Consider the following 57,671-nt stretch of genomic DNA (forward strand, 5'->3'; position numbering starts at 1 on the left):
GGCCGCACCCCCTTCGAAGGGGGTGCGGCCACAGCCTTGTGCGGGCACGGTGGCTCGTCAGCCGCGGTCGCTGCCGCCCACGTGGTGCACCCGGACCATGTTGGTGGTGCCGGGGACGCCGGGGGGCGAACCGGCCGTGATGACCATCGTGTCGCCCGCGTTGTAGCGGCTCAGCTTCAGCAGCTCCGCGTCGACCAGGTCCACCATGGCGTCGGTGTTGTCCACGTGTGGCACGACGTGGGCCTCGACGCCCCAGCTCAGCGCCAGCTGGTTACGGGTGGACTCGTCGGTGGTGAAGGCCAGGATGGGCTGCGCGGCGCGGTAGCGGGAGAGCCGACGGGCCGTGTCACCGGACTTGGTGAAGGCGACCAGCGCCTTGCCGTTCAGGAAGTCCGCGATCTCGCAGGCCGCGCGGGCCACCGAACCGCCCTGGGTACGGGGCTTCTTGCCCGGGACCAGCGGCTGCAGGCCCTTGGAGAGCAGCTCCTCCTCGGCGGCGACGACGATCTTCGACATCGTCTTGACCGTCTCGATCGGGTACGCGCCCACGCTGGACTCGGCGGACAGCATGACCGCGTCGGCCCCGTCCAGGATCGCGTTGGCGACGTCGGACGCCTCGGCGCGGGTCGGCCGCGAGTTGGTGATCATCGACTCCATCATCTGGGTCGCTACGATCACCGGCTTGGCGTTCCGCCGACAGAGCTCCACGAGGCGCTTCTGCACCATCGGGACCTTCTCCAGGGGGTACTCGACGGCCAGGTCGCCACGGGCGACCATCACACCGTCGAACGCCATGACGACGCCCTCCATGTGCTCGACGGCCTGCGGCTTCTCGACCTTGGCGATGACGGGGACCCGGCGGCCCTCCTCGTCCATGATCTTGTGGACGTCCTTGACGTCGTCGGCGTCGCGCACGAAGGACAGGGCGACCAGGTCGCAGCCCATCCGCAGGGCGAAGCGGAGGTCCTCGACGTCCTTCTCGGACAGGGCCGGGACGTTGACCGCCGCACCCGGCAGGTTGATCCCCTTGTGGTCGGAGATCACCCCGCCCTCGATGACGATCGTCTTGACCCGGGAACCCTCGACCTCGACGACCTTCAGCTCGACGTTGCCGTCGTTGATCAGGATCGGGTCGCCCTTGTCGACATCGCCCGGCAGCCCCTTGTAGGTCGTACCGCAGATCGACTTGTCACCGGGGACGTCCTCGGTGGTGATGGTGAACTCGTCCCCGCGGACCAGTTCGACGGGGCCCTCGGCGAACTTCGCCAGGCGGATCTTCGGGCCCTGGAGGTCGGCGAGTACGCCGATCGCCCGGCCGGTCTCGGCGGCGGCCCGGCGGACGCGGTCGTAACGGCCCTGGTGTTCCTCGTGGGAGCCGTGGCTGAAGTTGAATCGGGCCACGCTCATGCCGGCCTCGATCAGAGCGACGAGCTGCTCGTGCGAGTCGACGGCGGGACCGAGGGTGCAGACGATTTTGGAACGGCGCATGAGGCGGATCCTATCGGTTTGTTTCGCTGCGGAATATTCCGGCTGGTGGAAGATACAAAGGGGCGCGGGGGTGCTCAGTTGTCGACCTGTCCGAGCGGTTCGGCCTGCCCGGGCGCGGTCCGTCCGAGCCGTTCGACCAGCGCAAAGGTCTGGCCGGCGATCTCCAGTTCCTCGTCCGTCGGCACCACGGCGACCGCGACCCGCGCGTAGTCCGGCGAGATCAGCCTCGGTTCACCGGACCGCACGGCGTTGAGACCGGCGTCGACCGCGAGGCCGAACCCTTCGAGACCGGCGATCGCAGCCTCCCGTACGGGCGCCGAGTTCTCTCCGACCCCCGCCGTGAACACCACGGCATCCACCCGCCCGAGGACCGCCGAATAGGCGCCGATGTACTTCTTCAGCCGGTGCACATAGATGTCGAAAGCCAGCGCCGCCCGCTCGTCGCCCTCGTCGATCCGGCGCCGGATCTCCCGCATGTCGTTGTCCCCGCAGAGGCCGACCAGACCGCTCCTCTTGTTGAGCAGGACATCGATCTCGTCGATCGACATCCCCGCCACCCGCTTCAGATGGAAGGTGACCGCCGGGTCGATGTCCCCGGACCGGGTTCCCATCACCAGCCCCTCCAGCGGGGTCAGTCCCATCGACGTCTCCACGCACCGGCCGCCCGCCACCGCCGATGCCGAGGCGCCGTTGCCCAGGTGCAGCACGATGACATTGACCTCCTCGGGGGTGCGTCCCAGCAGCTCGGCGGCCTTGCGGGAGACGTACGCGTGCGAGGTGCCGTGGAAGCCGTAGCGGCGGATGCGATGGGCGTCCGCGGTCTCCACGTCGATCGCGTAGCGCGCGGCGTACTCCGGCATCGTCGTGTGGAACGCGGTGTCGAAGACGGCGACCTGGGGCAGGTCGGGGCGGAGCGCCTGGGCGGTACGGATCCCGATGATGTTCGCCGGGTTGTGCAGCGGAGCCACCGGGACGAGCCGCTCGATCTCCGCCAGCACCTCGTCGGTGATCATGGTCGGCTCGGTGAAACGCAGGCCGCCGTGCACCACCCGGTGGCCGATCGCCGCCAGCTCGGGCGAGTCCAGCCCCAGCCCGTCCGCGGCCAGCTCCTCGGCCGCCGCCTTCAGCGCCGCCTCGTGGTCGGCGATCCTGCCCGTGCGCTCGCGCGTCCTGGCGCCTCCCGCCCGTCGCCCACCGCCACCCTCAACGGAGGCCCTTCGGGCCGCCTCTTCTGATTCGACCAGCGGGGTGTGCAGCAGACGGGAGGTGCCCTCGCCGATCCGCTCGACCAGGCCGGTCGCGAGCCGGGAGCGGTCGTCCATGTCGAGGAGCTGGTACTTCACCGATGAGGAGCCGGAGTTGAGGACGAGGACGCGACGGGCCTGCACGGCGGCGAAACCTTTCTTCGTGGGGGTGGTCATGCGGATCACTCCTTGCCCTGCGCCTGGATCGCCGTGATCGCCACGGTGTTGACGATGTCCTGGACGAGCGCTCCGCGGGAGAGGTCGTTGACGGGCTTGCGCAGCCCCTGGAGCACCGGGCCGACGGCGACCGCGCCGGCCGAGCGCTGCACGGCCTTGTACGTGTTGTTGCCGGTGTTGAGGTCCGGGAAGATCAGCACGGTGGCCTGCCCCGCCACCTCCGACCCGGGCAGCTTGGTCGCGGCGACGCTCGGCTCGACCGCCGCGTCGTACTGGATCGGGCCCTCGATCCTGAGATCCGGCCGGCTTGCGCGCACCCGGTCCGTCGCCTGCCGCACCTTGTCGACATCGGCGCCCGTGCCCGAGGTGCCCGTCGAGTACGAGAGCATCGCGATCCGCGGGTCGACACCGAAGCGGGCGGCGGTGGCGGCGGACTGGACGGCGATGTCCGCGAGCTGCTCGGCGTCCGGGTCCGGGTTGACCGCGCAGTCCCCGTACACCAGCACCTTGTCGGAGAGGCACATGAAGAAGACCGAGGAGACGATCGACGCGTCCGACCGCGTCTTGATGATCTCGAAGGCCGGGCGGATCGTCGCCGCGGTGGAGTGCACGGCCCCGGAGACCATGCCGTCGGCCAGGCCCTCCTGGACCATCAGCGTGCCGAAGTAGTTCACATCCGAGACGACGTCGTACGCCAGCTCCACCGTGACCCCGCGGTGCGCGCGCAGCTGTGCGTACCGCTCCGCGAACGCCTGGCGCAGCTCCGAGGTCTGCGGGTCGATCAGCTGCGTATCGGCGAGGTCGATGCCCAGGTCGGCGGCCTTCTTGCGGATGGTGTCGAGGTCGCCGAGCAGGGTGAGCTCGCAGACGTCGCGGCGCAGCAGCACATCGGCGGCGCGCAGCACCCGCTCCTCCGCGCCCTCCGGCAGTACCACGCGGCGCCGGTCCGAGCGGGCCTGTTCCAGCAGCTCGTGTTCGAACATCATCGGCGTGACGCGGCCGCTGCGGGCCACCGAGATCCGCTCCAGCAGGGCTGCGGTGTCGACGTGGCGCTCGAAGAGGCCGAGTGCAGTCTCCGCCTTGCGGGGCGTCGCCGCGTTCAACTTTCCCTCCAGCGCGAAGAGTTCGCCCGCGGTGGGGAAGGATCCGCCGGCCACCGACACGACCGGGGTGCCCGGTGCGAGGCGTGCGGCCAGCTTGAGTATCTCCTCGCCGGGGCGCTCGTCCAGGGTCAGCAGCACGCCGGCGATCGGCGGGGTCCCGGCGCTGTGCGCCGCCAGCGAGCCGACCACCAGGTCCGCCCGGTCCCCGGGCGTGACCACGAGGCAGCCCGGTGTCAGCGCGTTCAGCAGATTCGGCAGCATCGCTCCGCCGAAGACGAAGTCCAGTGCGTCCCTGGCCAGCCCCGCGTCGTCGCCGAGCAGGACCGTTCCGCCGAGCGCCGTGGTGATCTGGGCGACCGTCGGCGCGGAAAGCGCCGCGTCGTCCGGCAGCACCGAACAGGGGACGGGCAGCCGCGCCGCCAGCCGCTCGGCGATGACCTCGCGGTCCTCGGCCGCCACCCGGTTCACCACCATCGCGAGGACGTCGCAGCCCAGCCCGGCGTAGGCCCGGTAGGCATTGTGCGTCTCGGCCCGTACGGACTCCGCGTCCTGCCCCTTCCCGCCGACCACCGCGATCACGGAGGCGCCGAACTCATTGGCCAGCCGGGCATTGAGCGCCAGCTCGTCGGGGAGCTGGGTGTCCGCGAAGTCCGTGCCGAGGACCAGCACCACCTCGTACGAGCGGGCCACCTGGTGGAAGCGGTCGACGAGCTGCGAGACCAGCTCGTCGGTCCCCTTCTCCGCCTGCAGCGCGGACGCCTCCGGGTAGTCCAGGCCGTAGACCGTCGACGGGTCCTGGGAGAGCCGGTAGCGGGCCCGCAGCAGCTCGAACAGCCGGTCGGGGCCGTCGTGGACCAGCGGCCGGAACACCCCGACCCGGTCCACCTGACGCGTCAGGAGCTCCATGACTCCCAGATCGACGACTTGGCGGCCGTCTCCCCGGTCGATTCCTGTCACGTACACGCTGCGCGTCACGCGTGCTCTCCCGTCGTTCTGTCCGGTTGGAGCGATATCGCCCTGTTGACGATACCTGGGGGGACGGATACGTCGCCCCCGGGCGAAAGGCCCTGACCAGGTGCCGGAAGACCTCCGTCGCGCCCGGCTCTCCGTCCGGTGCGGTGCCGGTGGAGGAGTCGGTAGCGCGAGGTCCAGACCTGACGTGGGACAATCGTTGTGGCTCACGGTACGGGGATTCTGCAGTCGCCCCCGGAATGCACGGCACTAGCGAGCAGGAGATACGGCACGATGCGCATCGGAGTTCTCACCGCAGGTGGCGATTGCCCGGGCCTGAACGCAGTGATCCGGTCGGTCGTGCACCGCGCCGTGGTGGGTCATGGCGACGAAGTCATCGGCTTCGAGGACGGGTTCAAGGGACTTCTCGACGGTCACTTCCGCCCCCTCGACCTCAACGCGGTCAGCGGCATCCTCGCCCGCGGCGGCACCATTCTCGGCTCGGCCCGGCTGGAGCGCGACCGGCTCCGCGAAGCGGCCGAGAACTGTGAGGAGCTGAACCGCCGTTACGGCATCGACGTGCTGATCCCGATCGGCGGCGAGGGCACCCTCACCGCGGCCCGGATGCTGTCGGACGCCGGAATGCCCGTCGTCGGCGTCCCGAAGACCATCGACAACGACATCTCGGCCACCGACCGCACGTTCGGCTTCGACACGGCGGTGGGCGTCGCCACCGAAGCCATAGACCGCCTCAAGACCACGGCCGAATCGCACCAGCGGGTCATGGTCGTCGAGGTGATGGGCCGGCATGCGGGCTGGATCGCGCTGGAGTCCGGCATGGCGGGCGGTGCGCACGGCATCTGTCTGCCCGAGCGGCCGTTCGAGGTCGCGGACCTGGTCAAGATGGTCGAGGAACGCTTCGCACGCGGCAAGAAGTTCGCGGTCATCTGCGTGGCCGAGGGTGCGCACCCGGCCGAGGGGTCGATGCCGTACGCCAAGGGCGAGATCGATCAGTACGGCCACGAGCGCTTCCAGGGCATCGGCAACCGGCTCGCAGTCGAGCTGGAGACCAGGCTCGGCAAGGAAGCCAGGCCGGTCATCCTCGGCCACGTCCAGCGCGGCGGCACGCCGACCGCGTACGACCGGGTGCTCGCCACCCGCTTCGGCTGGCACGCGGTCGAGGCGGCGCACCGGGGCGACTTCGGCCGGATGACGGCGCTGCGCGGCAACAGCATCACGATGGTCCCGCTCGCGGACGCGATCACGCAGCTGAAGAGGGTACCGAAGGACCGGATGGACGAGGCCGAGTCGGTGTTCTGACCGGTTCCGGGCATCGGACGGGCCCGCCACGCCGGGCCCGTCCCGTGTTCGAGGGCGCCGACCCCCCTGGGAACCGTCAGCGGGTCTCGGCCACCCACCGGTAGTGCAGCTCCGGCCGTCCGATCTGCCCGTACTGGGGGCTGCGAACGGCACGCCCCGTCGACACCAGATGCTCCAGATAGCGGCGGGCGGTGATCCGCGAGATGCCCAGCTCCACCCCGGCGGCCGCTGCCGTCACCCCGTCCGCGGAGGCCCGCAGCGTACGCGTCACCGCTTCCAGCGTCGGGCCGCTCAGTCCCTTGGGCAGCCGGACGGGCTGCGGCGCCCGCAGCGCGCCGAGCGCCCGGTCCACCTCGTCCTGCCCGCTCGCCTCACCGGCCGCCGCACGGAACTCGGCGTAGCGGACGAGGCGGTCGCGCAGGGTGGCGAAGGTGAACGGCTTCAGTACGTACTGGACGACACCGAGCGACACCCCCTCCCGGACCACCGCCAGATCGCGCGCCGACGTCACGGCGATGACATCCGCCGCGTGCCCGGCGGCGCGCAGCGAACGCAGCAGCTGCAGACCGTGCCCGTCAGGCAGATACAGGTCGAGGAGCAGCAGATCGATGGGGGTACGGTCCAGCGCCCGTATCGCCTCAGCACGCGAATGAGCGACCGCGGCCACGGTGAAGCCGGGAACCCGGCTCACGTACAGCTGATGGGCGTCGGCGGCCACGGGATCGTCCTCGACGACCAGCACCTGGATCATGGGGTGGACTCCTTGGAGGCGTGCGTGGACGCGGACGGCGTGGGCACGGGCGACAGCGGCAGTCGTACGGTGAACTCCGCACCGCCGTCCGGACCCCCGCTCAGGGTGACCGTCCCACCGCCCCGGTGCACGGCCTGCTGCACCAGCGCCAGACCGAGCCCGCGACCGGCGCCGTGTGTCGACCAGCCGCGGCGGAACACCTGGGCGGCGTCACCGGGATCGACCCCGGAGCCGGTGTCGGCGACCCGCAGCAGCAGCTCGCCGTCATCGGCGAGCGCGGTCACGGTGACCCGGGCACGGCCCGGGCGGCCCGCCGCGGGACCCCGCTGACCGGGAACACCCCCGGAGGGGGACGGGCCCGTCGCCGCCTCGGACGCCGCATCCACCGCGTTGTCGATCAGATTGCCGAGGATCGTCACCAGATCGCGCGGCGACAATGTCTCGGGAAGTGCCCCGTCGTCGATCAGGCTGTCGTCCGCGAGCACCAGCTCCACCCCCCGCTCGTTCGCCTGCGCCGCCTTGCCCAGCAGCAGGGCCGCCAGCACCGGCTCGCCGACGGCGCCGACGACCCGGTCGGTGAGGGCCTGGGCCAGCTCCAGCTCCGCCGTGGCGAAGCCGACCGCTTCCTCCGCCCGGCCCAGCTCGATCAGCGAGACGACCGTGTGCAACCGGTTCGCCGCCTCGTGCGCCTGCGAGCGCAGCGCCTGAGTGAAGCCCCGCTCCGAGTCCAACTCGCCGGACAGTGCCTGAAGTTCCGTGTGGTCGCGCAGGGTCACGACCGTGCCGCGCTGCTCGCCGCCCACCACCGGACGGGTGTTGACCACGATCACCCGGTCCGCCGTCAGATGCAGCTCGTCGACCCGCTCCTCGGAGGCGAGCAGCGCCCCGGTCAGCGGCGGCGGGAGCTCCAGATCGGCGACCCGGCGCCCGACCGCGCCCGGCGGCAGCCCGAGCAGCTCCCGGCCCGCGTCGTTGATCAGCGCGATCCTGCGCTGCCCGTCGAGCATCAGCAGCCCCTCGCGTACCGCGTGCAGCGTGGCCTGGTGGTAGTCGTGCATCCGGCTCAGCTCGGCGGCGTTCATGCCGTGCGTGTGGCGCCGCAGCCGGGCGTTGATCACATACGTTCCGACGCCGCCGAGCGCGAGCGCCCCGCCCGCCGCCAGCCCCAGCGCACCGAGCTGAGCCCGCACCTGCGAGGAGACCCGCTCGACCGTGATGCCCGCGCTGACCAGACCGGTGATCCTGCCGCCGTCCCGGATCGGGGCGACGACCCGGATCGACGGACCGAGCGTGCCGGTGTACGTCTCCGTGAACGTCTCGCCGCGCAGCGCCTGCGCGGTGTGCCCGAGGAACTTCTCGCCGATCTGGCCGGTGTCGGGGTGCGTCCAGCGGACCCGGTCCGGGGCCATGATCGTGACGAAGGCGATCCCGGTGTCCCTGCGGACCTTCTCCGCGTACGGCTGCAGCACGGCGGACGGGTCCGGGGTGCGGATCGCCTCCCGTACCGACGGAGAATCGGCCACCGCCACCGCCACCGCCCGGACCTGCCGGGCCGCGGTCTCCTCCGCCCGTGCGCTGCCGGAGACGTACGTGAAGAAGGCCCATCCGGCCACCACGGCCGCCACCAGCACGACCTGCATGGCGAAGAGCTGGCCGGCCAGGCTGCGAGGGCGGGTACGGGGGAGCGGGAGACGCATGGCCCCAGTCTGCCTGGCCGAAAACATATGAACGAAATGCACGTAACCGTGACCGCTGTCACAGGGAGCGAAATAGTCACCAAGCCCCCCAGGGACGGGGGAGCGACCCGGACGAGCCGAGGAGAACCCCCGTGGGAGTGGTAGCCGCCAAGCGGGACCGTACGCATTATCTGTATCTCGCCGTGATCGCGGCCGTGGCCCTCGGCATCCTCGTGGGCTTCGCGGCCCCGGACTTCGCCGTGGAGCTCAAGCCGATCGGTACCGGCTTCGTGAACCTCATCAAGATGATGATCTCGCCGATCATCTTCTGCACGATCGTGCTGGGAGTCGGCTCGGTCCGCAAGGCCGCGAAGATCGGCAAGGTGGGCGGCCTCGCGCTCGGATACTTCCTCGCCATGTCGGTGGTCGCGCTGGCGATCGGCCTGGTCGTCGGCAATGTGCTGCACCCCGGCGAAGGCATGCACCTCACGCAGTCGGTGAAGGATGTCGGCCACACGGCGGCGAGCGACGCCGCCGAAGGGCCGGTCGACTTCCTGCTCGGCATCATCCCGACCACCTTCGTGTCGGCCTTCACCGGCGGCTCGGTGCTCCAGACCCTGCTGGTCGCGCTGCTCGTCGGCTTCGCGCTGCAGGCCATGGGCGCGTCCGGTGAGCCGGTGCTGCGCGGGATCGAGCACATCCAGAAGCTGGTCTTCCGCGTGCTTTCCATGATCATGTGGGCGGCCCCGGTGGGCGCGTTCGGCGCGATGGCCGCCGTCATCGGCGAGACCGGCGTGGACGCGCTGAAGGCGCTCGCCACGATCATGCTGGGCTTCTACATCACCTGCATCCTGTTCGTGGTCCTGGTCCTCGGCACCCTGCTGCGCCTGGTGACCGGGGTGAACGTCTTCCAGCTCTTCAAGTACCTGGGCCGGGAGTTCCTGCTGATCCTCTCCACGTCCTCCTCCGAGTCGGCGCTGCCGCGCCTCATCGCGAAGATGGAGCACCTGGGTGTCAGCCGTCCGGTCGTCGGCATCACCGTGCCCACCGGGTACTCGTTCAACCTCGACGGCACGATGATCTACCTGACCATGGCGTCGCTGTTCATCGCCGACGCGATGGGCCAGCCGCTGGCGCTGGGCCAGCAGGTCTCGCTCCTCCTCTTCATGATGATCGCCTCCAAGGGCGCGGCCGGTGTCTCCGGTTCCGGCATCGCCGTGCTGGCGAGCGGGCTCCAGTCGCACAAGCCCGCCCTGGTCGACGGCGTCGGCCTGATCATCGGCATCGACCGCTTCATGAGCGAGGCCCGCGCCCTCACCAACTTTGCGGGCAACGCCGTCGCCACGCTGCTCATCGGAACCTGGACCAAGGAGGTCGACCGGGAACGGGTCAACCAGGTGCTGGCCGGCTCGATCCCGTTCGACGAGAAGACGCTCACCCAGAACGATGCGCACGGCGACAGCGCGGACAACATTCCGGAGCCGCGGGACGGTGGCCAGGAGCCCGCCGTGGCGAAGGTCTAGGCGCCGAACACCCAGCACACGGAAGGGCCGTCGGGGGGACTCCCGCGACGGCCCTTCGTCCTTGCCTTGACGTCCGCGTAAAGGTCTACCGTCGAAGACATGCGAATCGGGGAGCTGGCCGAGCGGGCCGGGACGACGACGCGGACTCTGCGTTACTACGAGTCCCGCGGGCTGCTGCCCTCTCGGCGGGCCGTGAACGGGTACCGCACGTATGACGAGGGCGATCTGAGGCTGCTGCAGCAGATCCGGACCCTGCAGGACTTCGGGTTCGACCTGGAGGAGACCCGGCCGTTCGTCGAGTGCCTGCGCGCCGGCCATCCGGCCGGTGACGCCTGCCCGGCCTCGCTCGCCGTCTACCGGCGCAAGCTCGGCGAGCTCGACTCGCTCATCGAGCAGCTCCAGTCGGTCCGCGCCCAGGTGGGCGCGCAGCTCGCGAGGGCCGAGCTGGAGGCCGGGGCCGAGCTTCCTGGCGGCCCGGAACCGCTTTGTGAACTGGGAGGATGACAGATGATTCATGCAGAAGGCGTGGCCGAGGTCACCGACACCACCTTCGACGGGGAGGTGCTGGGGGCCGAGCTCCCCGTCCTGGTCGAGTTCACGGCCGACTGGTGCGGACCGTGCCGCCAGCTCGCCCCCGTGCTCAGCGCCGTCGCCGCCGAGGAGGCGGACCGCATCAAGATCGTCCAGATCGATGTCGACCACAACCCCGGGATCACGAGCCGGTACCGGGTGCTGTCGATGCCGACCCTGATGGTGTTCCGGTCCGGCGAACCGGTGAAGTCGATGGTGGGCGCCAGGCCCAAGCGCAGGCTCCTCCAGGAGCTGGAGGACGTGTTCGAGACGGTGTGAGCCGCAACGCTCAGTAGTTCCCGCCACCACAACTGCTGCCACCGCCGCAGCTGTGGTGGTGCCCCCCTCCGTCGTACGAGGAGCCGTGCGAGCCGTAGGAGTCATGGGAGCCGCCGGACCCGTAGGAGCCGTGGCCGCTGTCGCTCCCGTAACTGTCCGGGTTCTGGCCGGAGTCCGAATCCAGCGCCTCTCCGTACTTGGCCAGCATCCGTCCCACCGACGGCAGTCGTCCCCCGCTGCCGTCCCGCCGCTGAGAGCGCCGGCGCTCGCCCGGCAGCCCTCCCCGCCCGTTGAACACCACGGCCCCGAGTGCCGCCGCGGCCCATGGCTCGCTCGCGCGGAGCGTTGCGAGGCGACGGCGTCCCGTCGGAGTCAGTCGGCCACGCGCGGGACACAGCACGCGCACAGTCAGACAGGCAAGGCCCACCACGAGGTAAGGAGCCGTCAGCCGCAGCCCGTGAGGGATGGCGAAGGCGGCCAGGACCGCCGTGCCGCACACCACGGCGACCAGGACTCGCGCGGCGAACAGCCGGGCCCGGGCGCGGGGCGGGGTCATGAGGAGACCGTACGAGACGAGCCGGTCGCCGATCTCGCGTACGGCCCCGGCCCGCACCACCCGTACCCGCAGCAGTGTCGGCGTCGTGGAGCCCGCGGTCCGCCATTTTTCGACCACGGCTCGCTCCACCGGATGCTCGGGCTCCGTCCAGGGCTCGGGCAACCGCAGCCGCCCACCCGACCCGATCACGATGTTGTTGTGGCTGCCCCAGAGGGTATGGAGCGCCGCCTCCACCACCCGCTCGGGCCCGCCCGTCAGGAACGCGGCATCGTAAGGACCCAGTTCACAAGCGCGCGCCCGGCGCCGCCACGGCAGCAACCGCCGCCCGGAGAGGGCCAGGCAGGTGGTGGCAGCGACCAGAGCGGTTGCGGCGTCGGCGAGCGTGAGCGTGGTCCACATGGCGGCCCCCGATCCGGATGTGCTCCGGATGAATGTGCGTATGTGAGGGGTATCTCCGTGTGAAGCACGGCCAATCCGAACAAGCCTGATTTCAGAGCTTTTTCTGAGCTTCCTGCTTACCTCTCGGTGGGTGTCCGACGTGAAGTCGGTTCCTGTCGGCCGGTGTCACGGCGATGAGCATGGTGCGTATGTCCCCTGCGAAGAGCTCTTCTTCGACTTCTGTTGTGACGGCGACGGTGACCGTGATCGGGCTGACCGCGGTGGGTCGGGCCCCTGCCCGGGCTGCCGTCGGGCTTCTCCGTGCTCGGTGTCCGGGCCATCGATCGCATCCTCGCGCCCGACTCCGAGCTCGCGGCCCTCTGCCAAGCGTCTCCTGGACGCAAACAAAAACCCCGGTCCGAATTGACGGCCGGGGCATTTCTTCGCCTATATTGAATAGTTCCGTGTGCGCATGGAGCGCAATACGCGGAAACCTTTCAATAAACATACTCTATCGCGTCAGGAACTGAATTGTCAACCGAGGAAATGCGGCAGGAGCAGCAATTCGTCTCCCGCGCCCACGAGCGGCTCGACCAGCTCCGGGTAGCGGCCGAAGCCGCCATGCACGCCACGATTGCGCAGGTCAGCACCGGTCGACAGGCGCGGGTGGAGCGCGATATCGGCGTCGCCGAGCACTCCGCCTCGCTCTCCGCGCTGAATGCCGCCGTCACGGGACTCTGTTTCGGACGGATCGACAGGCGCGACGGAGTCACGTACCACATCGGACGCACCGGAATCCGGCGGGACGACGCCGAGCGGACACCGTTGCTGATCGACTGGAGGGCTCCCGTCGCGCGGCCGTTCTATCTCGCCACCGGGTATGAACCGATGGGGCTGCGCCGCAGGAGGCACATCACCACGCAGGGGCGCACGGTCACCGGGTTGCACGACGAGATCATGGATCTCGCCGACAGCACCCGCACCGGATATGAGTCGCACGACGCCGACGAGGTGCTGCTCGCCGCGCTGACCAGCGCCCGCACGGGCCGGATGGGCGACATCGTCTCGACGATCCAGGCCGAGCAGGACCACATCATCCGCGCCCCGCAGCGCGGGGTGCTCGTCGTCGAGGGTGGGCCGGGCACCGGGAAGACCGCGGTCGCGCTGCACCGGGCCGCGTATCTCCTGTACGCGCACCGGGAGCAGCTCGCCAAACGGGCCGTGCTGATCGTCGGGCCCAACCCGGCCTTCCTCGGCTACATCGGCGATGTGCTGCCCTCGCTCGGTGAGACCGGTGTGCTGCTGTCGACGGTCGGCGAACTGTTCCCCGGCGTGCACGCCACCGGCACCGACAGCCCCGCGGCCGCCGCCGTCAAGGGCCGGGCGGACATGGCCGGCGTACTGGCCGAGGCCGTACGGGACCGGCAGCAGGTGCCCGAGAAGGGCGAGCCGATCGTCATCGCGCACGACGACGGGGAGCTGATCCTCGACTGGGACATGGCGGTCGAAGCCCGGCACAAGGCCCGCGAGACCGGGTTGCCGCACAATCTCGCCCTGCCCACCTTCGCCTTCCGGATCATCGACGATCTCACCACGCAACTCGCCGACCGCATCGGCGCCGACCCCTACGGCGGCCCGAACTTCCTCGGACCCGACGACATCGCCCAACTCGGCAAGGGCATCGCCGCCAGCGCGGAGGTGCACGCCGCCATCACTTCCCTGTGGCCCCCGCTCACCCCGCAGGAGTTCCTCGCCGGCTATCTGGAGGAGCCCACGCATCTGGCCGAGGACGACGCCGAGCTGCTCCGGCGCGCCGAGAAGGCCGCCTGGACACCTGCCGACGTGCCACTCCTCGACGAGGCCGCCGAGCTCCTCGGTGCGGACGACTCCGCCGCCCGGGCCGCCGCCGAGGCCGAGCGGGCCCGCCAGATCGCCTACGCCCAGGGCGTCCTCGACGTCTCGTACGCCTCCCGTACCTACGAGTTCGAGGACAAGGAGGACATCGACGAGGACGCCTCCGAGGTCCTCGCGGCGCACGACATCATCGACGCCGAACGGTTCGCCGAGCGTCAGGAGGAGGCCGACCACCGAAGCGCCGCCGAGCGCGCGGCCGCCGACCGGACCTGGGCGTTCGGGCACATCATCGTCGACGAGGCGCAGGAGCTGTCGGCCATGGCCTGGCGGCTGCTGATGCGCCGCAGCCCGACCCGCTCGATGACCCTCGTCGGCGACCCGGCCCAGACCGGCGACCTGGCAGGCTGCGACTCGTGGCAGGAGATCCTCGGGCCGTACGTCCAGGACCGCTGGCAGCTGGCCCGGCTCGGGGTCAACTACCGTACGCCCGCCGAGATCATGGAGTACGCGGCCGAGCGGCGCCGGGCCGCCGATCCCGCCTTCGAACCTCCGCGCTCCATCCGCTCCACCGGTGCACGGCCCTGGGAGCGCACCCTGCCGCTCGCCGACGTGGCCGGGCTCGCCGAGGCCGAGACCCCGGCGGAGGGCAGGCTCGCCGTCATCGCCCCGCGCGAGCTCCACGCGGAACTCACCGGACTCGACGACGGGCCGCTGGATCTGCACCGGCCCGTCGTCCTGCTCGACCCGCGCCAGGCCAAGGGACTGGAGTTCGACACGGTTCTCGTCGTCGCGCCCGCGCTGATGACCGCCAATGATCTCTATGTGGCGCTGACCCGGGCCACCCAGCGGCTCGGGATCATCACACCGGCTTCAGCCACACTGTCGCCAGCGGCGGCAGAGTGAGCTGGACGCTCGTGCGGTGACCGTGGGCGGCGACGGACTGCGGCTTCAGCGGATCCGGGTTGAGGATGCTGCCGCCGCCGTACCGTGCCGCGTCCGTGTTGAGCACCTCTGCCCAGGCGGACACGGACGGCGGCACGCCCAGCCGGTACTCGTGGCGGACCACCGGCGAGAAGTTCGACACCGCGAGCAGCGGCGCACCGTCCGCGTCGAAACGCAGGAAGGCGAAGACATTGTCCTCGGCGGCTCCGCCGTCGACCCAGGCGAAGCCCTCGGGGACGGTGTCCCGCTGCCACAGCGCCGGTGTCGCCGTGTACACCGCATTCAGCTCACGCACCAGGTCCCGTACGCCCCGGTGGTCGCTCTCCGCCGCGTACGACGGGTCGAGCAGCCACCAGTCGGGACCGTGCCCCTCCGACCACTCCGCACCCTGGGCGAACTCCTGTCCCATGAAAAGGAGTTGCTTGCCCGGGTGGGCCCACATGAAGCCGAGGTAAGCGCGGTGACTGGCGCGCTGCTGCCACCAGTCGCCGGGCATCTTGCTGACCAGAGCCCGCTTGCCGTGCACGACCTCGTCGTGCGAGATCGGCAGCACGTAGTTCTCGCTGTACGCGTACACCATCGAGAACGTCATCTCGTTGTGGTGGTACTTGCGGTGAACGGGCTCCTTCGCCATGTACTCCAGGGAGTCGTGCATCCAGCCCATGTTCCACTTCAGCCCGAAACCGAGTCCGCCGAAACCGCCGGGGCCGACATGATGCGTGGCGCGCGTGACGCCGTCCCAGGCCGTGGACTCCTCGGCGATGGTGACGACGCCCGGGTTGCGCCGGTAGACCGTGGCGTTCATCTCCTGGAGGAAGGCGACGGCATCCAGATTCTCCCGGCCGCCGTGCTCGTTCGGAGCCCAGTCCCCGCTCTCGCGCGAGTAGTCCAGGTAGAGCATCGAAGCGACGGCATCGACCCGCAGCCCGTCGATGTGGAACTCCTCGCACCAGTACGTGGCGTTGGCGACCAGGAAGTTGCGCACCTCCCTGCGGCCGAAGTCGAATTCGAGCGTGCCCCAGTCGGGGTGCGCGGCCCGTGACGGGTCCGAGTGCTCGTACAGCGGACGGCCGTCGAACTCGGCAAGTGCCCAGTCGTCCCGCGGGAAGTGCGCGGGCACCCAGTCGATGATGACGCCGATGCCGGCCCGGTGCAGCGCGTCGACGAGATACCGGAAGTCGTCCGGGGATCCCATGCGCGAGGTCGGGGCGAAGAAACCAGTGACCTGATAGCCCCAGGAACCGCCGAACGGATGCTCGGAGACCGGCATCAGCTCCACATGTGTGAACCCCAGATCCTTTACATATGAAGGGAGTTGCTCGGCGAGCAGGCGGTATGTGAGACCGGGTCGCCAGGACGGAAGATGTACCTCGTACACCGAGAACGGCGCCTCGTGCACGGGTACGTCCCCGCGGTGCGCCATCCATTCCTGATCCCGCCACTGATGGTGCGAGGCCGTCACGATCGAGGCGGTGGCGGGCGGGACCTCGGCATGGCGGGCCATCGGGTCGGCGCGCACCGTGTGGGAACCGTCCGGCCGGCAGATGTCGAACTTGTAGAGTGCGCCCTCCCCGATCGCGGGAAGGAACAGCTCCCAGACCCCGGTCGAACCGAGCGAGCGCATCGGGAAGCCTGTGCCGTCCCAGTAGTTGAAGTCCCCGACGACCCGGACCCCGCGGGCATTGGGTGCCCAGACGGTGAACCGTGTTCCCATGACCCCCTGGTGTTCCATGGGCTGCGCGCCGAGGGCCGTCCACAGCTCCTCGTGCCGCCCCTCACCGATCAGATGCAGATCGAGTTCGCCGAGCGCGGGCAGGAATCGGTACGGATCCTGGACCTCGATCTCGTTGTCCTCGTAGCCGACCAGGAGCTGGTACTCGGGGACGGCGGGCATCGGCAGCAGCCCGGAGAACAGCCCGTCGCCGTCGTCGTGAAGCTCCGCCCGCAGCCCCTTGGCGAGCACGGTCACGGAACGCGCGTACGGACGCAGCACCCGGAGCGCCACACCGCCGCGGACCATGTGCGCGCCGAGCAGATCGTGCGGTGCGTGGTGCTCACCGGCGAGCAGCCGCCCGCGGTCGCCGTTGTCGAGGGCACGCACCGGCCGGACCCCGCGCCCGCCACCGCCGGTGCGCCGGGGGCGGTGCGGTGCGGCAGTGGTCCGCTTCTCCACCCCCTTCTTCCGCTTGGCGGGGGAAGCCGTTGAGGCCGAGGAGCCCGCAGGTGCTGACGGTGCCGCGGGGGCCGGAGCCGCTTCTTGCGTTGCGGGTGTCGCGGCGGCGACTGGAGGCGCGGCGCTTGCGGGTGCCGCGACGGGTTCCGTGGGCGCGGGCTCGACGGGTGTCGGCGGGGGCGACGCGGCCACGGTGGGATCGGGCGCGTTGCTGGGCGGCTTGCGGGCGGTCACAGGGACTGCCTCCTCGGGGGTGTGGGTGAATCGGGGCGGGGCGGGGCGGGGCGTGACGGGCGGGAGAACGCCGCCGTGGCCGAAACCGGGCGGTGTGCGGCGCATCAGTCGACGGCGGCCAGACGTTGGATGGCGGCCATCGGCACCGGCAGCCAGTCGGGCCGATGCCGGGCCTCGTACACCACCTCGTACACCGCCTTGTCCGTCTCATGGGCCCGCAACAATTCCGGTTCGCTGCGCGGATCGACGCCCGCGGCCTGCGCGTACCCGTCGCAGTAAGCAGTCCGGCAGCGTGCCGCCCACTCGGCGTTCCAGGGCCGGTGGGAGCGGGCCGCGTAGTCGAAGGACCGGAGCATGCCCGCGATGTCGCGCACCGGGGGCTGCGGACGGCGGCGTTCCAGAAGGGGCCGCGCCGGTTCGCCCTCGAAGTCGATCAGTGACCAGAAGCCGTCGGCCGCGCGCAGGGTCTGGCCGAGATGCAGATCGCCGTGCACGCGCTGCGCGGCCCAGCTCCGGCCTCTGTGGCCCAGTGCGGCAACGGCGTCGAACGCGGTACGCAGCCCGGGAACATACGGCACCAGCGCCGGTACCGCGTGGGCAGCCGCCTCCAGCCGCTCCGTCATTTCGGCGGCGAGATGCTCGGTCTGGGAGCGGCGCAGCACGGGCGTCGGCAGCGCGGTGGCGAGTGCCGTGTGCACCTCGGCGGTGGCGCGTCCGAGTGCGCGGGCCTCACGGGTGAAGTCATGGCCCGTGGCCAGTGCCCGTAGCGCAAGCTGCCAGCCGTCCTCCGCGCCCCGCAGGAAGGGCTGGAGAACGCCGAGGGTGAGCGGCTCCGATGCTGTCGCCTCGAACCAGGCGACGGGTTCCGGCACCCGACCGCAGCCCTCCCGGGAGAGGGCGAGCGGCAGTTCCAGATCGGGATTGGTCCCCGGGAAGACCCTGCGGAAGATCTTCAGGATGTAGGCGTTGCCGTAGACGAGCGAGGAGTTGGACTGCTCCGTGTCGAGCACCCGCGGGGCGAGCCCGGCGGGGATGGGAGCGGCGCCACGGTCGAAACGGAGGGGGCCGAGGGTGCCGGGGGTGCGCAACCGTTCCAGCAGAAGTTCGGCGAGCCGCGGATCGTGCAGCCCTTCGTAGACCGCCAGACCGGCCAGTGGACCTCCCTTCACATGGCCGATGAGGGCGGGGGCGAGCCACGGTGGCAGCGTGGCCCGGACTCCGAGCAGCATCTGGTAGCAGTCGTCGGGCGAGGCCGGCATGGACGGCTGATGGACCTGGACCAGCAGATGGAGCAGCCCGGGCCCGTTGCCGGCGCCGCTCCCGGCGGATTCGGCATCCACCGGCAGTATTTCGGTCGCCGAGACAAGGGAGAAGGCTGTGACCGGCTGTCCTTTGCCTGCGAACCACCGCTGCCGAGGCAGCCACTCCTGCAGCAGTGGGGCGAGTGACGGGAGTAGTGCTGTGCTGTTGGCGAGGGCGACCCGAGTGGATGCAGCCTTCGACATGGCATCGCGTCCTTTCCCCGGGCACACCACAGGATGCGAAGAGTGTCCCGGATTGCGGCAGTAGCTGTCCGGCTGTGCGGGACGTGTCGGGTCAGGATGGTCCGTACGGACTCGACGTGCAGGGCTCCAGGAACCCCGGAAGCCCCTTGAGGCCCCGACGGATTCGGGCGACTCCGCCCAACTCCCAAGGTCTTTGGCGAATTCGGGGAGCAGGGCCCTGAAGGGCTCGATATGGGGGAGATTGCCCCGTGCGAGGCGGCGGAAACCGCCCCGCCGGGCATGCGCGAAAGTGGCGCCGCGTCAGATCTGCGGCGAGTCCTTCCGCAACCTGAACCAGTAGAACCCGTGCCCGGCGAGAGTCAGCAGGTAAGGCCACTGACCGATGGCGGGGAAGCGCACCCCGCCGATCAGCTCCACCGGATGACGCCCGTTGAACGTCCGCAGATCGAGCTCCGTCGGCTGCGCGAACCGCGAGAAGTTGTGCACACACAGCACGAGGTCGTCCTTGTACTCACGGGTGAAGGCGAGCACCGCGGGGTTCGAGGACGGCAGTTCGTTGTACGACCCGAGACCGAAGGCCCGATTCTGCTTACGGATCTCGATCATCCGCCGTGTCCAGTGCAGCAGCGACGACGGCGAGGCCATCGCCGCCTCGACGTTGGTCACCTGGTAGCCGTAGACCGGGTCCATGATCGTGGGGAGGTAGAGCCGCCCCGGATCGCTGGAGGAGAATCCCGCGTTCCGGTCGGGCGTCCACTGCATCGGGGTGCGTACGGCATCCCGGTCTCCCAGCCAGATGTTGTCGCCCATCCCGATCTCGTCCCCGTAGTACAGAATCGGGGAACCCGGCAGCGACAGGAGCAGGGCCGTGAACAGCTCGATCTGGTTGCGGTCGTTGTCCAGGAGGGATGCGAGCCGCCGCCGGATGCCGATGTTGGCCCGCATCCGTGGATCCTTGGCGTACTCCGCGTACATGTAGTCGCGCTCTTCGTCCGTGACCATCTCGAGCGTGAGCTCGTCGTGGTTGCGCAGGAAGATGCCCCACTGGCAACCGGAGGGAATCGCCGGGGTCTTCGCCAGGATTTCCGAGACCGGATAGCGGCTCTCGCGGCGCACGGCCATGAAGATGCGCGGCATCACCGGGAAGTGGAAAGCCATGTGGCACTCGTCGCCGCCGGCCGGGAAGTCACCGAAGTAGTCGACGACGTCTTCCGGCCACTGATTGGCCTCGGCGAGCAGCACGGTGTCCGGGTAGTTCGCGTCGATCTCCTTGCGCACCCGCTTGAGGAACTCGTGGGTCTCCGGCAGGTTCTCGCAGTTCGTGCCCTCCCGCTGGTACAGATACGGCACGGCGTCCAAGCGGAAGCCGTCGATACCGAGATCCAGCCAGAACCGGAGGGCGGAGACGATCTCCTCCTGCACTGCCGGGTTCTCGTAGTTGAGATCCGGCTGGTGGGAGAAGAACCGGTGCCAGTAGTACTGCTTGCGCACCGGGTCGAAGGTCCAGTTGGACGTCTCCGTGTCGACGAAGATGATCCGCGCGTCCGGGAACTGCTTGTCGTCGTCGGCCCAGACGTAGTAGTCGCCGTACGGCCCGTCGGGATCGCTGCGCGACTGCTGGAACCACTCGTGCTGATCGCTCGTGTGGTTCATGACGAAGTCGATGATCACGCGCATCCCGCGATGGTGCGCGGCATCGACGAACTCCACGAAGTCGGCGAGATCGCCGAAATCCGGCAGCACGGCGGTGTAGTCGGAGACGTCGTATCCGCCGTCGCGCAACGGCGACTTGAAGAACGGCGGCAGCCAGAGGCAGTCGACGCCGAGCCACTGCAGGTAGTCCAACTTGGCGGTGAGGCCTTTGAGATCGCCGATGCCGTCGCCGTTGGAGTCGTGGAAGGACCGGACGAGGACCTCGTAGAAGACGGCGCGCTTGAACCAGTCGGGATCGCGGTCCTTGGCCGGGGTGTCCTCGAACGTGTCGTGGACGGGTTCGTTGACAATCATGGTGTGGGTGACCCTCCGGTCGGCGGGGACGGTCGCAGGACGACGATGTGCGCGGGCGTGACGCCCGGCTCCAGGCGCACATAGCAGGTCCTGCCCCAGTGATAGGTGTGGCCGGTGAGCTCGTCGCGCACCGGCACGGTCTCGTGCCAGTCGAGGCCGAGGTGCGGCATGTCCAACGAGACCGTGGCCTCCTGGGTGTGGTGAGGGTCGAGGTTGACGACCACCAGAACGGTGTTCGAACCCGAGCGCTTGCTGTAAACGATCAGTGCGTCGTTGTCGGCGGCGTGGAAGTGCACGTCGCGCAGCTGCTGCAGTGCGGGATGACGGCGCCTGATCCGGTTGAGCGAGGTGATGAGGGGAGCCAGGGAGCGGCCCTCGCGCTCCGCCGACTCCCAGTCCCTGGGCCGGATTTCGTACTTCTCCGAGTTCAGGTACTCCTCGCTGCCGGCCCGCACCGGGGTGTTCTCGCACAGCTCGTACCCCGCGTACACGCCCCAGGACGGCGAGAGCGTCGCGGCGAGCACGGCCCGCGCCTCGAAGGCCGGGCGTCCGCCGTCCTGGAGATAGCCCGGCAGGATGTCCGGGGTGTTCGCGAAGAAGTTGGGCCGCATGTAGGAGGCCGCTTCACCGGCCAGCTCGGTGACGTACTCCGTGAGCTCCTGCCTGGTATTGCGCCAGGTGAAGTACGTGTACGACTGCTGGAAACCGACCGTGGCGAGCGCATGCATCATCGCGGGGCGGGTGAACGCCTCGGCCAGGAAGATCACATCCGGGTCGGTGCGGTTGATGTCGGCGATCACCTTCTCCCAGAAGATCACCGGCTTGGTGTGCGGATTGTCGACGCGGAAGATCCGTACTCCGTGGTCCATCCAGAACCGCAGGATGCGGACGGTCTCCGCGACCAGCCCCGGCAGATCCTTGTCGAAGGCGATCGGATAGATGTCCTGGTACTTCTTGGGCGGGTTCTCCGCGTGCGCAATGGTGCCGTCCGGGCGGTGGTGGAACCACTCGGGATGTTTCTCCACCCACGGATGGTCGGGAGAGCACTGGAGCGCGAAGTCCAGCGCGATCTCCATGCGAAGGGTGCGGGCGGTCTCGACGAAGTGGTCGAAGTCGCCGAGCGTGCCGAGTTCGGGGTGGACGGCATCGTGGCCGCCCTCGGCCGAACCGATCGCCCACGGCACCCCCACGTCGTGGGCTCCGGCTGACAACGAATTGTTCGGGCCCTTGCGATGGGTGGTCCCGATGGGGTGGATGGGAGGCAGATAGACGACGTCGAACCCCATGGCGGCGACCGCGGGAAGCCGCTCGGCAGCAGTACGGAACGTGCCGCTGACAACCCTTCCCCGGTGCTTCTGCAGATGATCCGCAGCCTTTCCCGTTCGGCCCTTGCCCGCCTTCGCCGGCTCGGCCGGCTCGAACCTGGCACCCTCCGACCGCGGGAACAGTTCGTACCAGGAACCGAACAGGGCCCGTCGGCGCTCGACGACGAGGGGGAGCGGCCGGGCCGCGGTCACCAGTTCGCGCAGAGGATGGCGGGCGAGCGCGGCGGTGGCCTCGGGGGCGAGCGCGGCAGTGAGCCGCGCGGCGGCCGGCCGTGACGCGTCGCGCAACGCGTCGGCCGCGGCCAGCACCGCCTCACGACCGTCCTGTTTCGGTACACCCCCGGCGGCCCGCTCGTACAGCTCGGCGCCCTCGGCGAGGACGAGCGCGGTGTCGATTCCGGCAGGAATCTTGATCTGTGCATGCTGGCGCCAGGTGGTCACCGGATCGCTCCAGGCCTCGACCGTGTACGTCCAGTGCCCTTCGGAGTCCGGAGTGACATCGGCGCCCCAGCGGTCGGTGCCGGGAGCGAGCTCCCGCATCGGCGTCCACGGACCGGGGCGGCCGCTCGGATCCCGCAGCACGGCATTGGCGGCGACCGCCTCATACCCCTCACGGAAGACGGTGGCCGTGACCTGGAAGGTCTCACCGGCAACGGCCTTGGCGGGCCTTCTGCCGCAATCGACGAGAGGACGGACGTCGAGGACGGGAATACGACCGATCATGGAATCACCTGGGGACTGGAGCTCGGGCTGCACGGGAAGCGGTGCGGGTGTGGAGAGACGAGTGCGTACGCCGCGACTGTGGGGGTCCATCCTTTCTAGCTGCTCCGTTGACGGCTGATGGGGTGTGAGCATGGCCGCTCCTGTCCGCATTCACTCGAATGGCACTCGAATGGCTGGGGCGCGGGTGTGGTGCGCGGGTGAGTACCGGATGCGCACCGGACGCGTACGGACTGCATACGAACCGCTGCCGGATCGCAGATGAACCGCATTCGGGCCGCATTCGGGCCGAATGCGGGCTGTGTACCGCAGAAGCCTTCCCGCGGTGGCCGGGGGGTCAATCCGGTGGTTTGTTAACTACTCGGGCGTAGCGGTGAAGGTCTGAATACGCCGGGCTCCGCATGGTGTGCGGAGGCGCGCGGAGACCGTCCTCAGCCGCCGAGGCAGCGCCAGGGGCCTCGGCCGCGCCGGTCCGTATCGTCCTGTGCCGGTCGTGGGTGTCGCCGTGTCAGTCCCATGAACCGAAACCTCCTCCTCGACGTGGTGCGCGTCGCACGGAGTCGCGTCGAAGGCCGGTCGGTCCGTCTCGACCCGACCCCCGTACACGCCACTGGGCAGCCTTCCCTGTGCGGTGAAGGGCCACAAGGCTGCCCGAGGGGGTGGAATCGGCCATATCGCCTGGGGCGGATGGGTACCTCTCTACGCAGAGGGGGCGATGGGGCGGACGAGACGCAGGGGGCCGCTGATCCGACGCCGGGACTGCGATGGGCGCCGGGGCCGGGGGGGGCGGATCTGGGGGGCGGGCGGATCGCCGGGTGCCGTTCGTTGTGAGCCGGTCGCGCGCCGTGGTTGCGGAGTACGGCACACCGTTACCGTCGAGGGTGACGGAGCGGCGCACACCGTGGTGCGTCCCCTCGGATTCGTACGTCCCCTGTAAAGGTGGAATGCGTGAAGGCCATTCGTCGATTCACCGTGCGTCCTGTCCTCCCCGACCCCCTTCAACCGCTCAGCGACCTGGCCCGCAACCTGCGCTGGTCCTGGCACACCGAGACTCGTGAGCTCTTCCAGGCCGTCGACCCGGAGGGCAGACACGCGGCGGACTCCGATCCCGTACGTCTGCTCGGCGCCGTCTCTGCCGGACGCCTTGCCGAGCTGGCCCAGGACCAGCGGTTTCTGCACCGGCTGACCGAGGCGTCCGCCGCCCTCCAGGAGTATCTCAGCGGTCCACGGTGGTACCAGGAGGAGCTGGCGCAGGGTGCGGAACTGCCCGCCGCCGTGGCGTACTTCTCGCCCGAGTTCGGCGTGACAGCAGCCCTTCCGCAGTACTCCGGCGGACTCGGCATCCTCGCAGGTGACCATCTGAAGGCCGCCAGCGACCTGGGCGTGCCCCTCGTCGGGGTCGGTCTGCTCTACCGGCGCGGCTACTTCCGGCAGAGCCTGTCGCGCGACGGCTGGCAGCAGGAGCACTATCCGCTCCTCGATCCGAACGAACTGCCGCTCACCCTGGTGCGCGAGGCCGACGGGACACCGAGCCGCGTGGTACTGGCCCTTCCGGGCGGTCGCTCGCTCCACGCCTGCATCTGGCAGGCCCAGGTCGGCCGCGTCCCTCTGCTCCTGCTCGACTCCGATGTGGAAGAGAACGCACCCGGCGAACGCGAGGTCACCGACCGGCTGTACGGCGGTGGCAGCGAACACCGGCTGCTGCAGGAGATGCTGCTCGGCATCGGCGGCGTACGAGCCGTGCGGACCTACTGCCGGCTCACCGGGCACGCGGCCCCGGAGGTCTTCCACACCAACGAGGGGCACGCCGGTTTCCTCGGTCTTGAACGCATCCGTGAACTCTCCGGAACCGGACTGGATTTCGACTCCTCGGTCGAGGCTGTGCGGGCCGGCACGGTGTTCACCACCCACACCCCCGTGCCTGCCGGAATCGATCGCTTCGACCGGGAGCTCATCGCCCGTCACTTCGGCGACGACGGCGAACTGCCGGGCGTCGGGGTGGAGCGGATCCTGCAGCTCGGTATGGAGACGTACTCCGGTGGCGATCCCACCCTCTTCAACATGGCGGTCATGGGCCTGCGGCTCGCTCAGCGGGCCAACGGCGTCTCCACCCTGCACGGATCGGTCAGCCGGCAGATGTTCGCCGGGCTGTGGCCGGGCTTCGACGCCGCGGAGGTGCCGATCACCTCGGTGACCAACGGCGTTCACGCGCCCACCTGGGTCGCCCCCGAGATCTTCGGGCTGCGAGCCCGGTACGGCGGCACGCCGGGACGCTGGGACGCGGCGGCCGGAATCCCGGACCGTGAACTCTGGGACCTGCGGCGGACGCTGCGCGAACAGCTGGTGACCGAGGTCCGCACGAGGCTTGCAGCCTCCTGGCGCACGCGTGGTGCGGAGCCGGCCGAACTGGGCTGGATCGACGGCGTGCTGGACCCGGATGTGCTGACGATCGGCTTCGCCCGCCGCGTGCCCTCCTACAAGCGGCTGACCCTGATGCTCCGTGACTGCGACCGGCTGACGGAGCTGCTCCTCCACCCGACGCGGCCGATTCAGATCGTTGTCGCAGGCAAGGCGCACCCCGCCGACGACAGCGGAAAGCGGCTGGTCCGGGAATTGGTCCGGTTCTCCGACGACCCCAGGGTCCGCCATCGCATCGTCTTCCTGCCCGATTACGGGATGGCCATGGCGCAGAAGCTCTACCCCGGCTGCGACGTCTGGCTCAACAACCCGCTGCGACCCCTGGAGGCCTGCGGCACGAGCGGCATGAAGGCCGCGCTCAACGGGTGTCTCAACCTGTCCGTGCTCGACGGCTGGTGGGACGAGTGGTTCGAACCCGACTTCGGCTGGGCGATCCCGACCGCCGACGGGTCCGCGATGGACGAGGACCGGCGCGACGAGCTGGAGGCGAATGCCCTCTACGAGCTGATCGAGGAGCGGGTGGCACCGCGCTTCTACGACCGTGGCGACAACGGGCTTCCCGAGCGCTGGGTCGAGATGGTCCGCCGCACCGTGGGCACGCTCGGTCCCAAGGTCCTCGCCGGACGCATGGTGCGCGAGTACGTCGAGCGGCTGTACACGCCCGCCGCGCTTGCCCACCGCTCCCTGGACGCCGCCACGGCGCGGGAGCTCGCGGACTGGAAGGCCCGGGCCCGTGCCGCCTGGCCGCGGGTCGCGGTCGACCATGTGGAGGCCGTGGCGCCCAGCACGATCGGCGGTTCGGCCGAGCTGGGGGCGACGCTGGCGCTCCGTGTCCGGATCGCTCTCGGAGCACTGGAGCCGGGCGATGTGGAGGTGCAGGCGGTGGCCGGGCGGGTCGACTCCGCCGACTCGATCTCGGACGCCCAGTTCTTCCCGCTGAAGCCGACCGGAGGCCAGGACCTGGAGGGGCGCTGGCTTTACGAGGGCCCGCTCGCCCTCGACCGCACCGGCCCCTACGGCTACACGGTGCGCGTGCTTCCCGCTCACCCGTTGCTGGCAACCAGCGCGGAACTCGGCCTGGTCGCAATGCCGACGGAGGCGACGGGCGACGGTGCGGGACTGCTGATGCGCTGACCACCCGTCCTCCCAGGGGCCGGCACCTGTGAGGTGCCGGCCCCCTTCGCCCTCTGAAGGCAGTGGGGGGTCGGTGACGAGGACTGCCCGGACATCCGCGCGTCGTCACCGGCAAGCAGCGCCCTGACCATGCGGCCCACCCCACCGCGAACCGCCCGGGAGGAATGAGAGCTCCTCCCGGGCGGTTCGCCGCATCACGTTCTCGGAATGCGGTGCTGGGTTCAGAAGGTCAGCTTGAAGCTGTTGATCTTGCCGGTGTCACCCGAGTAGACGTCCTGGACCTTCAGCTTCCAGGTGCCGTTCGCCGCCACGGACGAGGCGTTGACCGTGTACGTCGTCTGGACGTTGGGCGCCGAGTCGCTGATCGAGGAGTTCTTCAGCCGGTAGGTCGTACCGTTCGGGGCGACGAGGTCGATGACCAGGTCACCACGCCAGGTGTGGGTGATGTCCACGCCGACCTTGAGGGTGCTGGGCGCGTTGCCCGTGATGCCGGTGACGTTGACCGAGCTGGTGACGGCCGCGCCGCGGTCCGGGATGGCGACGGGGGTGGTGTTCTCGAAGACCGTGCCGCCGGGGTCGGTGCCGCCGGAACGCGAACCGACGCTGATGGCGGCCCAGGCGTCGGCGACCGACTTGTACTCGGCGCTGGTCGTGCCGTACAGCTCACCGGCCACGGCGAGGGTACCGGTGCGGGCCGCCGCGTAGTTCGTCGTGGAGGTGAACTTGGTGGTGAGCGCCTTGAACCAGATCAGGGCAGCCTTGTCGCGACCGATGCCGGTCACCGGCAGACCGTCGGAGGTCGGCGAGTCGTAGTTGACGCCGTTGATGGTCTTCGCGCCGCTGCCCTCGGAGAGCAGGTAGAAGAAGTGGTTCGCCGGGCCCGAGGAGTAGTGGACGTCGATGCTGCCGATGCCCGAGTACCAGGCGTCCTTGGACGCGCCGTCCTTGCTGGGCTTGTCCATGTAACGCAGCGGGGTGCCGTTGCCGTTGATGTCGATCTTCTCGCCGACCAGATAGTCACCCGGGTCGGCGGTGGTGTTGGAGTAGAACTCGACTGCGGCGGCCATGATGTCACTGGTCGCCTCGTTGAGGCCGCCGGACTCGCCGCTGTAGACCAGGCCGGCGGTGGTGGAGGTGACACCGTGTGTCATCTCGTGCGCGGCCACGTCGAGGGAGGTCAGCGGCTTGGTGTTGCCGCTGCCGTCGCCGTACGTCATGCAGAAGCAGCTGTCGCTCCAGAACGCGTTGACGTAGGCGTTGCCGTAGTGCACGCGGGAGTACGCGCCGACGCCGTCGCCCCGGATACCGGTGCGGCCCTGCACGTTCTTGTAGTAGTCCCAGGTCTCGGCCGCGCCGTAGTGGGCGTCCGCGGCGGCGGTCTCGGCGTTCTGCGGGGTGCCGTTGCCCCACACGTCGGTGGAGTTGGAGAACAGCGTCCCGGTGCCGGAGGTGCCGTGGTTCAGGTTGTACGTCTTGTGGTTGCCGCGTCCGGTGTCGGTCAGCGTGTACGACGGCGCGGTGCCGAGCGTGACCTGGCCGTTGTACTGGGTGTTGCCGGTACCGGTCTCGATGGCCTGCCACTCGTAGAGCTTCGCACCGGTGGACGCGTCAGTGACGACGTGCAGTTCGTTGGGGGTGCCGTCGTCCTGGAGCCCGCCGACGACGGTCTCGTAGGCGAGCTGCGGCTTGCCCTGTGCCATCCAGACCACCTTGCGCGGTGCCCGGTCGGCGACGGTCTTCTTGGAACCGGCGGCCTTGGCCGCGCCGAGAGCCTGCGTCTCGGCCTTGGCCGGGGCGATGTCGGCCGCGGTGCCGACGGCCTTCAGCTGCGCAGAGGTGACCTTGGACGCCTTGGTGACGCTCTTGGTCGTCCCGGCCTTGGTCTCCTGGACGACCAGGTCGCCGCCGAGCACCGGAAGCCCGGCGAAGGTGCGCTCGTAACGGGTGTGCGTGGTGCCGTCGTTGTCCTGGATGACATCCCGGACGACGAGCTTCTCCTGAGAGCCGAGACCGAGCTCCTTGGCCGTGGCCGCCTTGCTCGCGTTGGCCTCGCGGATCAGCTCGGCGCGCTTGGACGGGGTGAGCTGCTTGGCCAGTGCGCCGTGTTTGGCGCCGGCGGTCGCCGCCGCCGCGGTGGCGCTGCCGGGAGTGGCCGTGGCCGTACCGGCCTGGACTCCGACGGCGAGGAGGGCTGCTGCGGCTATCAGGGCGCCGGTCGCGGTGGCACGACGGCGGGGCGTGGATTTCACGCGGACTCCTTCTGCGAGGGGGGTACCGGCGGCTGAGTGAGCCGGCCGGGCAGAGCAGGCGGTGCGCGGAACGTGGGAAGAGTGTCAGCCGATGGACGTTCCTGTCAGGACCGCGTCAACAAGTTGGCCGGAATTCGTTCGTTGCCAGAAAGGTCATGTTCGTTAAGCGGACGTTTCACCGATCGTTACCGAGAGGGTGTTCGTGGTCCGGAGCGGCCGATTTTGATGAGCGGGTCCCGGTTGAGCTCGAACACATCGTTCGCGAACGGAGCGTCCCGCGGATCGTGACCACTGGCCGAAAGTGTCGTGCATTGTGGCTCGTTCTGAACGGGTCAGTCCAGTACGAGAATGATCCGCCGCGTTGCGATGCACCGCGCCGGACGCCCCGGGCCGATCCACGAAGACCGACGGAGCGCGACCGCACCGGCCGGTCACCCGTCCGGTGCGGTCGCGCCGACGCCGATGGTTGCTGCCGGGGCAGCGGTTCAGGCCAGGCTTTCCCGCCAGGCGCGGTGGAGCCCGGCGAACCGGCCGGTACCGCCGATGAGTTCGGACGGGGAACCGTCCTCCACGATCCGGCCGTGCTCCATGACCAGTACCCGGTCCGCGATCTCCACGGTCGACAGCCGGTGGGCGATCACGACCGCGGTGCGGCCGTGCAACACCGTGTCCATGGCCCGTTGCACGGCACGTTCGCCGGGGATGTCGAGGGAGCTCGTCGCTTCGTCGAGGATCAGGACTGCCGGGTCCGCGAGCAAGGCGCGGGCGAAGGCGACCAGTTGACGCTGGCCCGCCGAGATTCGCCCGCCCCTCTTGCGTACATCCGTGTCGTACCCGTCGGGCAGTCCGCTGATGAAGTCGTGCGCGCCGATCGCCTTCGCGGCCCGCTCGATCTCCTCGCGCGAGGCCTCCGGGCGGCCGATGGCAATGTTCTCCGCGACCGTCCCCGAGAAGAGAAACGCCTCCTGGGTCACCATCACGACTCCGCGTCGCAGCTCGGGCGTGGCCAGATCGCGGAGATCGGTCCCGTCCAGCAGCACCCGGCCGTCGGTCGGATCGTAGAACCGGGCCAGCAGCTTGGCGAGCGTCGACTTCCCGGCACCCGTCGAGCCGACCACGGCCACGGTCTGCCCGGCCGGAATCCTCAGATCGAAGCGGGGCAGCACTTCGCCGCCCGTGCGGTAGGCGAATCTCACCGAGTCGAAGGCGACGTCACGCCCTGGGTGCTCACCCGCGCGGGCAGGCAGCTCCCGCGGGTTCGCCGCCTCGGGGACGGTGGGGGTCTGGGCCAGCAGTCCCGCGATCTTCTCCAGCGAAGCAGCAGCCGACTGATAGGAGTTGAGGAACATGCCGAGCCGGTCGATCGGGTCGTACAGCCGGCGCAGATAGAGCACGGCCGCGGCCAGCACGCCGAGCGCGAGCGTCCCGGAGGCGACTCGGTACGCACCCCACAGCACCATGCCGGCGACCGCCGTGTTGGCGACCAGCCGGGAACCGACCACGTAGCGAGCCATCTCCAGGAGCGCGTCGCCGTTCGTCCGGCAGTGCTGCTGGTTGAGCCGCTCGAATTCTGTGTCGTTGATGCGCTCGCGACGGAACGCCTGGACGGGACGGATCCCGTTGATCGTCTCCGCGAACTTCACGATGACCGCTGCAATTGCTGTCGACCGGGCGGTGTAGATCACCCCGGCGCGCCGTTGATAGAGCCGCACCAGCAGATACAGCGGCACGAACGAGAGGACGGCGACCGCTCCGAGACCGACGTCCAGCCACAGCAGCATCAACGAGATGGAGATGAAGGAGAGCACGACGACGATCAGTTCCTGCAGCCCCTCGCTGAGCAGCTCCCGCAGCGACTCCACATCCGTGGTGGACCGGGAGATCAGCCGGCCCGAGGTGTAGCGCTCATGGAAGTCCACGCTCAGTGCCTGCGCATGACGGAAGATCCGTCCCCGGAGATCGAGCAGCACGTCCTGGTTGATCCGGGCGGAGGCCTGGATGAACGCGTACTGCATGCTCCCCGCGCCGGCCGAACACAGCGCGTACCCGATGGCCACGGCGATCAGTGGTCCGTAGTCCTTGTCGCGGAACGCGGGTACGCCGCTGTCGATGGCGTACGCGACGAGCAGCGGGCCCACCTGGACCGCGGCCTGCTGGACCAGCAGGAACAGCGCGGCCACCACCACCCTGCCCCGGTGCGGGCCGAGCAGGGAGAGCAGCAGGGCGCGGGTCGCACCGCGCGGGGTGGGCAGGTCGTCCTGGTCGAAGGGGTCCTGGGCGCCGGAGTCGGAACCGGGTTCGGGAGCGGCCCCTGGCGCCTTCCGTGTGGTGCCGTCCGGTCCAGTTGCCGGCCGGTCGCGGGTCAGGGTGTCCGTGCCCCTGGCCGCGTCCGCGGTGCCGGTGGTTGCGTCGGAGCCGCTCGGGGGCTCGTTCTCGTCGCTGCCGCCCGCTCCCGCGGGGCGTCCGGTCGTCACATTGGTCATCGGGTGCTGCCCTTCTCGGCAGGGACGTCCATGGCAGGCATGCCGTCGGTGGACAGGAATTCGGGTGCGTCCGCGGCGCCGGACATCAGCCAGGCGTACTCGGCGTTGCTGCGCAGCAGTTCCTGGTGGGTGCCCACGGCGCTGATCCGGCCCTCGGACAGCAGCGCCACCCGGTCCGCGAGCATGACGGTGGACGGCCGGTGGGCGACCACGATGGCCGTGGTCGACTCGAGCACGCGCCGCAGGGCGGCCTCCACCAGCGCCTCCGTATGTACGTCCAGGGCTGAGAGCGGGTCGTCGAGCACCAGGAAGCGCGGCTGTCCGACGACGGCGCGGGCCAGTGCGAGGCGCTGCCGCTGACCGCCGGAGAGACTGAGCCCCTGCTCGCCGACCTGGGTGTGGATGCCTTCCGGCAGGTCGTGCACGAAGTCGGCCTGGGCGATCGAGAGTGCCCGCCGCAGCTCGTCCTCGCCGGCGCCGTCGGCGCCCATGAGGACGTTCTCCCCGACGCTCGCCGAGAAGAGCGTCGGCTCCTCGAACGCCACGGACACCAGCTCACGCAGCTGTTCGCGCCGCAGGGTGGTGATGTCGGTGCCGTCCAGCGTGATCCGCCCGGCGGTGGCGTCGTGCAGCCTCGGTACGAGAGTGGTGAGCGTCGTCTTCCCCGATCCGGTGGCCCCGACCAGAGCCATCGTCTCGCCGGGGCGGATCCGCAGATCGATCCGGGTCAGTACGGGTACGGACTCCGGCTCCGCGTCGGGGTAGCGGAACTCGACGCCTTCGAAGACCATTCCGCCGTCCGCGTGCTGCGAGGACGCCGGGGAAGACTCCGCGGCGGTCTCGCGTTCCTCCTCCACATCCATCACCTCGAAGAACCGCTCGGTCGCCGTTGCCGACTCCTGACTCATCGCCAGAAGGAACCCGATCGACTCGACCGGCCACCGCAGCGCGAGCGCGGTCGACAGGAACGCCACCAGCGTGCCCGCCGAGAGATCTCCGTCGGCGACCTGGATGGTGCCGAGAACCAGCGCCGCGCCGATCGCCAGCTCCGGGATCGTGGTGATGAAGGCCCAGATTCCGGCCAGCAGCCGCGCCTTGTCGAGTTCGGTGCCGCGCAGTCGCTGCGAGAGGCCGCGGAAGGCCAGGGCCTGGCTTCGGTTCCGCCCGAAACCCTTGATGATCCGGATACCGAGGACGCTCTCCTCGACGACCGTCGTCAGGTCGCCGACCTGGTCCTGGGCCTGGCGCGCCACCACCGCGAACTTCGTCTCGAAGACGGAGCAGAGAATCACCAGAGGCACGACCGGTACGAGCAGCACCAGGCCCAGCGTCCACTGCTGCACCAGCAGAATGATGAAACCGACCAGGATGGTGGTGGCGTTGACCAGGAGAAACGTCAGCGGGAATGCCAGGAACATGCGCAGCAGCATCAGGTCCGTGGTTCCGCGCGACAGCAGCTGCCCGGACGGCCAGCGGTCGTGGAAGGCCACCGGAAGCCGTTGCAGATGCCGGTACAGGTCGGCCCGCATCGATGCCTCGACGCCGGCCAGCGGCCGCGCCACCAGCCATCGTCGCAGTCCGAAGAGCAGTGCCTCGGCGATGCCCAGCAGCAACAGGTACAACGCACCGAGCCAGACTCCGCCCGGATCACGGTGCGCGACCGGTCCGTCCACGATCCACTTCAGTACGAGGGGTATCACCAGGCTGAGGCAGGAGGCGACGATCGCCACGGCCGCTGCCACGGACAGGCGGCTACGTACGGGCTTCACGTAAGGCCACAGCCGCAGCAGGGAGCGCGCGGCGGACCGGTCCTTGGGCTCTACATGTGTTTCGGGCATCAGGGGCGAGCCTACGGTTCACCACTGACATCGCTCATCCGGTTTTCGTTGCTCTGTCGACATCTCGTCCCTCAACGGCCCGTGACCGCCCGGTCGTACCCCGGAGTCAACCGATCGGCTGATGTCGTTTCGAGCGTGATGGCCGATGCCGCGCGGCCCCGCCCGACGGGACCCTCGTAGCCATGGCAATCATCGAAGTGAACGCGGTGCACAAGGCATACGCCGGGCGCGCCGCGGTGGACGGGGTGACGTTCGCCGTCGACGAGGGGGAGATCTTCGGGATTCTCGGCCCCAACGGCGCGGGCAAGACCACGACCGTCGAATGCGTCGAGGGGCTGCGGATCCCCGACTCCGGTACGGTCCGGGTCGCCGGACTCGACCCCGTCGCCGACCACGGACAAGTGACGCAACTGCTGGGCGCCCAGCTCCAGGAGAGCGAGCTGCAGGCGAAGCTCACGGTCCGCGAGGCGCTGGAGCTGTACAGCGCCTTCCATCCGAACCCCGCCGACTGGCGGACCCTGGCCGAACGGCTCGGTCTGCACACCAAGCTCACCGCGCGCTTCGCCAAGCTGTCGGGCGGTCAGAAGCAGCGGCTTTCCATCGCCCTCGCCCTGGTCGGCAACCCACGGGTCGTGGTGCTCGACGAGCTGACCACCGGACTTGATCCGCGGGCCCGCCGTGACACCTGGCAGCTGATCGAAGAGGTACGGGACAGTGGTGTGACCGTCCTCCTCGTCACCCATTTCATGGAGGAGGCGCAACGGCTCTGCGACCGGATCGCGGTGATCGACCGGGGGAGGGTCGTGGCCCTTGACACCCCGTCCGGTCTGATCAGCAAGGCAGGCAGCTCCACGGTCATCTCCTTCACGCCGTCACAGCCGCTCGACGACACCGAGCTGGGCCTGCTGCCCGGGGCGGTCTCCGTCGAGCAGAACGACGGCCGGATCGTCATCAACGGCACCGACGAGACGGTCAACGCGGTCATCTCGCTGCTGGCCCGCCACCGCGTAACGGCACACCAGCTCCGCGTCTCCGAGGCCACTCTGGACGACGCGTTCCTCGACCTCACAGAACAGGCGGCGTGAGATGACCACGGCGAGCCCGGCCAGGACACAGACCGCGACCACCCCATGGGCAGCGGTACTCAGGACCGAGACACGGCTCTTCCTCCGCGAGCCCGGAAGCCTGTTCTGGATCCTCGTCTTCCCGACCGCGCTGCTGACGATCCTCGGCCTGATCCCGTCCTTCCGGGACCCCGACGACGCGCTCGGCGGCCGCCGCGTCATCGATCTGTACGTACCGGTGTCGGTGCTGCTCGCCATGATCATGGCCGGGATCGGGGCCATGCCGACCGTCCTCACCGGCTACCGCGAGCGCGGGATCCTGCGCCGGATGTCGACTACTCCGGTGCCGCCGTCCGCCCTGCTCACCGCGCAGATCGCCCTGCACGGCGCCGCGGCCCTCGGCTCCGCCGCGCTGGTGATGACCGTCGGCCGCGCCGTCTTCGGCGTGAGACTGCCCGGACAGCCCTTCGGCTACGTCCTGGCGCTGCTCCTGGCGACCGCGAGCGTCCTCAGCCTCGGCGCGCTGGTGTGCGCGCTCTCCCGCACCGCCAAGGCATCCTCCGCCATCAGCACGATCGCCAACTTCGTGATGATGTTCACCGCCGGGGTCTGGATCCCGGTGCAGACCATGCCCGACACCCTCCGGCGCATCGTAGAGGTCACCCCGTTCGGCGCGGCCTCCCAGGCACTGGACCGGGCGGCTTCCGGCGGCTGGCCGGGCTGGGTACAGCTGGGCGTCATGGCGCTGTGGGCGGCCATGGCGACCCTGCTCGCGACCCGTCTGTTCCGATGGGAGTGACCAGTTCCGGGGGAGACTTCACTCATGAACGCGGGGGACATGGCTGAGGCGACCACAAACGGACCGACGACGGCCGCGCAGTTGGGGGACCGGTTCTTCCGGTACGGGCCGTACGGTCTGCTCGGCCTGGGCACCGCGGTCTCGGCCGTGGCCGCCGACCTCATCATGTCCCGCGCGGACGGGTACGCCGTCGCGGTACTGGTTCCTGTGGCGCTCGTCCTCCAGCTCTGGTGGGGGCGGGTGCGGCCGGGTGTTCCCCCGAAGTCGCGGGCGGCGCAGTTCTACTTCGTCGCCCGCACGTTGCTCGCCTTCGCCCTGACCTGGTGCAACCCGTTCTTCTCGATGTTCGCAGTGCTCGGCTACTTCGACGCGGGCCGGCTGCTCCCGGATCGGGCCTTCCGGGCCGGACTGCTCGCCACCGCCGTCATCATGGCGGGCTCGCAGTCCGGCAGTGGCCTCCCGCCGGACACTCTCATGAACTGGATCGCCTTCGGCATCCTCCTTGCCCTGCACGGGACTCTCACGATGGTGTTCGCCCAGATCGGCGACCGGGAGGCCGAGCACGCCCGCAACCAGGTCGACACCATCACCGAGCTGGAGTCCGCCAACGCCCGTCTCGAACAGGCCCTCGCGGAGAACGCGGGCCTGCACGCCCAACTTCTCGTCCAGGCACGCGAGGCGGGTGTCGCCGACGAGCGGCGCCGGCTCGCCGCCGAGATCCACGACACGCTCGCCCAGGGCCTGACCGGCATCATCGCCCAGCTCCAGGTGGTGACCTCGGTCGCCGACACCGATCCCGCTCTGGCCAGGCAGCACCTCGACCGTGCCGCCGCACTGGCCCGGCACAGCCTGGGCGAGGCGCGTCGCTCGGTGCACGATCTGGTTCCCGCCGCACTGGAGCACGACGACCTTCCGGGCGCGCTGAAGAAGACGGTCACCGGCTGGGCCGAACGCCACGGGGTCCGGGCCGAGTTCACTGTCACCGGTACCGTCGAGCCGGTCCATGACGAGATAGCCGCCACCTTGCTCCGTATCGCCGAGGAAGCCCTCGCCAACACCGGCCGCCATGCCAGGGCCGCACGGGTCGGCCTCACCCTGTCCTTCATGGGCGACGAACTGACCCTGGACGTGCGGGACGACGGCTGCGGCTTCGACCCGGCCGCCCTGCCGCCGCACAGCGGCGCGGGCGGTTTCGGGCTCCGCGGCATGCGGGCCCGCGCCGAACGCATCGCGGGCACCGTCGAGGTGGAGACGGAGCCGGGCCGCGGCACGGCGGTCTGCGCCCGGGTGCCACTGGTTCAGCACCCCCGATGACCAGTACGGTTGGCCTGCCATGGCTGAGGATTCCGCACGTGTCATCACGCTCGTCGTCGTCGACGACCACCCCGTCGTACGGGACGGTCTGCGCGGCATGTTCGATTCGGCCCCCGGCTTCCGGGTCCTCGGGGAGGCGTCGAACGGGGTGGAGGGCGTCGGCCTCGTGGCCCGGCTCGACCCCGATGTCGTCCTGATGGATCTGCGGATGCCGGGCGGCGGCGGAGTCGCCGCGATCGCCGAACTGACCGCGCGCGGCGCCCGTTCCAAGGTGCTCGTCCTCACCACGTATGACACCGACTCCGACACGCTGCCCGCGATCGAGGCGGGCGCAACCGGCTATCTGCTCAAGGACGCGCCCCGCGACGAGTTGTTCAACGCCGTTCGCGCCGCCGCCGACGGACGTACCGTGCTGTCGCCCGCGGTCGCCTCCCGGCTCGTCTCGCGAGTACGTGCCCCCGGCGCGGTGGGCCACGAGGCGCTGTCCGCACGCGAGCGCGAGGTGCTCGAACTGGTCGCCAAGGGCACCTCGAACCGGGAGATCGCCGCCGAACTGTTCATCAGCGAGGCAACGGTGAAGACCCATCTCACACACATCTTCGCGAAACTGGGCGCCAAGGACCGTGCCGCGGCCGTCGCGACCGCCTACGAGCGCGGCATCCTCGGCTGACCCCGGCCGTCCGCCCTGTTCCGCATCACTCCCTGACGCGCAGCAGCACCACCGCCCTCGCCGGCACCGCCAGCAGCTCGGAGCCGCGGTGCACGGTTCCCGGAGCGGTGGACTGGTCCTCCAGCGAGGTGTCCAGCACCAGTTCGTACGCCCGCGCCCACGGCGGACCGGGAAGCCGGAAGCTGCTCGGACGGTCGGCGGCGTGCAGGATCGCCAGGAAACTGTCGTCCGTGACCTGCTCGCCGCGCGCGTCCCGGCCCGGGATGTCACGCCCGGAGAGATAGAGCCCTACGGTCGCGGCCGGTGCGTACCAGTCCTCCTCCGTCATCTCCGTCCCCTGCCGGGTGAACCACGCGAGGTCCCGCAGCCCGTCCGCGGCCTGCGGCCGGCCGGAGAAGAAGGCGCGGCGGCGCAGCACCGGATGGGTGTGGCGCAGTGTGAGCAACCGCGCCGTCAGCTCGGTCAGTTCCCGCCACTCCGGCTGGTCGAGCAGCGACCAGTCCAGCCAGCCGGTCTCGTTGTCCTGGCAGTACGCGTTGTTGTTGCCGCCCTGCGTCCGGCCCATCTCGTCGCCCGCGACCAGCATCGGCACCCCGGTCGACAGCAGCAGGGTGGTGAGCAGATTGCGCAGCTGGCGGCGGCGCAGCGCGTTGATCCCGGGGTCGTCGGTCTCGCCCTCGGTGCCGCAGTTCCAGGCCCGGTTGTCCGATGTGCCGTCCCGGTTTCCCTCGCCGTTCGCCTCGTTGTGTTTCTGCTCGTAACTGACCAGATCGCGCAGCGTGAAGCCGTCGTGCGCGGTGATGAAGTTGACCGATGCGTACGGGCGGCGGCCGCCCCACGCGTACAGATCGCTGGATCCGGTCAGCCGGTAGCCGAGATCCCGCACATCGGGCAGGGCGCCGCGCCAGAAGTCCCGTACGGCATCGCGGTAGCGGTCGTTCCACTCCGTCCACAGCGGTGGGAAGGCGCCGACCTGGTAGCCGCCGTTGCCGACGTCCCATGGCTCCGCGATGAGCTTCACCCGGCGCAGCACCGGGTCCTGGGCGATCACCGCGAGGAACGGGGACAGCATGTCGACGTCGTGCATCGAGCGGGCCAGAGCCGCCGCCAGATCGAAGCGGAAGCCGTCGACGCCCATCTCGGTGACCCAGTACCGCAGCGAGTCCGTGATCAGCCGCAGCACATGCGGCTGCACCACATGCAGGGTGTTTCCGCAGCCGGTGTAGTCGGTGTATCTCCGGGCGTCGGACTGGAGCCGGTAGTAGCCGCGGTTGTCGATGCCGCGCAGTGACAGCATCGGACCCAGCTCACTCGCCTCCGCGGTGTGGTTGTAGACCACGTCGAGGATGACCTCGATCCCGGCGTCGTGCAGCGCCCGCACCATCCGCTTGAACTCGCCGACCTGCTGACCGCCCGTACCGCTCGCCGAGTAGTCCGCGTGCGGGGCGAAGTACCCGATGGAGTTGTATCCCCAGTAGTTGTGCAGTCCGCGCCGCAGCAGGTGGTCCTCGTGGGCGAACTGATGCACCGGCAGCAGTTCCACCGCCGTCACGCCGAGCCGGGTCAGATGGCCGACGGCCGCTGGGTGGGCGAGTCCGGCGTACGTGCCCCGGAGCTCCTCCGGGATCTCCGGGTGCCGTTTGGTGAAGCCACGCACATGCAGTTCGTAGATGACGGAGTCGGCCCACGGCGTCTTGGGGCGCCGGTCCTCCGCCCAGTCGTCGTCATCGTGGACGACGACACCCTTCGGTACGTACGGAGCGGAGTCCCGTTCGTCCCGGACGGTGTCGGCGACCTGTTGCTGCGGCCAGTCCCTCACATGGCCGTAGACCTCGGCCGGCAGGGTGAACGAGCCGTCCACCGCACGTGCGTACGGATCCAGCAGCAGTTTCGCCGGGTTCCAGCGGGCACCCGTCCACGGGTCCCAGCGGCCGTGCACCCGGTAGCCGTACCGCTGACCCGGCCGTACGCCCGGCACGAAACCGTGCCAGATCTCATGGGTCAGCTCGGTCAGCGGAAGGCGCGTCTCGCTTCCCTCCTCGTCGAAGAGGCAGAGCTCGACGGCCTCGGCGCCGCCTGCCCAGAGCGCGAAGTTGGTGCCCGCCGCCCCGTCCGGGCCCACCCGGAAACGGGCTCCGAGCGGCATCGGCGCACCGGGCCACACGGCCGGCGGCCGCTGCCCGCCGTCGAGCAGCCGCTTGTCCACCGAGCCGGTCCCTGCCTCGGCCCCTGCCTCCTCCGGCGTCCGTTCCAGAACCTTCCCGACCGGCTCCCGCACGGCCTCCTGCTCAGCTGCGCTCGACACCTCTCAGCCTCCCGCGGCTCATCGGACCCGGCGCCGAAGAGGCGCGCGCGGCGTCCCGGCCGCGGCTCCCCGAATGTGGTCCTCCCCTCAGTTCTTCCCACGGCGGGGCCCGCACTCACGTCTCCCCCGGACGGCCCTGGTTGTCGGGGGACGTTAACCACCATGCGAAGAAGGCAGGGGCGCGCACGGTCAGCGCGCTGACAAGGGCATGGGCGGCGACGGGGACACGCCGGCCGGGCACCCTCTCATTCCTACCAGGCGTCACCTGAGCGTTTCCTGGGACAACTTGGGACTGAACGGTGACATCCACGGGGGGATCCCTCAAAGGTCCGTGTGATTATCTTTCGCTAGCGCGCATGTGCAGCGTGCGGGGGCAGGAGCCTGCAGGCTCCCAGGGCCATGGCGGGCCCAGGCCGTGCGAGGGGAGACGACCACATTGAACGGGCAGCCGACATCGGGGACATCGGTCGGGGCGGACGACGGACGGCGTGGCCGGGGGGCCGCCGGACTGCTGGCTCTGGTACTGGGTGCGCTGCTGTTGCTGGTGACGGCGTGCGGCGGGGGAGACACCGACGCCGGTGACAAGGGCGGGAAGAGCAGCGGGGGCGGGAGCGCGGACACGACCGCCTCGCAGGCGGTGGTGACCGTCACGCCCAAGGACGGTGCCGACTCGGTCGCCACCAGCGGGGCGCTGAAGATCTCCGCCGAGCAGGGCAAGCTGACCACGGTCAAGGTCGCGGACCCCAAGGGCGTCGAGGTCGAGGGCAAGATCGCGGCGGACGGCGCGAGCTGGGAGCCCGAGCAGCACCTGGCCGCGGCGACGAAGTACGCGGTCCACGCGATCGCCAAGGACGCCAAGGGCCGCGAGTCGGCCAAGGACACCACGTTCACCACGCTGGTCCCGAAGAACACCTTCATCGGGCAGTACACGCCGGAGGACGGTTCCACGGTCGGCGTCGGCATGCCGGTCTCGATCCACTTCACCCGCGGCATCACCGCCCCCGAAGCGGTCGAGAAGGCCATCAAGGTGACGGCGGAGCCGGCGGTACAGATCGAGGGCCACTGGTTCGGCAACGACCGCCTGGACTTCCGCCCGGAGAAGTACTGGGCCGCGGGCACCAAGGTGACCGTGAAGCTCAACCTCGACGGCGTCGAGGGACGCCCGGGGGTCTACGGCAAGCAGGCCAAGACGGTCTCGTTCACCGTCGGCCGCAGCCAGGTCAGCCATGTCGACGCGAGCACGCACCGGATGAAGGTCGTCCGTGACGGCAAGCAGATCAAGAACATCCCGATCTCCGCGGGCGCCCCTGCGACCACCACGTACAACGGTCAGATGGTCATCAGCGAGAAGCTCAAGGTGACCCGGATGAACGGCGACACCGTCGGCTTCGGCGGCGAGTACGACATCAAGGACGTGCCGCACGCGATGCGTCTGTCCACGTCGGGCACCTTCATCCACGGCAACTACTGGGGCGGGCCCAACGTTTTCGGATCGACCAACACCAGCCACGGCTGCGTCGGTCTGCAGGACGTGCGCGGCGCCTGGAGCAAGAAGACCCCGGCTGCCTGGTTCTTCGACAACTCGCTCATCGGCGACGTCGTGATCGTGAAGAACTCCCGCGACAAGACTATCCAGCCGGACAACGGCCTCAACGGCTGGAACATGACCTGGGCGGAGTGGACCAAGTAGTTCGCGGAACACGACAGTGCGGCGGGCCCGGTGCTGTGACCAACAGCACCGGGCCCGCCGTCGTTAGTGACGGTTAACCTGCCTCTCATGACCGTAACCCTCGAAGCAAGCGACGGCGTCGGCACGATCCGGCTGGACCGTCCGCCCATGAACGCCCTGGACGTCGCCACCCAGGACCGGCTGCGTGAACTCGCCGAGGAGGCGACCCGGCGCGACGATGTGCGCGCCGTCGTCCTCTACGGCGGTGAGAAGGTGTTCGCGGCGGGCGCGGACATCAAGGAGATGCAGGCGATGGACCACACGGCGATGGTCGTACGGTCCAAGGCGTTGCAGGACTCCTTCACCGCGGTGGCCCGCATCCCCAAGCCGGTCGTCGCCGCCGTCACCGGTTATGCGCTCGGTGGCGGCTGCGAGCTGGCGCTCTGCGCCGACTTCCGGATCGCCGCCGACAACGCCAAGCTGGGCCAGCCCGAGATCCTGCTCGGCCTGATTCCCGGCGCGGGCGGCACCCAGCGGCTGGCCCGACTGGTCGGCCCGTCCAAGGCCAAGGACCTGATCTTCACCGGCCGGCACGTGAAGGCCGAAGAGGCCCTGGCGATCGGCCTGGTGGACCGTGTGGTGCCCGCGGCCGAGGTGTACGAGCAGGCATACGCCTGGGCGGCCCGGCTGGCCAAGGGGCCGGCTCTCGCGCTGCGCGCGGCGAAGGAGTCGGTCGACGCCGGGCTGGAGACGGACATCGACACCGGTCTCACGATCGAGCGGAACTGGTTCGCCGGCCTGTTCGCCACCGAGGACCGTGAGCGCGGTATGCGCAGCTTTGTCGAGGAGGGTCCGGGGAAGGCCAAGTTCCTCTGACCGAAAGCTAGTTGGGTACAGACTGCCGCGGATTCATCCGTGTGGGCGGATTGGCTGAGCTCCTCCTGGGGAACTGAGGCTCAGTGCTCCAGTGACCGGGGCGACCTCGCTCGGACGGGGCATACGCGCAGGCCAGCGGTAGTATCGAGCGCCATGTTCTGCCGCTGGCGTATGCCAGCCGACCACTACGGAATGCGGTGATCCGGGGTAGGGATTCCCTCGGAACGGCCCCGGATCGCCCGCAGTGCGGCCATGATGGTGGGCATGGCGGGCCTGGAGGGTGTGGAACAGCCGCGGCAGCACGGCGGCGCGACTGCGGCACACTGGATGCCGACCGGCGAGGACGAACAGGCGTTCAAGGCGCTGGAGTTGTTCGGAAACCCGGCGGAGGACGAGGTCCGGCTGCCCTCCCGGCCGGAGTCCGCGGCCACCGCCCGGCGGCTCACCTCCTGCGTGGTGCTGCGCCAGTGGGCGCTGTCCCCGCAGACCGCCGAGCATGCCGTTCTGCTCGTCTCGGAACTCGTCGGCAACGCGGTCCGGCACACAGGCGCGCGCGTTTTCGGGCTGCGGATGCTGCGCCGCCGCGGCTGGATCCGGATCGAGGTGCGCGACCCCTCGCGCGGGCTGCCGTGCCTCATGCCGGTTCAGGAGATGGACATCAGCGGCCGCGGGCTTTTTCTCGTCGACAAGCTCTCCGACCGCTGGGGAGTGGATCTGCTGCCGCGCGGCAAGACCACCTGGTTCGAGATGCGGATCTCCGACCGCTGAGCCGATCCGGCTCCCGCCCCTGCGTCCTCCGTGATGGCACCCGGCGCGACGCACAGAAGCCCCCGGTCGGCCGTGGTGCGGCGCTGCGGGGGCTTCTGCGTGGGGCCGTGAAATGGGGGGTGTGTTCACGGCCGCTGGAGACGACCTGGCCCGGGTCAATGGGGGTCGTGGAACCGACTATGGCAGATGGGCGACCCGGGGTCCAAAGGGGCTAATCGGATAAATCTTGCCAGATCGTGACACTTCGGCGTCGAATCGCAGGTGTGATGGGTCACTGGCCTGGCAATGCATGAATGATTATGTGGTTCGGCGGGTGAATCATCGATTAGTTGAGCCATTGGCGTCACTTCCTTCGCGTCCTGGGAAGGGGTGTGAAGGCGGGTGATTGCAACCTTTCCGGCAATTCGCACCTACTGTTCTGCCCATGAAAGCCTCCGAGACGCCGGTGCACCGCCGCAGCACACTGCGCGCGGGCGCAGCCCTGGCCGGCGTCCTTGCGGCGGGATGTACGGACGAACGCGGCGCCGTCACCACCTCGGCGAAGACCCCGGCCGGCACCGCCGCGACGACCTCCGGCGGTGCGAAGCCCCCGGCCCCGCGCCCCGCACCCGCCCCGCACCGCTTCCCCGGGCAGCCGGTCCAGATCGACCACGGACCTCGACACCGCGCCCGCGTCGCCCTCACCTTCCACGGCCAGGGCGACCCCGCCATCGCCCGGGCCGTGCTCGCCGAGGCGGAACGGGCCCACGCCCGGATCACCGTCCTCGCCGTCGGGAGCTGGCTCGACGAGCACTCCGACATGGCCCGCCGGATCCTCGACGGCGGCCATGACCTCGGCAACCACACCCAGCACCATGCCGACATCTCTGCGATGGGCGAGGCCCAGGCATACGCGGAGATCACCGGCTGCGCCCAACGGCTGCGCCGGCTCACCGGTTCCATCGGCACCTGGTTCCGGCCCTCGCGCACCCAGTACGCCACCCCGCTCGTCCAGCGCCTCGCCCAACGCGCGGGCTACCCGCACGTCCTCTCGTACGACGTGGACTCCCTCGACTTCACCTCTCCCGGCGCCGCGGCCGTCACCCGCAAGGTCGCCGGGGAGATCCGCAACGGATCGGTGGTGAGCCTGCATTTCGGCTACGCGGACACGGTCGCCGCACTGCCCGTCCTCCTCGCCGAAATCGACCGCCGCGGACTGCGCGCGGTGACGACCACGGAGCTGCTGACCTGATGCTCACCACCACGCGCACCGCGGCCCTGCTCGGCGGCATCCTCATCGCCGCCCTCACGGGCTGTGGCACCCCCGCCGAGAAGGGGACGACCGAGGCCGCCACAGCCCGGCCGGACCAGGGGAACGCCACCCCGGAGCAAGCCGCCCCCGGACGCGTCACGTCGCCCGGACTCGCCGGGATGCCGCCGGTGCTCGATCCCAAGGACGTGTACGCGGCCGACCGGCCCGGAAAGATGTCGCCGGCCGTCAAGGGCTTCCCGGCCCGGATCTACGTACCCAACACCAACTCGAACACGGTGTCGGTGATCGACCCGAAGACGTACAAGGTCATCAAGACCATCCCGGTCGGACGCCAGCCGCAGCACGTCGTCCCGTCCTGGGACCTGAAGACGCTCTGGGTCAACAACGACCTCGGCAACAGTCTCACGCCCATCGACCCGGCCACCGGGAAGCCCGGCAAGACGGTTCCCGTCTCCGACCCGTACAACCTGTACTTCACACCGGACGGCAAGTACGCCATCGTGATGGCCTCGATGGACCGTGAGCTGGTCTTCCGTGACGCCCACACCATGAAGACGGCCAAGACCGTGCCGGTCGACTGCGCAGGCGTCAATCACGCCGACTTCTCCATGGACGGCCGGTACTTCATCGTCTCCTGCGAGTTCTCCGGCGAACTCCTCAAGGTCGACACGGCGGAGATGAAGGTCGTCGGCCAGCAGAAGCTGCCGTTCAGGGGCGCCATGCCACAGGACGTGAAGCTGTCGCCGGACGGCAGCACGTTCTACATCGCGGACATGATCGCGAACGGCATGTGGGTGCTGGACGGGAAGAAGTTCACCACCCCGAAGCTGCTCCCCACCGGCAAGGGGGCCCACGGGCTGTACGTCAGCCGGGACTCCAAGGTGATGTACATCTCCAACCGCGGCGAAGGAACCATCTCCATCTTCGACTTCGGACGGAACAAGCTGACGAAGAAGTGGCGCCTGCCGAACGGCGGCAGCCCGGACATGGGCGGCGTCTCGCCGGACGGCAAGGTCCTCTGGCTGTCGGGGCGTTACAACTCCGAGGTGTACGCGATCGACACGTCCACCGGAAAGCAGCTCGCCCGGATCCCGGTGGGCAGCGGACCGCACGGCCTCGCCGTCTATCCGCAGCCGGGCCGCTACTCGCTCGGCCACACCGGCGTCTTCCGCTGACCCGCCGCGGACTCCGTGACTCAGCCCGCGACCAGCAGCGCCTCCGAGCCCACCGGCCGGTAGCCCGCCGCCTGGAACGTCCGCACACTGCGGGCGTTCCCCGGAGACTGCTGCGCCCACACCACCTCGTCCGGCACCAGGTGCCGGGCCGCCCGCGCCAGGCGCTCCCCGAGCCGGCGGCCGCGGGCTTCCTCCGCCACCTCGATCGCCGTCTCCCAGCGCCCGGCGACCCCACGGCCGAGGATCAGCACCCCGCCGTCGGCGGCCCAGACCCGGACCTCGTCACGGAACTTCATCGCGCGCGCCACCCGCGGGTGTTCCGGGTCCTCGATCTCGTGGAGCCCGATCTCCGGCTCGCCCGGCAGCGCGCCCGCGACCGTCAGCAGATCGATGGTGTTCACGTGGCGTCCGGTACGGGCCTGCAGCGCGCTCAGGAAGTGCGGATTCATCGTCGCGGCGAGCGCATCGCCCGGGGTGCCGGCCAGTGTGGCCCGCACCCAGTCCGGATCCTCGTCGGTGAACACCACCGAGTGCGCCGTGAACGCCAGTACCCCGGCGTCCCGTGTGTTCGGCTGTGCCACCACGGTCGTGGACCCGTCCGGCGGCGGGAACCGCCCCTCTGCGGCAGCCGTCAGGATCCGTGCCAGTGCGTCGGTCATGAAGTGTTCCCCTTCCGGGTTCCCGGTCCGCCGTCCGCGGACACCCCACCCATGATCGACGACCGGCCGCCGCAATCGGTTTCCCTCGCGCCCGTTAATCTGACCCCTATCAGTTAGGTATGACGAAGGGGCTGAACAGTGGCGGACATCGAGTCGGCGCGCAGGGCGTTCGAGCGGTACGACCTCAACGGCGACGGTCTGATTTCGGCCGCCGAGTACAAGAGCGTGATGGCTCAGCTGGGTGACCCCTATGTCACCGAGCCGGTGGCCCAGGCCGTCATCAACTCCCACGACACGAACGGTGACGGTCTCCTCACCTTCGACGAGTTCTGGGCCGCCCAGCACAAGGGCTGATCGCCGGAGGGCCCCCGGCCCTGCCCGGCCGGGGTCCGCCGGACCACCGGCCGGGACAGCCCTTATTGCGTGCCCTGTTGCTGAGGGCTGCCGGTGACGGGTCGACGCCCCCGGACGACTGCTTCGGTTGAACGGTGCCCGAGCGGCTGGATCCAGGCAGTCGGGCCCGTGCCGTCAGGCGGCGAAGTTCCGGGACAGGGCGGGCTGCTCGTCGATTTCCATCAGGTCGGGGCGGGTGTACCGCTCCGCCCGTGCGTGGTAGTCGAAGTCCCCGCGGACGAGCCCCCGGTAGTCGTGGATACAGCGCTCCAGCGCGGCCCGCGCAGGGCCGTCGATATGAGCCGCCGCTATCTCCTCGACGAGTTCCTTCTCCGACCGATGCACCCGGTCGGCAATCCCCGCCAGCCATGTCCCGGCCTCATTGACGGCCTCCTGGACCGAGCAGCAGCGGTCTCGTTGAATGAGCCTGACCATATTGTGCTCGTATCCAAGGACAACTTCCTTCTCGAACGAGCAGATGTCGTTGCAGAGCCCCGAGTGATCGGTCACCGAATTACGCAGCGCGATATACGCGGGAAGGGATCGGGCGGATTCCGGGAGATCTATTCCGGCAGTGATCTCATGCAGATCGAGGAACGGCTGCATGGCCACCGAATCGCGGCGGTGCTTCACGAAGTCGGCCATGCTCGGCACATGCCCAGTGGCCCGGTCGACGGCCTCCGCGTAGTACGTCCACAGCCAGGCGACCGTGTCCCGGCGGAACTGCCGGACCCAGTGCGGCGACCGCCCCTCGCAGGTCCGCAGCCTGAGGCCGTCGAGCGCGTGCTCCATGGGGCCGTTCGGAGCGCCGGTGCCGTCGAGCACGTCCACCAGCCGTGCGATCGCCTCCTCGCACAGGTGCGGATCGCGTCCGGCGGGCCCGTCGTCGAACTCGTCGTCGACCAGGAATGCCCAGAACAGCCATTGGCAGAAGAGGTCGAGGTGTTCCTGTGAAGCGGCTGGGAATATGAGTGATATCCAGAGCTCGGGGCGCGTCCGGACCATTTTCTTCTGAGCGACCGGTGACAGGACCAGTTCGTTTTTGTCCGCCCACTCCCAGGCGGCCTGTTTGGTCTTCTGGATTCCTGGATTGCAACCCGTGCTCTCGAACGGCATATGGAACTCTGGAAGCGCAATTTTGTTCATGGTGCCCCTCGTCTGAACGTCACGAACAGGGAATGGGGATGAGCTGAATTCACGAACCGATGCAGGCGGCGGGCGATCGATTGCTGTGCTCCACCCCATCCGCACAGCAAGCCCTGAGGTCACGCGAAGCCAGACGGCCCTGATGCTCACCGACCCGGCGGAGGACTTCCTCGTCCCGGGGAGTCAGGTGCCCCGGACGGTCCCGGATCGCCACCCCGCAAGGCCCCGGCACCACGAAGGGTGCCGCCGGCTCCCGCACACCACCCACCACACCGCCCCCTCCCGCAAGGCCGGACACTTATCACCCAGCCCAACGAGCACAGCTGCCAAAGGTCACCCATTCGGCCCCAGAACCCCCGTTCCCCCTGCCCAGCCCACCCTTCTGCCGGGAGCCGGGCCATCACGGCGCTGTGTCACGGCGAATCATGCTGCCGGTCGGCGGCGCCGGTAGTAGGCCCAGGCCAGGGCCAGCACGATCGGCCCCCACAACATCGCCGGGCTGATGCACACCCGGGACAGAGCCATCCACCATCCGTTGCTGTACCCGACCTCGGGCAAGATGCCCGCCCAGGCGAGCGGGTAGAGGTCGAACATCGCCACCAGGGCCAGGCCGCCCAGGACCGCCGGGATCGCGACGGCGAGCGGGGGCACCCGACGGCCGCCGACGAACGGGATCCAGCGCGGGAACACCTCGCCCCAGCCGGCCACCAGTCCAGTGGTCAGCAGACACAGCGCTTCGGTGAGCACACTGAGCCCGACGACGTAGACCGGCGCCCACCAGGGCATGGGCGGGCGGTTCGGATCGATCGTGCCCATCTGGAAGCCGACGGCGAACGGAAGCCGCCACAGGCAGTGCGGCAGCACGATGAACGGGAGGGCCTTGGCGAGCCGGAGGGTCCAGTCGGGGACGGGGCGCTCGGTGTCGCCGAGCGGAAGGGCGAGACGTGTGATCGGCATGACCCCAACATCGCCGAACCTCGATGACAGTGCGTCAGCCGCACGCACGATCACGGTCCCCCGCGAGAGCCACCCCTCGATCGTCCTCGCGGCCGACAGCCGGCACGAGGAGACAGGAAGCGGCTCCGAGGAGAGGCCCTGCGCACCCACCCTGGAAGCATCGCCGATCCGGGGACATTCCGGGGAGTGCAGGCCCTGACCGCGCTGCAAGACACGAACGCGCTGGTCAGGGCCTATTTCCCTAGCACTCGATGATGTTCACCGCGAGCCCGCCGCGCGCAGTCTCCTTGTACTTCACGCTCATGTCCGCGCCCGTCTCCTTCATGGTCTTGATGACCTTGTCGAGAGAGACCTTGTGGTTGCCGTCGCCCCGCAGCGCCATCTTCGCCGCCGTGACCGCCTTGACCGCCGCCATGCCGTTGCGCTCGATGCAGGGGATCTGGACAAGACCGCCGACCGGGTCGCAGGTCAGGCCCAGGTTGTGCTCCATGCCGATCTCGGCGGCGTTCTCCACCTGTTCGGCGGAGCCGCCGAGGACCTCGGCGAGCGCTCCCGCGGCCATCGAGCAGGCGGAACCGACCTCGCCCTGGCAGCCGACCTCGGCGCCGGAGATCGAGGCGTTCTCCTTGAACAGCATGCCGATGGCACCGGCCGCGAGGAGGAAGCGGACGACGCCGTCCTCCTTCTCGGCCTCGGTGGCGCCACCCGCGGCGAAGTTCATGTAGTAGTGCAGCACGGCCGGGATGATGCCGGCTGCGCCGTTGGTCGGGGCGGTGACGACGCGGCCGCCCGCGGCGTTCTCCTCGTTGACCGCCATTGCGTAGAGGGTGATCCACTCCATCGCGTGGGCCTGCGGGTCGCCCTCGGCGCGCAGCTGGCGTGCGGTGTTCGCGGCACGGCGGCGGACCTTCAGGCCACCGGGAAGGATGCCTTCGCGGGCCATGCCGCGCGATACGCATGCCTGCATGACCCGCCAGATGTCCAGCAGACCGGAGCGGATCTCCTCCTCCGTCCGCCAGGCCCGCTCGTTCTCCAGCATGAGGGAGGAGATCGACAGGCCGGTGTCGCGGGAGAGCCGCAGCAGTTCGTCGCCGGTGCGGAAGGGGTACTTCAGGACGGTGTCGTCTAGGACGATCCGGTCCTCGCCCACGGCGTCCTCGTCGACGACGAAGCCGCCGCCGACGGAGTAGTAGGTCTTCTCCAGCAGCGGGGCGCCGTCGCGGTCGAACGCGAAGATCGTCATGCCGTTGGCGTGGTAAGGGAGCGCCTTGCGGCGGTGCAGGACCAGTTGCTCGTCGGCGTCGAAGTCGATCTCGTGCATGCCCAGCAGGTTGATCCGGCCCGAGGAGCGGATCGCTTCCACCCGGTCGTCGGCGGACTCCACGTCGACGGTACGGGGGGATTCGCCCTCGAGGCCGAGCAGGACGGCCTTGGGCGTGCCGTGGCCGTGGCCGGTGGCGCCGAGCGAGCCGAACAGCTCGGCGCGTATGGAAACGGTGTGGGCGAGCAGGCCCTCGTTCTTCAGGCGGCGCGCGAACATGCGGGCCGCGCGCATCGGGCCGACCGTATGGGAGCTGGACGGGCCGATGCCGATCGAGAACAGGTCGAAGACCGAGATGGCCACGGTGTGACTCCTAAGGGGTTGGTAGACGCCGTTGTCTGCCGGGCGGTGCGGTACGGACCGGTCGGTCCGAAGAGCGGCGGGACAAGGGTGGGGGCACCGCGCTCACTGTCCAGTGTGCGTGGTGCCCCGCCCTAAACGTGCGAAAAGTGACCCGGACTACTTCAGACCGGGGTACAGCGGGAACTTCTCGGCCAGCGCGATCACGCGGGCCTTGAGGTCGTCGGCGTCGTACGAGGGCTTGAGCGCCGACGCGATGATCTCGGCGACCTCGGTGAAGTCCTCGGCCTGGAAGCCACGGGTGGCCAGGGCCGGAGTGCCGATCCGCAGACCCGAGGTGACCATCGGCGGCCGCGGGTCGTTCGGGATGGCGTTCCGGTTGACCGTGATGCCGAGCTCGTGGAGCCGGTCCTCGGCCTGCTGGCCGTCCAGCTCCGAGTTGCGCAGGTCGACGAGGACCAGGTGCACGTCCGTACCGCCGGAGAGGACGGAGACACCGACCTCGGTGACATCCGGCTGCACCAGACGCTCGGCGAGGATGCGGGCGCCGTCCAGGGTGCGCTGCTGGCGCTCCTTGAACTCCTCGGTCGCCGCGACCTTGAACGAGACCGCCTTGGCCGCGATCACGTGCTCCAGGGGACCACCCTGCTGACCGGGGAAGACGGCAGAGTTGATCTTCTTGGCGAGCTCCTGCGTCGACAGGATGACGCCACCGCGCGGACCGCCGAGGGTCTTGTGCGTGGTGGTCGTGACGACGTGGGCGTGCGGCACCGGGTTCGGGTGCAGACCCGCGGCCACCAGGCCCGCGAAGTGCGCCATGTCGACCATCAGATACGCGCCGACCTCGTCCGCGATGCGGCGGAAGGCGGCGAAGTCCAGCTGACGGGGGTAGGCGGACCAGCCGGCGACGATGAGCTTCGGCTTGGACTCCTTGGCCAGGCGCTCGACCTCGGCCATGTCCACGATGCCGGTGTCGTCGACGTGGTACGGGACCACGTTGTAGAGCTTGCCGGAGAAGTTGATCTTCATGCCGTGGGTCAGGTGACCGCCGTGGGCCAGGTTCAGACCCATGATCGTGTCGCCCGGCTTCAGCAGCGCGAACATCGCGGCGGCGTTGGCCTGCGCACCCGAGTGGGGCTGGACGTTGGCGGCCTCGGCGCCGAACAGCGCCTTGATCCGGTCGATGGCGATCTGCTCGACCACGTCGACGTGCTCGCAGCCGCCGTAGTAGCGGCGGCCCGGGTAGCCCTCGGCGTACTTGTTGGTGAGGACGGAGCCCTGGGCCTCCATCACCGCGACCGGAGCGAAGTTCTCCGAGGCGATCATTTCGAGGGTGGACTGCTGACGGTGGAGCTCGGCGTCGACGGCGGCGGCGACGTCCGGGTCCAGCTCGTGGAGGGAGGAGTTGAGAAGCGACATCAGGTGGTCCCTTGGAGTCTTTAGTTGCCGGAGAACTCGGTGTACTCGTCGGCGGAGAGCAGGTCCTTCGGCTCCTCCGCGACGCGTACCTTGAACAGCCAGCCGCCCTCGAAGGGAGCGGAGTTCACCAGCGACGGGTCGTCCACGACGTCCTGGTTGGAGGCGGTGACCTCGCCGGTCACCGGCGAGTAAAGGTCACTGACGGACTTGGTCGACTCGAGCTCGCCGCAGGTCTCGCCCGCGGTCACCGTGTCACCGACCTCCGGGAGCTGGGCGTAGACGACGTCACCGAGCGCGTTGGCCGCGAACTCGGTGATGCCGACCGTGGCCACACCGTCCTCGAGGGCCGACAGCCACTCGTGCTCCTTGCTGTAACGCAGCTGCTGGGGGTTGCTCATGACCTGAATTCTCCTGTACGCGGGGGAGTGCTGATGAACGACGGTCTTACGGTGTGAGACGCGAATGCGTCACTTCTGGCGCTTGTAGAACGGCAGGGCGACGACCTCGTACGGTTCGTGGCTGCCACGGATGTCCACTCCGACGCCCGCGGTCCCGGGCGCGGCGTGCGCGGCGTCCACGTACGCGATGGCGATCGGCTTGCCGAGCGTCGGCGACGGGGCGCCGGAGGTGACCTCGCCGATGACCTGGCCCTCGGCGACGACGGGGTAGCCGGCGCGCGGCACCCGGCGGCCCTCGGCGATCAGACCGACGAGCTTGCGCGGCGGGGCGGTCTCGGCGCGCTCGGCGGCGGCCTCCAGGGCCTTGCGGCCGACGAAGTCGCCCTCCTTCTCGAACTTCACGACCCGGCCGAGGCCGGCGTCGAACGGGGTCAGCTCGGTGGTCAGCTCGTGCCCGTACAGCGGCATGCCCGCCTCCAGGCGCAGCGTGTCGCGGCAGGACAGACCGCACGGGATCAGGCCACGGGAGGCGCCTGCCGCCGTGAGGGCCTGCCAGAGCTGCTCTGCGTGCTCGGGGGCGACGAACAGTTCGAAGCCGTCCTCGCCGGTGTAGCCGGTACGGGCGATCAGCGCGGGCACACCGGCGACGGTGCCGGGCAGGCCCGCGTAGTACTTCAGACCGTCCAGGTCGGCGTCGGTGACCGAGGCCAGGATGGCGGGGGACTCGGGGCCCTGGACGGCGAGCAGCGCGTACGCGTCGCGGTCGTCGCGCACCTCGGTGTCGAACCCGTCGGCGCGGGCGGTCAGCGCGTCCAGCACGATCTGGGCGTTCCCGGCGTTGGCGACGACCATGTACTCGGTCTCGCCCAGCCGGTAGACGATCAGGTCGTCCAGGATGCCGCCGTCCTCGGCGCAGATCATCGTGTAGCGGGCGCGGCCGACGGCCACGGTGCCGATGTTGCCGACCAGTGCGAAGTTCAGGAATTCCGCGGCCTGCGGGCCGGTGACGGTGATCTCGCCCATGTGCGACAGGTCGAAGAGACCCGCCTTCGTGCGCACCGCGTTGTGCTCGTCGCGCTCACTGGCGTAGCGCAGCGGCATGTCCCAGCCGGCGAAGTCGGTCATGGTCGCGCCCAGCGAGCGATGCAGGGCGTCGAGGGCGGTGAGACGGGGGGCGTTGCTCATAGGTGTGGCTCCCAGGGCATGACGACGAGGACGATCCCCTCCCCATCTGTCATCGGAACCTGAGAGGTTCGCCGAGAGGCCCCTGGGGGTTCGGCTTGCACCTTGGGTGGAGCCGCGGGGCGACTCGCTTTTCAGATCTGCCTCATCCACGCGGTACGGGGCCTGAGAGATTCAAGGGAGGATCTTGCTCCTTCGGCGCCCGGCACACACTGTGGCCGGAGCTCTCCCGCGCGGATTCAAGCGGCCTTTATGCAGTTGGCCGGGTCATCATCGCACGCATTCCGGAAGAGTGGGGCGTCGGTACCCCATGCGCGGAACAAGTAGTGGGACGGTTGTCTCGCATTACCTTTTCTTTACACTTCTTGGGCATACGTGGGTGACCCGACAGGGGGAGGGCGATGACGTTGCAGCGGTACGCGACGACCGCGAGGGTCGCGCACGGCGCGATGCCCGCGCAGCCGGGAGCACGCGCCCGGGAATTGCCGGGCACGCATGCGCCCGTCGTGCGGGACCTGCGTGAGCGCGCCGGGCGCAGCCCGTGCGGGCTCCATTTCGCGGCAGGCGATGTGGTGGTGGTCTCCGGGCTGCCCGGAGGCGGAAAGTCGACACTGATCCGGCGGGCGGTGGCCGTAAGGGCCATCGACTCCCAGGACACCCGGGACCGCTGGGCGCGGCGGGTGCCCCGCTTACTCCCGTACGCCCTCTACCGCCCGCTGGTCCGCGTCGCCCATTACTGGGGGCTGTGGCGGGCGCTGTGCTCCGGTGAGTCCGTCGTCGTCCACGACTGCGGGACCCAGGCATGGGTGCGGGGCTGGCTGGCCCGGCAGGCACGGCGCCGCGGCCGCACGCTGCATCTTGTACTGCTCGACGTCACCCCTCAGGAGGCCAGGGAGGGCCAGCGCGAGCGTGGGCGCGGAGTCTCCGGATACGCCTTCGCCCGGCACCGCAGGGCCGTCGGCCGGCTGCTGCGGGACACCGAGGCGGGCGACCTGCCGCCCGGTTGCTCCTCGGCGGTGCTGCTGGACCGGGAGGCGGCCGGGATGCTGGCGCGGATCACGTTCACCGACGCCCAGGGGATGACGGGACAGCCCTGAGGGTCCTTCTTCTCGGATCAGGCCCCGCGCGCCCGGCATGATCCGCGCAGGAGAGGCGCCGGTACCCGGTCGTCCGTCAGCGCGGAGGCGCGCGCCGGAGTTACTGTTCTGCGGCAAGGCTCGGGTGAGAAGGGGAAGCAGCGCAGTGGACATTCCGGCACCGGTCCAGAACCATCCGCAGAGCGGATGGCCGGCCAATGAGCTCGAAGAGGTGCTGGTTGCCTCGCTCGGCAGCCCGGAGGCGGGCGGCCGGCTCGTCGAAGTGCTCGGCCGCAGTCAGGTCTGGGTGCCGCTTCCCAACGGCGGGGGCCCCGATGCCCCGTCGCTCGATCTGCCGACGGTGGAGATCGAGGGCGCTCCGTACGTCCCCGTCTTCAGCTCCGAACATCAGTTCCTGCAGTGCGTCGGCACCCGTATGTCCTTCACCGTGGCGCCCGCCGTCGAATTCGCCCGCGGGCTGCCCCCGCAGCTCGGCATCGCGGTCAACCCGGGCGGCGCCGTCGGCATGCCGCTGCCGCCGCCCGCCGTCGCCGAGCTCTGCCGCGCCGGACGCACCTTGCTGGACGGGCCGGCCACCGGCGGGCGGGTCCGGCTGTACGAGCCGGACTGGCAGGAGGAGCCCGTCGACTTCCTCGCGGCCGCGGCCGGGGAATTCGAGGAGAGCGGCGTCGTGCGCACCGCCCGCCGGACGCTGGCCAGCATCGAGGGCGGCGATCCCGTCCTCTTCATAGGCGTCGAGTTCTCCACCTGGGACGGCGCGGGGCGCAACGCCCCGATGGACGCCCTGGGCCGCGCACTGGGCCGTGTCGAGGTGCCCTGGCCGGTCAATCTGGTCCTGCTCGATGTGGCGCAGGACCCGGTCGCCGACTGGATGCGGGCCAGGATCCGGCCGTTCTATCAGCGCGAGGGGCACTAGCCAGGGCGTGTTTCGAAAGGAGCGTCGTCCGCCCGTAGGGCGGGCCGGGCGGCGTGCGGTGCGTGCGATCGCGAGGCGGCCGGAGGTCCTGGGGTGGGGTCTCCCCTGCTCGAACGGAGCCGGGAGCTCGGGGAAGGAGCTGCCAGGGCATGTGGCCGACGCACAGCGAGCGGCCGTGTCGGGCGGCGCGACGGGGCTGAGCCTGCCGGGAGGGGCACTGGGCGCGGAGTCCCCGACTCCGGGGATTGCGGGCGCGACACCGTCGGCCTGTGGCGTCAAGTCGGTGTCAGGGGCGCCGCATAAGCTGGTTTGATGGCTAGTGCCTCGGCCACTAGCCGCACCCGTGTGCCCCGGGAGCGGCAGGCCGACACAGTGGATCGAAGAGGGGCGGGACCCAGGGTGAGTGCGTCAGGCACCGCGGCGGCCGGGCAGGTCGAGCACATGCTGCGCCAAGTGACGCCCGGGCGCTATGACGCGTACGAGGCACTGCTCCGGGCGCTCGCCGGCGACCGGATCTGGATGCTGCTCTGGCACGGCCGGGCGGGCTCGCCCGACGCCCAGTACGGGAACATCGAGGTGGACGGGCTGGGCTACGCGCCCTGTGTGACCTCTGCCCAGGAACTCTCGGCCAGCGGCTGGAACCGGGACCATGAAGTGGTCACCGGACTCGACATCGCCCGCGCTCTCTTCCCGGACCGCTGGGGCATCTGGCTCAACCCGCACGCCCCCGGTGGCGGCGTCGGCATCCCGTGGCTGGATCTGCGTCGTATCGCCACCGGCCTCGACCGGATGCCCGCGGGACCGCTTCGGCTCACGGAGCCGGTCATCGAGATCCCGCAGTTCTACGCCCTTCTCTCGCGGAACGCCCATCACACCCCCGCGATCCGCTCCCTGCGCCGGGCCTGGGTGCAGCCCGCGCTCGGGGTGCCGTACCTCGCCATCGGTCTCGATCTCTACGACACGGGCCAGACCTCCGTCGACGCGGTGCGCGCGATGATGCAGCAGTCGATCGGCGCGGTCCCGGACGGGCTGCCCGTTTCCACCGTCGCGATGTCCGACGAGTACGACCCGGTCGCGATGTGGCTCCGTGCCAACTCCCGCCCGTTCTACGACCGCGAGGCGCACGTCGCGCCCGCTCCCGCCGTTGGTTACGGCTACCCCCCGGTCCACGGCTGACCGCTCGGGCGCCTGCCAATTGGCGTCGGGATGAACCCCGTTGGGGCACCTGCCCGATCTGGGCGAAGAGTGCCGACTTGGTTCGCTGGGACGATCACGGCGTCCGGATAACGGAAGGTACCTGGTCACATCACGGTTGCGCATCCATTCCCCATCAGGGCTGGCGGGTGATCTGCGACGCGTTGAAGACTCCCCGGAACAAGAAGCGCTCGGCGCCCTGTGCGGCCGTCAGCTTCTGGTTGGACCAGTTGAACTGCTCCACTCGCACCACCTGCAACTTCCGTACCACCGGCACCAAACGTGCGACTTGCACCTGTGATGTGAACAAGCCGCTACAGCGGCGGGCGCGGGCCGGCCACAGTCGGTCGAGCCGAGAGGGGTCCCCACAACGATGACGGCACCACTGCACGACAGCGCGGCCGAGACAGCGACCGCCGATGTCACGGCCGATGTCCCGGCCAAGAGCATTGAAGGCCGTTCGCCAGGACGTATCGCCTGGACACGGCTGAAGCGCGACAAGGTGGCGCTCGCCGGCGGTGTGGTCGTGCTCCTGCTGATCCTGATCGCGGTGTTCGCACCACTGATCGTGAATCTCCTCGGCCACCCGCCGAACGAATTCCACGAGGATCTGCTCGACCCGGACCTCGGCATCCCCACCGGCTCCTTCGGCGGGATGAGTTCGGACTATCTGCTGGGTGTCGAACCCACCAACGGCCGCGATGTGTTCAGCCGCATCGTCTACGGCGCGCGCATCTCGCTCCTGGTGGCCTTCCTCGCCGCGATGGTCTCCGTGATCATCGGCAGCGTCCTCGGCTCGGTGGCCGGCTTCTTCGGCGGCTGGATCGACGCACTCATCAGCCGGCTGATGGACCTGCTGCTCGCCTTCCCGCAGCTGCTGTTCACCATCGCTCTCGTCTCCGTTGTGCCCAATTCCCTGTGGGGGCTCACCGGTTCGGGCGTCAGGATGGGAGTGCTGATCGTGGTGATCGGCTTCTTCGGCTGGCCGTACATCGGCCGTATCGTCCGGGGACAGACGATGTCCCTGCGTGAGCGGGAGTACGTCGAGGCGGCACGCAGCCTGGGCGCCGGACGGGGCTACATCCTCTTCAAGGAGCTGCTGCCCAACCTGGTCGCGCCGATCCTCGTCTACTCGACACTGATCATCCCGACCAACATCCTCAGCGAGGCAGCGCTCAGCTACCTCGGTGCGGGTGTGAAGCCGCCGACCGCCTCGTGGGGCAAGATGCTCTCCGACGCGATCAACACCTACCAGGCGGACCCGACATACATGGTGGTCCCCGGACTCGCGATCTTCATCACCGTTCTGGCGTTCAACCTCTTCGGCGACGGGCTGCGTGACGCGCTCGACCCGAAGGGCAGCTGAGCCGAAGCAAAAGGTCTCCGGCGCGAGCCGGTTGGCACTCGATCGACCGTCGGGCGCGAAGTGCGTACCCACGGGCCACACCACATCACGGAGGTTGCTAGACAGTGAATCGCTCACGGAAGGCAGTTGCCCTCACGGCCCTCGCGGCCGCGGTTGCGCTGACCGCAACCGCTTGTGGCGGAGGGGGCAGCGACAACAAGTCCTCCTCGAACAAGGGTGCCGGTTACGACGCGGCCACCCAGGGCAAGGTCATCAACGCGTCCGACAAGAAGGGCGGCACGCTGAAGCTGATGTCCCCTCAGGACGTCGACTTCCTGGACCCGGCCCGTGCCTACTACGGCTTCGTCTGGAACATGCAGCGGTTGTACATCCGCCAGCTGCTCGCGTACGACTCGAAGCCCGGTGAGGCCGGCACCAAGCTGGTCCCCGACCTCGCCGAGTCGCTGCCGACGGTGAGCAACGGCGGCAAGACGTACACCTTCAAGCTGAAGGACGGCGTCAAGTTCGAGGACGGCACGCCGATCACCTCGGTG

General features: G+C 69.5%; 42 protein-coding genes and 1 riboswitch (1 of these 43 running past the window's edge). Of the genes, 21 read left to right on the top strand and 21 right to left on the bottom strand.

Going from position 1 to position 57,671, the window contains the following annotated elements:
- Positions 1-57: 57 nt before the first annotated feature.
- The 3 genes from pyk to pta form a co-directional block, all read right to left on the bottom strand.
- Complete coding sequence (pyk, locus tag ACNPQM_RS29560) at positions 58-1,488, bottom strand: pyruvate kinase (RefSeq protein WP_358857459.1); 1,431 nt, start codon at positions 1,486-1,488, stop codon at positions 58-60.
- A gap of 74 nt (positions 1,489-1,562) precedes the next feature.
- Positions 1,563-2,909 carry an acetate kinase gene (locus ACNPQM_RS29565; RefSeq protein WP_418086357.1) on the bottom strand — a complete coding sequence of 449 codons (1,347 nt, stop codon included), beginning with the start codon at positions 2,907-2,909 and terminating at the stop codon, positions 1,563-1,565.
- 5 nt (positions 2,910-2,914) lie between these two features.
- A complete protein-coding gene (pta, locus tag ACNPQM_RS29570) occupies positions 2,915-4,987 on the bottom strand; it encodes a phosphate acetyltransferase (protein WP_358857461.1) in 2,073 nt (690 codons plus the stop codon).
- Between the two features lie 270 nt (positions 4,988-5,257).
- On the opposite strand from pta, the gene ACNPQM_RS29575 reads away from it, so the two are divergent.
- Positions 5,258-6,283 (top strand): ATP-dependent 6-phosphofructokinase, encoded by a 1,026-nt coding sequence (locus ACNPQM_RS29575; RefSeq protein WP_358857462.1) that lies wholly within the window; start codon positions 5,258-5,260, stop codon positions 6,281-6,283.
- A gap of 76 nt (positions 6,284-6,359) precedes the next feature.
- Here ACNPQM_RS29575 and ACNPQM_RS29580 read toward each other — a convergent pair whose 3' ends face one another.
- Positions 6,360-7,034 (bottom strand): response regulator, encoded by a 675-nt coding sequence (locus tag ACNPQM_RS29580; protein WP_418086358.1) that lies wholly within the window; start codon positions 7,032-7,034, stop codon positions 6,360-6,362.
- Complete coding sequence (locus tag ACNPQM_RS29585; protein ID WP_418086359.1) at positions 7,031-8,731, bottom strand: ATP-binding protein; 1,701 nt, start codon at positions 8,729-8,731, stop codon at positions 7,031-7,033. The genes ACNPQM_RS29580 and ACNPQM_RS29585 overlap by 4 nt, the downstream gene beginning before the upstream one ends.
- Positions 8,732-8,862: 131 nt before the next feature.
- Here ACNPQM_RS29585 and ACNPQM_RS29590 point away from each other — a divergent pair, with 131 nt between their 5' ends.
- The 3 genes from ACNPQM_RS29590 (at position 8,863) to trxA (ending at position 11,082) form a co-directional block, all read left to right on the top strand.
- On the top strand, positions 8,863-10,233 hold the full coding sequence (locus tag ACNPQM_RS29590) for a cation:dicarboxylate symporter family transporter (protein ID WP_358857465.1): 1,371 nt from the start codon (positions 8,863-8,865) through the stop codon (positions 10,231-10,233).
- Positions 10,234-10,332: 99 nt separating this feature from the next.
- Positions 10,333-10,737 carry a MerR family transcriptional regulator gene (locus ACNPQM_RS29595; RefSeq protein ID WP_418086360.1) on the top strand — a complete coding sequence of 135 codons (405 nt, stop codon included), beginning with the start codon at positions 10,333-10,335 and terminating at the stop codon, positions 10,735-10,737.
- 3 nt (positions 10,738-10,740) lie between these two features.
- Complete coding sequence (gene trxA / locus ACNPQM_RS29600; protein WP_358857467.1) at positions 10,741-11,082, top strand: thioredoxin; 342 nt, start codon at positions 10,741-10,743, stop codon at positions 11,080-11,082.
- 10 nt (positions 11,083-11,092) lie between these two features.
- On the opposite strand, the gene ACNPQM_RS29605 is transcribed toward trxA, so the two are convergent.
- Positions 11,093-12,037: a TIGR04222 domain-containing membrane protein gene (locus tag ACNPQM_RS29605; protein ID WP_418086361.1), complete on the bottom strand. Its 945-nt coding sequence runs from the start codon at positions 12,035-12,037 to the stop codon at positions 11,093-11,095.
- 525 nt (positions 12,038-12,562) lie between these two features.
- Here ACNPQM_RS29605 and ACNPQM_RS29610 point away from each other — a divergent pair.
- Positions 12,563-14,773 carry a HelD family protein gene (locus ACNPQM_RS29610; protein WP_418086386.1) on the top strand — a complete coding sequence of 737 codons (2,211 nt, stop codon included), beginning with the start codon at positions 12,563-12,565 and terminating at the stop codon, positions 14,771-14,773.
- Here ACNPQM_RS29610 and glgB read toward each other — a convergent pair.
- The 4 genes from glgB to ACNPQM_RS29630 all read right to left on the bottom strand — a co-directional run bounded on the left by glgB (position 14,730) and on the right by ACNPQM_RS29630 (position 22,779).
- Positions 14,730-17,324, bottom strand: coding sequence for a 1,4-alpha-glucan branching enzyme (gene glgB, locus ACNPQM_RS29615; RefSeq protein WP_418086362.1), 2,595 nt, complete (start codon positions 17,322-17,324; stop codon positions 14,730-14,732). The genes ACNPQM_RS29610 and glgB overlap by 44 nt on opposite strands.
- Positions 17,324-18,724 (bottom strand): maltokinase N-terminal cap-like domain-containing protein, encoded by a 1,401-nt coding sequence (locus ACNPQM_RS29620; RefSeq protein WP_418086363.1) that lies wholly within the window; start codon positions 18,722-18,724, stop codon positions 17,324-17,326. Before ACNPQM_RS29620 ends, glgB begins: the two co-directional genes overlap by 1 nt.
- 300 nt (positions 18,725-19,024) lie before the next feature.
- Complete coding sequence (gene treS / locus ACNPQM_RS29625; RefSeq protein WP_418086364.1) at positions 19,025-20,731, bottom strand: maltose alpha-D-glucosyltransferase; 1,707 nt, start codon at positions 20,729-20,731, stop codon at positions 19,025-19,027.
- On the bottom strand, positions 20,728-22,779 hold the full coding sequence (locus ACNPQM_RS29630; protein ID WP_418086365.1) for a maltotransferase domain-containing protein: 2,052 nt from the start codon (positions 22,777-22,779) through the stop codon (positions 20,728-20,730). Before ACNPQM_RS29630 ends, treS begins: the two co-directional genes overlap by 4 nt.
- Before the next feature lie 945 nt (positions 22,780-23,724).
- Here ACNPQM_RS29630 and glgP point away from each other — a divergent pair.
- Complete coding sequence (gene glgP, locus ACNPQM_RS29635) at positions 23,725-26,328, top strand: alpha-glucan family phosphorylase (RefSeq protein ID WP_418086366.1); 2,604 nt, start codon at positions 23,725-23,727, stop codon at positions 26,326-26,328.
- A 221-nt stretch (positions 26,329-26,549) separates the two neighbouring features.
- Here the strand turns inward: glgP and ACNPQM_RS29640 are convergent, their stop codons facing one another.
- The 3 genes from ACNPQM_RS29640 to ACNPQM_RS29650 form a co-directional block, all read right to left on the bottom strand.
- Positions 26,550-28,577, bottom strand: a complete 2,028-nt coding sequence (locus tag ACNPQM_RS29640; protein ID WP_418086367.1) for a M4 family metallopeptidase — start codon at positions 28,575-28,577, stop codon at positions 26,550-26,552.
- A gap of 485 nt (positions 28,578-29,062) precedes the next feature.
- The gene (locus ACNPQM_RS29645; protein ID WP_418086368.1) at positions 29,063-31,060 is read right to left on the bottom strand and encodes an ABC transporter ATP-binding protein; all 1,998 of its coding nucleotides are present in this window, start codon (positions 31,058-31,060) and stop codon (positions 29,063-29,065) included.
- On the bottom strand, positions 31,057-32,898 hold the full coding sequence (locus ACNPQM_RS29650) for an ABC transporter ATP-binding protein (protein WP_418086369.1): 1,842 nt from the start codon (positions 32,896-32,898) through the stop codon (positions 31,057-31,059). Before ACNPQM_RS29650 ends, ACNPQM_RS29645 begins: the two co-directional genes overlap by 4 nt.
- A 182-nt stretch (positions 32,899-33,080) precedes the next feature.
- On the opposite strand from ACNPQM_RS29650, the gene ACNPQM_RS29655 reads away from it, so the two are divergent.
- Genes ACNPQM_RS29655 through ACNPQM_RS29670 form a run of 4 tightly spaced genes read left to right on the top strand, consistent with a single transcriptional unit; the run spans position 33,081 to position 36,745 of the window.
- Positions 33,081-33,983, top strand: a complete 903-nt coding sequence (locus ACNPQM_RS29655) for an ABC transporter ATP-binding protein (protein WP_418086370.1) — start codon at positions 33,081-33,083, stop codon at positions 33,981-33,983.
- Between the two features lies 1 nt (position 33,984).
- The gene (locus ACNPQM_RS29660) at positions 33,985-34,761 is read left to right on the top strand and encodes an ABC transporter permease (protein ID WP_418086371.1); all 777 of its coding nucleotides are present in this window, start codon (positions 33,985-33,987) and stop codon (positions 34,759-34,761) included.
- Positions 34,762-34,785: 24 nt separating this feature from the next.
- Positions 34,786-36,075, top strand: coding sequence for a sensor histidine kinase (locus ACNPQM_RS29665; protein ID WP_418086372.1), 1,290 nt, complete (start codon positions 34,786-34,788; stop codon positions 36,073-36,075).
- A gap of 19 nt (positions 36,076-36,094) precedes the next feature.
- Positions 36,095-36,745 (top strand): response regulator transcription factor, encoded by a 651-nt coding sequence (locus tag ACNPQM_RS29670; protein WP_358857479.1) that lies wholly within the window; start codon positions 36,095-36,097, stop codon positions 36,743-36,745.
- Between the two features lie 25 nt (positions 36,746-36,770).
- On the opposite strand, the gene glgX is transcribed toward ACNPQM_RS29670, so the two are convergent.
- Positions 36,771-39,050, bottom strand: a complete 2,280-nt coding sequence (gene glgX / locus ACNPQM_RS29675; protein ID WP_418086373.1) for a glycogen debranching protein GlgX — start codon at positions 39,048-39,050, stop codon at positions 36,771-36,773.
- A 436-nt stretch (positions 39,051-39,486) separates the two neighbouring features.
- Here glgX and ACNPQM_RS29680 point away from each other — a divergent pair, with 436 nt between their 5' ends.
- The 5 genes from ACNPQM_RS29680 (at position 39,487) to ACNPQM_RS29700 (ending at position 44,790) form a co-directional block, all read left to right on the top strand.
- Positions 39,487-40,740: a L,D-transpeptidase gene (locus ACNPQM_RS29680; protein WP_418086374.1), complete on the top strand. Its 1,254-nt coding sequence runs from the start codon at positions 39,487-39,489 to the stop codon at positions 40,738-40,740.
- 87 nt (positions 40,741-40,827) lie between these two features.
- The gene (locus ACNPQM_RS29685; protein ID WP_366133366.1) at positions 40,828-41,595 is read left to right on the top strand and encodes an enoyl-CoA hydratase/isomerase family protein; all 768 of its coding nucleotides are present in this window, start codon (positions 40,828-40,830) and stop codon (positions 41,593-41,595) included.
- A 252-nt stretch (positions 41,596-41,847) separates the two neighbouring features.
- Complete coding sequence (locus ACNPQM_RS29690; RefSeq protein WP_418086375.1) at positions 41,848-42,363, top strand: ATP-binding protein; 516 nt, start codon at positions 41,848-41,850, stop codon at positions 42,361-42,363.
- A 424-nt stretch (positions 42,364-42,787) separates the two neighbouring features.
- On the top strand, positions 42,788-43,594 hold the full coding sequence (locus tag ACNPQM_RS29695) for a polysaccharide deacetylase family protein (RefSeq protein WP_418086376.1): 807 nt from the start codon (positions 42,788-42,790) through the stop codon (positions 43,592-43,594).
- Positions 43,594-44,790 (top strand): beta-propeller fold lactonase family protein, encoded by a 1,197-nt coding sequence (locus tag ACNPQM_RS29700; RefSeq protein ID WP_418086377.1) that lies wholly within the window; start codon positions 43,594-43,596, stop codon positions 44,788-44,790. Before ACNPQM_RS29695 ends, ACNPQM_RS29700 begins: the two co-directional genes overlap by 1 nt.
- Positions 44,791-44,810: 20 nt before the next feature.
- Here the strand turns inward: ACNPQM_RS29700 and ACNPQM_RS29705 are convergent, their stop codons facing one another.
- Entirely contained in the window at positions 44,811-45,449 is a 639-nt protein-coding gene (locus tag ACNPQM_RS29705; RefSeq protein ID WP_418086378.1) for a GNAT family N-acetyltransferase, read from the bottom strand.
- Positions 45,450-45,587: 138 nt separating this feature from the next.
- Between ACNPQM_RS29705 and ACNPQM_RS29710 the strand changes: the two genes are divergently transcribed.
- On the top strand, positions 45,588-45,803 hold the full coding sequence (locus ACNPQM_RS29710) for an EF-hand domain-containing protein (protein WP_358857487.1): 216 nt from the start codon (positions 45,588-45,590) through the stop codon (positions 45,801-45,803).
- Between the two features lie 174 nt (positions 45,804-45,977).
- Here ACNPQM_RS29710 and ACNPQM_RS29715 read toward each other — a convergent pair whose 3' ends face one another.
- From ACNPQM_RS29715 to gcvT, 6 genes are all read right to left on the bottom strand, one after another.
- On the bottom strand, positions 45,978-46,988 hold the full coding sequence (locus tag ACNPQM_RS29715; RefSeq protein WP_358857488.1) for a terpene synthase family protein: 1,011 nt from the start codon (positions 46,986-46,988) through the stop codon (positions 45,978-45,980).
- 423 nt (positions 46,989-47,411) lie between these two features.
- Positions 47,412-47,945, bottom strand: a complete 534-nt coding sequence (locus tag ACNPQM_RS29720) for a hypothetical protein (RefSeq protein WP_418086379.1) — start codon at positions 47,943-47,945, stop codon at positions 47,412-47,414.
- A gap of 241 nt (positions 47,946-48,186) precedes the next feature.
- Complete coding sequence (locus tag ACNPQM_RS29725) at positions 48,187-49,569, bottom strand: L-serine ammonia-lyase (RefSeq protein ID WP_358857490.1); 1,383 nt, start codon at positions 49,567-49,569, stop codon at positions 48,187-48,189.
- A gap of 156 nt (positions 49,570-49,725) precedes the next feature.
- Positions 49,726-50,985: a serine hydroxymethyltransferase gene (gene glyA / locus ACNPQM_RS29730; protein WP_358857491.1), complete on the bottom strand. Its 1,260-nt coding sequence runs from the start codon at positions 50,983-50,985 to the stop codon at positions 49,726-49,728.
- Positions 50,986-51,005: 20 nt separating this feature from the next.
- Complete coding sequence (gcvH, locus tag ACNPQM_RS29735; RefSeq protein WP_037690095.1) at positions 51,006-51,383, bottom strand: glycine cleavage system protein GcvH; 378 nt, start codon at positions 51,381-51,383, stop codon at positions 51,006-51,008.
- A gap of 69 nt (positions 51,384-51,452) precedes the next feature.
- Entirely contained in the window at positions 51,453-52,568 is a 1,116-nt protein-coding gene (gcvT, locus tag ACNPQM_RS29740; protein ID WP_418086380.1) for a glycine cleavage system aminomethyltransferase GcvT, read from the bottom strand.
- A gap of 141 nt (positions 52,569-52,709) precedes the next feature.
- Positions 52,710-52,807, bottom strand: a riboswitch (glycine riboswitch).
- A 159-nt stretch (positions 52,808-52,966) separates the two neighbouring features.
- Here gcvT and ACNPQM_RS29745 point away from each other — a divergent pair.
- From ACNPQM_RS29745 to ACNPQM_RS29765, 5 genes are all read left to right on the top strand, one after another.
- Positions 52,967-53,662: an AAA family ATPase gene (locus tag ACNPQM_RS29745; RefSeq protein WP_418086381.1), complete on the top strand. Its 696-nt coding sequence runs from the start codon at positions 52,967-52,969 to the stop codon at positions 53,660-53,662.
- Positions 53,663-53,807: 145 nt separating this feature from the next.
- Complete coding sequence (locus tag ACNPQM_RS29750; protein ID WP_418086382.1) at positions 53,808-54,578, top strand: enhanced serine sensitivity protein SseB; 771 nt, start codon at positions 53,808-53,810, stop codon at positions 54,576-54,578.
- Between the two features lie 399 nt (positions 54,579-54,977).
- Complete coding sequence (locus ACNPQM_RS29755; protein WP_418086383.1) at positions 54,978-55,754, top strand: enhanced serine sensitivity protein SseB C-terminal domain-containing protein; 777 nt, start codon at positions 54,978-54,980, stop codon at positions 55,752-55,754.
- A 391-nt stretch (positions 55,755-56,145) separates the two neighbouring features.
- Positions 56,146-57,138 (top strand): ABC transporter permease, encoded by a 993-nt coding sequence (locus tag ACNPQM_RS29760; RefSeq protein WP_418086384.1) that lies wholly within the window; start codon positions 56,146-56,148, stop codon positions 57,136-57,138.
- Positions 57,139-57,242: 104 nt separating this feature from the next.
- Positions 57,243-57,671, top strand: the start of a protein-coding gene (locus tag ACNPQM_RS29765; protein ID WP_418086385.1) for an ABC transporter substrate-binding protein. The gene runs 1,335 nt beyond the window's last position; 429 of the gene's 1,764 nt are visible here — the first part of the coding sequence; it begins with the start codon at positions 57,243-57,245; its stop codon lies off the right edge, out of view.

Origin of the sequence: Streptomyces sp. NPDC056231, assembly GCF_048270745.1 — a bacterium.
GTDB lineage: Bacteria > Actinomycetota > Actinomycetes > Streptomycetales > Streptomycetaceae > Streptomyces.

What these genes read in the sequence shown, in the direction of transcription:
- pyk (WP_358857459.1), bottom strand. Translation starts at nt 1,488, where the DNA reads ATGCGCCGTTCCAAAATCGTCTGCACCCTCGGTCCCGCCGTCGACTCG.
- gcvH (WP_037690095.1), bottom strand. Translation starts at nt 51,383, where the DNA reads ATGAGCAACCCCCAGCAGCTGCGTTACAGCAAGGAGCACGAGTGGCTG.
- gcvT (WP_418086380.1), bottom strand. Translation starts at nt 52,568, where the DNA reads ATGAGCAACGCCCCCCGTCTCACCGCCCTCGACGCCCTGCATCGCTCG.
- ACNPQM_RS29715 (WP_358857488.1), bottom strand. Translation starts at nt 46,988, where the DNA reads ATGAACAAAATTGCGCTTCCAGAGTTCCATATGCCGTTCGAGAGCACG.
- ACNPQM_RS29580 (WP_418086358.1), bottom strand. Translation starts at nt 7,034, where the DNA reads ATGATCCAGGTGCTGGTCGTCGAGGACGATCCCGTGGCCGCCGACGCC.
- treS (WP_418086364.1), bottom strand. Translation starts at nt 20,731, where the DNA reads ATGATTGTCAACGAACCCGTCCACGACACGTTCGAGGACACCCCGGCC.
- ACNPQM_RS29720 (WP_418086379.1), bottom strand. Translation starts at nt 47,945, where the DNA reads ATGCCGATCACACGTCTCGCCCTTCCGCTCGGCGACACCGAGCGCCCC.
- ACNPQM_RS29760 (WP_418086384.1), top strand. Translation starts at nt 56,146, where the DNA reads ATGACGGCACCACTGCACGACAGCGCGGCCGAGACAGCGACCGCCGAT.
- glyA (WP_358857491.1), bottom strand. Translation starts at nt 50,985, where the DNA reads ATGTCGCTTCTCAACTCCTCCCTCCACGAGCTGGACCCGGACGTCGCC.
- ACNPQM_RS29575 (WP_358857462.1), top strand. Translation starts at nt 5,258, where the DNA reads ATGCGCATCGGAGTTCTCACCGCAGGTGGCGATTGCCCGGGCCTGAAC.
- ACNPQM_RS29595 (WP_418086360.1), top strand. Translation starts at nt 10,333, where the DNA reads ATGCGAATCGGGGAGCTGGCCGAGCGGGCCGGGACGACGACGCGGACT.
- ACNPQM_RS29650 (WP_418086369.1), bottom strand. Translation starts at nt 32,898, where the DNA reads ATGCCCGAAACACATGTAGAGCCCAAGGACCGGTCCGCCGCGCGCTCC.
- ACNPQM_RS29695 (WP_418086376.1), top strand. Translation starts at nt 42,788, where the DNA reads ATGAAAGCCTCCGAGACGCCGGTGCACCGCCGCAGCACACTGCGCGCG.
- glgB (WP_418086362.1), bottom strand. Translation starts at nt 17,324, where the DNA reads ATGCGCCGCACACCGCCCGGTTTCGGCCACGGCGGCGTTCTCCCGCCC.
- ACNPQM_RS29630 (WP_418086365.1), bottom strand. Translation starts at nt 22,779, where the DNA reads ATGATCGGTCGTATTCCCGTCCTCGACGTCCGTCCTCTCGTCGATTGC.
- ACNPQM_RS29705 (WP_418086378.1), bottom strand. Translation starts at nt 45,449, where the DNA reads ATGACCGACGCACTGGCACGGATCCTGACGGCTGCCGCAGAGGGGCGG.
- ACNPQM_RS29620 (WP_418086363.1), bottom strand. Translation starts at nt 18,724, where the DNA reads ATGTCGAAGGCTGCATCCACTCGGGTCGCCCTCGCCAACAGCACAGCA.
- ACNPQM_RS29690 (WP_418086375.1), top strand. Translation starts at nt 41,848, where the DNA reads ATGATGGTGGGCATGGCGGGCCTGGAGGGTGTGGAACAGCCGCGGCAG.
- ACNPQM_RS29660 (WP_418086371.1), top strand. Translation starts at nt 33,985, where the DNA reads ATGACCACGGCGAGCCCGGCCAGGACACAGACCGCGACCACCCCATGG.
- ACNPQM_RS29665 (WP_418086372.1), top strand. Translation starts at nt 34,786, where the DNA reads ATGAACGCGGGGGACATGGCTGAGGCGACCACAAACGGACCGACGACG.
- ACNPQM_RS29605 (WP_418086361.1), bottom strand. Translation starts at nt 12,037, where the DNA reads ATGTGGACCACGCTCACGCTCGCCGACGCCGCAACCGCTCTGGTCGCT.
- ACNPQM_RS29685 (WP_366133366.1), top strand. Translation starts at nt 40,828, where the DNA reads ATGACCGTAACCCTCGAAGCAAGCGACGGCGTCGGCACGATCCGGCTG.
- trxA (WP_358857467.1), top strand. Translation starts at nt 10,741, where the DNA reads ATGATTCATGCAGAAGGCGTGGCCGAGGTCACCGACACCACCTTCGAC.
- ACNPQM_RS29670 (WP_358857479.1), top strand. Translation starts at nt 36,095, where the DNA reads ATGGCTGAGGATTCCGCACGTGTCATCACGCTCGTCGTCGTCGACGAC.
- ACNPQM_RS29645 (WP_418086368.1), bottom strand. Translation starts at nt 31,060, where the DNA reads ATGACCAATGTGACGACCGGACGCCCCGCGGGAGCGGGCGGCAGCGAC.
- ACNPQM_RS29655 (WP_418086370.1), top strand. Translation starts at nt 33,081, where the DNA reads ATGGCAATCATCGAAGTGAACGCGGTGCACAAGGCATACGCCGGGCGC.
- ACNPQM_RS29700 (WP_418086377.1), top strand. Translation starts at nt 43,594, where the DNA reads ATGCTCACCACCACGCGCACCGCGGCCCTGCTCGGCGGCATCCTCATC.
- ACNPQM_RS29745 (WP_418086381.1), top strand. Translation starts at nt 52,967, where the DNA reads ATGACGTTGCAGCGGTACGCGACGACCGCGAGGGTCGCGCACGGCGCG.
- ACNPQM_RS29610 (WP_418086386.1), top strand. Translation starts at nt 12,563, where the DNA reads ATGCGGCAGGAGCAGCAATTCGTCTCCCGCGCCCACGAGCGGCTCGAC.
- ACNPQM_RS29585 (WP_418086359.1), bottom strand. Translation starts at nt 8,731, where the DNA reads ATGCGTCTCCCGCTCCCCCGTACCCGCCCTCGCAGCCTGGCCGGCCAG.
- ACNPQM_RS29565 (WP_418086357.1), bottom strand. Translation starts at nt 2,909, where the DNA reads ATGACCACCCCCACGAAGAAAGGTTTCGCCGCCGTGCAGGCCCGTCGC.